The organism is Dyella sp. PARNA 12/25 (assembly GCF_055702865.1).
This window is the reverse complement of record NZ_JBVQCI010000017.1, coordinates 1-46,351: the sequence shown is the minus strand read 5'-3', so window position 1 is coordinate 46,351 and position 46,351 is coordinate 1. Positions and strand designations below refer to the sequence as shown.

At 61.4% G+C, this 46,351-nt stretch carries 44 protein-coding genes; 14 read left to right on the top strand and 30 right to left on the bottom strand.

What is annotated here, in order from left to right; all coding sequences use genetic code 11:
- Positions 1 to 176: 176 nt before the first annotated feature.
- From AC0GUR_RS20735 to AC0GUR_RS20710, 6 genes are all read right to left on the bottom strand, one after another.
- Positions 177 to 908 carry a hypothetical protein gene (locus tag AC0GUR_RS20735; protein ID WP_472879418.1) on the bottom strand — a complete coding sequence of 244 codons (732 nt, stop codon included), beginning with the start codon at positions 906 to 908 and terminating at the stop codon, positions 177 to 179.
- Between the two features lie 199 nt (positions 909 to 1,107).
- Positions 1,108 to 1,674, bottom strand: coding sequence for a hypothetical protein (locus tag AC0GUR_RS20730; RefSeq protein WP_472879417.1), 567 nt, complete (start codon positions 1,672 to 1,674; stop codon positions 1,108 to 1,110).
- 113 nt (positions 1,675 to 1,787) lie between these two features.
- Positions 1,788 to 2,231 carry a tetratricopeptide repeat protein gene (locus AC0GUR_RS20725; protein ID WP_472879416.1) on the bottom strand — a complete coding sequence of 148 codons (444 nt, stop codon included), beginning with the start codon at positions 2,229 to 2,231 and terminating at the stop codon, positions 1,788 to 1,790.
- 104 nt (positions 2,232 to 2,335) lie between these two features.
- Positions 2,336 to 2,806, bottom strand: a complete 471-nt coding sequence (locus AC0GUR_RS20720; RefSeq protein ID WP_472879415.1) for a hypothetical protein — start codon at positions 2,804 to 2,806, stop codon at positions 2,336 to 2,338.
- A gap of 70 nt (positions 2,807 to 2,876) precedes the next feature.
- Positions 2,877 to 3,236 carry a hypothetical protein gene (locus tag AC0GUR_RS20715; protein ID WP_472879414.1) on the bottom strand — a complete coding sequence of 120 codons (360 nt, stop codon included), beginning with the start codon at positions 3,234 to 3,236 and terminating at the stop codon, positions 2,877 to 2,879.
- Positions 3,237 to 3,364: 128 nt separating this feature from the next.
- On the bottom strand, positions 3,365 to 3,754 hold the full coding sequence (locus AC0GUR_RS20710; RefSeq protein ID WP_472879413.1) for a hypothetical protein: 390 nt from the start codon (positions 3,752 to 3,754) through the stop codon (positions 3,365 to 3,367).
- Here AC0GUR_RS20710 and AC0GUR_RS20705 point away from each other — a divergent pair.
- Positions 3,753 to 4,031, top strand: coding sequence for a hypothetical protein (locus tag AC0GUR_RS20705; RefSeq protein ID WP_472879412.1), 279 nt, complete (start codon positions 3,753 to 3,755; stop codon positions 4,029 to 4,031). The genes AC0GUR_RS20710 and AC0GUR_RS20705 overlap by 2 nt on opposite strands.
- 183 nt (positions 4,032 to 4,214) lie before the next feature.
- Here AC0GUR_RS20705 and AC0GUR_RS20700 read toward each other — a convergent pair whose 3' ends face one another.
- From AC0GUR_RS20700 to pdxR, 6 genes are all read right to left on the bottom strand, one after another.
- Positions 4,215 to 4,694, bottom strand: a complete 480-nt coding sequence (locus tag AC0GUR_RS20700; RefSeq protein ID WP_472879411.1) for a hypothetical protein — start codon at positions 4,692 to 4,694, stop codon at positions 4,215 to 4,217.
- A gap of 97 nt (positions 4,695 to 4,791) precedes the next feature.
- Positions 4,792 to 5,346 carry a hypothetical protein gene (locus AC0GUR_RS20695; RefSeq protein WP_472879410.1) on the bottom strand — a complete coding sequence of 185 codons (555 nt, stop codon included), beginning with the start codon at positions 5,344 to 5,346 and terminating at the stop codon, positions 4,792 to 4,794.
- Between the two features lie 240 nt (positions 5,347 to 5,586).
- Positions 5,587 to 6,861 carry a M24 family metallopeptidase gene (locus AC0GUR_RS20690; protein ID WP_472879409.1) on the bottom strand — a complete coding sequence of 425 codons (1,275 nt, stop codon included), beginning with the start codon at positions 6,859 to 6,861 and terminating at the stop codon, positions 5,587 to 5,589.
- 347 nt (positions 6,862 to 7,208) lie between these two features.
- Complete coding sequence (locus AC0GUR_RS20685; protein WP_472879408.1) at positions 7,209 to 7,457, bottom strand: hypothetical protein; 249 nt, start codon at positions 7,455 to 7,457, stop codon at positions 7,209 to 7,211.
- Between the two features lie 348 nt (positions 7,458 to 7,805).
- The gene (locus AC0GUR_RS20680; RefSeq protein ID WP_472879407.1) at positions 7,806 to 8,180 is read right to left on the bottom strand and encodes a hypothetical protein; all 375 of its coding nucleotides are present in this window, start codon (positions 8,178 to 8,180) and stop codon (positions 7,806 to 7,808) included.
- Positions 8,181 to 8,696: 516 nt separating this feature from the next.
- The gene (pdxR, locus tag AC0GUR_RS20675; protein ID WP_472879406.1) at positions 8,697 to 10,151 is read right to left on the bottom strand and encodes a MocR-like pyridoxine biosynthesis transcription factor PdxR; all 1,455 of its coding nucleotides are present in this window, start codon (positions 10,149 to 10,151) and stop codon (positions 8,697 to 8,699) included.
- Between the two features lie 105 nt (positions 10,152 to 10,256).
- Between pdxR and AC0GUR_RS20670 the strand changes: the two genes are divergently transcribed.
- Positions 10,257 to 10,829 carry a hypothetical protein gene (locus tag AC0GUR_RS20670; RefSeq protein ID WP_472879405.1) on the top strand — a complete coding sequence of 191 codons (573 nt, stop codon included), beginning with the start codon at positions 10,257 to 10,259 and terminating at the stop codon, positions 10,827 to 10,829.
- 74 nt (positions 10,830 to 10,903) lie between these two features.
- On the opposite strand, the gene AC0GUR_RS20665 is transcribed toward AC0GUR_RS20670, so the two are convergent.
- Entirely contained in the window at positions 10,904 to 11,455 is a 552-nt protein-coding gene (locus AC0GUR_RS20665) for a hypothetical protein (RefSeq protein ID WP_472879404.1), read from the bottom strand.
- A 977-nt stretch (positions 11,456 to 12,432) separates the two neighbouring features.
- Between AC0GUR_RS20665 and AC0GUR_RS20660 the strand changes: the two genes are divergently transcribed.
- A complete protein-coding gene (locus AC0GUR_RS20660; RefSeq protein ID WP_472879403.1) occupies positions 12,433 to 13,713 on the top strand; it encodes an MFS transporter in 1,281 nt (426 codons plus the stop codon).
- Positions 13,714 to 13,814: 101 nt separating this feature from the next.
- On the opposite strand, the gene lldD is transcribed toward AC0GUR_RS20660, so the two are convergent.
- Positions 13,815 to 14,981 (bottom strand): FMN-dependent L-lactate dehydrogenase LldD, encoded by a 1,167-nt coding sequence (lldD, locus tag AC0GUR_RS20655; RefSeq protein ID WP_472879402.1) that lies wholly within the window; start codon positions 14,979 to 14,981, stop codon positions 13,815 to 13,817.
- A 79-nt stretch (positions 14,982 to 15,060) separates the two neighbouring features.
- Positions 15,061 to 15,417, bottom strand: a complete 357-nt coding sequence (locus tag AC0GUR_RS20650) for a hypothetical protein (protein ID WP_472879401.1) — start codon at positions 15,415 to 15,417, stop codon at positions 15,061 to 15,063.
- Positions 15,418 to 15,739: 322 nt separating this feature from the next.
- On the opposite strand from AC0GUR_RS20650, the gene AC0GUR_RS20645 reads away from it, so the two are divergent.
- Together AC0GUR_RS20645 and AC0GUR_RS20640 are read left to right on the top strand one after the other, a co-directional pair.
- Positions 15,740 to 16,096 (top strand): carboxymuconolactone decarboxylase family protein, encoded by a 357-nt coding sequence (locus AC0GUR_RS20645; protein WP_472879400.1) that lies wholly within the window; start codon positions 15,740 to 15,742, stop codon positions 16,094 to 16,096.
- Between the two features lie 207 nt (positions 16,097 to 16,303).
- On the top strand, positions 16,304 to 16,948 hold the full coding sequence (locus tag AC0GUR_RS20640) for a glutathione S-transferase family protein (protein WP_472879399.1): 645 nt from the start codon (positions 16,304 to 16,306) through the stop codon (positions 16,946 to 16,948).
- Between the two features lie 68 nt (positions 16,949 to 17,016).
- On the opposite strand, the gene AC0GUR_RS20635 is transcribed toward AC0GUR_RS20640, so the two are convergent.
- Together AC0GUR_RS20635 and AC0GUR_RS20630 are read right to left on the bottom strand one after the other, a co-directional pair.
- On the bottom strand, positions 17,017 to 17,589 hold the full coding sequence (locus AC0GUR_RS20635; protein ID WP_472879398.1) for a hypothetical protein: 573 nt from the start codon (positions 17,587 to 17,589) through the stop codon (positions 17,017 to 17,019).
- An 82-nt stretch (positions 17,590 to 17,671) separates the two neighbouring features.
- Positions 17,672 to 18,277 (bottom strand): hypothetical protein, encoded by a 606-nt coding sequence (locus AC0GUR_RS20630; RefSeq protein ID WP_472879397.1) that lies wholly within the window; start codon positions 18,275 to 18,277, stop codon positions 17,672 to 17,674.
- A gap of 356 nt (positions 18,278 to 18,633) precedes the next feature.
- On the opposite strand from AC0GUR_RS20630, the gene AC0GUR_RS20625 reads away from it, so the two are divergent.
- Positions 18,634 to 19,518, top strand: a complete 885-nt coding sequence (locus tag AC0GUR_RS20625; protein WP_472879396.1) for an EamA family transporter — start codon at positions 18,634 to 18,636, stop codon at positions 19,516 to 19,518.
- Here the strand turns inward: AC0GUR_RS20625 and AC0GUR_RS20620 are convergent.
- The 5 genes from AC0GUR_RS20620 to AC0GUR_RS20600 form a co-directional block, all read right to left on the bottom strand.
- Positions 19,515 to 20,375, bottom strand: coding sequence for a GAF domain-containing protein (locus AC0GUR_RS20620; RefSeq protein WP_472879395.1), 861 nt, complete (start codon positions 20,373 to 20,375; stop codon positions 19,515 to 19,517). The genes AC0GUR_RS20625 and AC0GUR_RS20620 overlap by 4 nt on opposite strands.
- 94 nt (positions 20,376 to 20,469) lie before the next feature.
- Positions 20,470 to 21,636 carry a glycosyltransferase family 9 protein gene (locus AC0GUR_RS20615; protein ID WP_472879394.1) on the bottom strand — a complete coding sequence of 389 codons (1,167 nt, stop codon included), beginning with the start codon at positions 21,634 to 21,636 and terminating at the stop codon, positions 20,470 to 20,472.
- Positions 21,637 to 21,887: 251 nt separating this feature from the next.
- Entirely contained in the window at positions 21,888 to 23,732 is a 1,845-nt protein-coding gene (locus AC0GUR_RS20610; protein WP_472879393.1) for a monovalent cation:proton antiporter-2 (CPA2) family protein, read from the bottom strand.
- 119 nt (positions 23,733 to 23,851) lie between these two features.
- The gene (locus AC0GUR_RS20605; RefSeq protein WP_472879392.1) at positions 23,852 to 24,742 is read right to left on the bottom strand and encodes a LysR substrate-binding domain-containing protein; all 891 of its coding nucleotides are present in this window, start codon (positions 24,740 to 24,742) and stop codon (positions 23,852 to 23,854) included.
- Between the two features lie 256 nt (positions 24,743 to 24,998).
- Positions 24,999 to 26,087 (bottom strand): hypothetical protein, encoded by a 1,089-nt coding sequence (locus AC0GUR_RS20600; protein WP_472879391.1) that lies wholly within the window; start codon positions 26,085 to 26,087, stop codon positions 24,999 to 25,001.
- 210 nt (positions 26,088 to 26,297) lie between these two features.
- Here AC0GUR_RS20600 and AC0GUR_RS20595 point away from each other — a divergent pair, with 210 nt between their 5' ends.
- Together AC0GUR_RS20595 and AC0GUR_RS20590 are read left to right on the top strand one after the other, a co-directional pair.
- A complete protein-coding gene (locus AC0GUR_RS20595; protein WP_472879390.1) occupies positions 26,298 to 26,843 on the top strand; it encodes a DUF4865 family protein in 546 nt (181 codons plus the stop codon).
- Between the two features lie 11 nt (positions 26,844 to 26,854).
- Positions 26,855 to 27,235 carry a tautomerase family protein gene (locus tag AC0GUR_RS20590; RefSeq protein ID WP_472879389.1) on the top strand — a complete coding sequence of 127 codons (381 nt, stop codon included), beginning with the start codon at positions 26,855 to 26,857 and terminating at the stop codon, positions 27,233 to 27,235.
- A 756-nt stretch (positions 27,236 to 27,991) separates the two neighbouring features.
- On the opposite strand, the gene hemB is transcribed toward AC0GUR_RS20590, so the two are convergent.
- The gene (hemB, locus tag AC0GUR_RS20585; RefSeq protein WP_472879388.1) at positions 27,992 to 28,984 is read right to left on the bottom strand and encodes a porphobilinogen synthase; all 993 of its coding nucleotides are present in this window, start codon (positions 28,982 to 28,984) and stop codon (positions 27,992 to 27,994) included.
- A 188-nt stretch (positions 28,985 to 29,172) separates the two neighbouring features.
- On the opposite strand from hemB, the gene AC0GUR_RS20580 reads away from it, so the two are divergent.
- Positions 29,173 to 30,723, top strand: a complete 1,551-nt coding sequence (locus tag AC0GUR_RS20580) for a S53 family peptidase (RefSeq protein ID WP_472879387.1) — start codon at positions 29,173 to 29,175, stop codon at positions 30,721 to 30,723.
- A 65-nt stretch (positions 30,724 to 30,788) separates the two neighbouring features.
- Here the strand turns inward: AC0GUR_RS20580 and AC0GUR_RS20575 are convergent, their stop codons facing one another.
- Entirely contained in the window at positions 30,789 to 31,646 is an 858-nt protein-coding gene (locus AC0GUR_RS20575; RefSeq protein WP_472879386.1) for a fumarylacetoacetate hydrolase family protein, read from the bottom strand.
- A 258-nt stretch (positions 31,647 to 31,904) separates the two neighbouring features.
- On the opposite strand from AC0GUR_RS20575, the gene AC0GUR_RS20570 reads away from it, so the two are divergent.
- From AC0GUR_RS20570 to AC0GUR_RS20550, 5 genes are all read left to right on the top strand, one after another.
- Entirely contained in the window at positions 31,905 to 32,678 is a 774-nt protein-coding gene (locus tag AC0GUR_RS20570; RefSeq protein WP_472879385.1) for an alpha/beta fold hydrolase, read from the top strand.
- Positions 32,679 to 32,787: 109 nt separating this feature from the next.
- Entirely contained in the window at positions 32,788 to 33,588 is an 801-nt protein-coding gene (locus AC0GUR_RS20565) for an SAM-dependent methyltransferase (protein ID WP_472879384.1), read from the top strand.
- Between the two features lie 93 nt (positions 33,589 to 33,681).
- Positions 33,682 to 33,969, top strand: coding sequence for a hypothetical protein (locus AC0GUR_RS20560; protein ID WP_472879383.1), 288 nt, complete (start codon positions 33,682 to 33,684; stop codon positions 33,967 to 33,969).
- 279 nt (positions 33,970 to 34,248) lie between these two features.
- Positions 34,249 to 34,560, top strand: coding sequence for a hypothetical protein (locus tag AC0GUR_RS20555; RefSeq protein ID WP_472879382.1), 312 nt, complete (start codon positions 34,249 to 34,251; stop codon positions 34,558 to 34,560).
- A gap of 44 nt (positions 34,561 to 34,604) precedes the next feature.
- Entirely contained in the window at positions 34,605 to 36,419 is a 1,815-nt protein-coding gene (locus tag AC0GUR_RS20550) for a tetratricopeptide repeat-containing diguanylate cyclase (protein WP_472879381.1), read from the top strand.
- On the opposite strand, the gene AC0GUR_RS20545 is transcribed toward AC0GUR_RS20550, so the two are convergent.
- The 6 genes from AC0GUR_RS20545 to AC0GUR_RS20520 all read right to left on the bottom strand — a co-directional run bounded on the left by AC0GUR_RS20545 (position 36,416) and on the right by AC0GUR_RS20520 (position 45,984).
- Positions 36,416 to 38,029, bottom strand: a complete 1,614-nt coding sequence (locus AC0GUR_RS20545; RefSeq protein WP_472879380.1) for an ArnT family glycosyltransferase — start codon at positions 38,027 to 38,029, stop codon at positions 36,416 to 36,418. The two genes, AC0GUR_RS20550 and AC0GUR_RS20545, sit on opposite strands and share 4 nt — an antisense overlap.
- A 109-nt stretch (positions 38,030 to 38,138) precedes the next feature.
- Positions 38,139 to 41,204 (bottom strand): efflux RND transporter permease subunit, encoded by a 3,066-nt coding sequence (locus AC0GUR_RS20540; RefSeq protein WP_472879379.1) that lies wholly within the window; start codon positions 41,202 to 41,204, stop codon positions 38,139 to 38,141.
- Complete coding sequence (locus AC0GUR_RS20535; protein WP_472879378.1) at positions 41,201 to 42,250, bottom strand: efflux RND transporter periplasmic adaptor subunit; 1,050 nt, start codon at positions 42,248 to 42,250, stop codon at positions 41,201 to 41,203. The genes AC0GUR_RS20540 and AC0GUR_RS20535 overlap by 4 nt, the downstream gene beginning before the upstream one ends.
- Positions 42,247 to 43,467, bottom strand: coding sequence for a TolC family protein (locus tag AC0GUR_RS20530; protein ID WP_472879377.1), 1,221 nt, complete (start codon positions 43,465 to 43,467; stop codon positions 42,247 to 42,249). Before AC0GUR_RS20530 ends, AC0GUR_RS20535 begins: the two co-directional genes overlap by 4 nt.
- 454 nt (positions 43,468 to 43,921) lie before the next feature.
- Positions 43,922 to 45,322: an ATP-binding protein gene (locus AC0GUR_RS20525; RefSeq protein WP_472879376.1), complete on the bottom strand. Its 1,401-nt coding sequence runs from the start codon at positions 45,320 to 45,322 to the stop codon at positions 43,922 to 43,924.
- The gene (locus AC0GUR_RS20520) at positions 45,319 to 45,984 is read right to left on the bottom strand and encodes a response regulator (protein WP_472879375.1); all 666 of its coding nucleotides are present in this window, start codon (positions 45,982 to 45,984) and stop codon (positions 45,319 to 45,321) included. The genes AC0GUR_RS20525 and AC0GUR_RS20520 overlap by 4 nt, the downstream gene beginning before the upstream one ends.
- Positions 45,985 to 46,351: the final 367 nt, after the last annotated feature.

Genomic DNA, 46,351 nt, shown 5'->3' with positions numbered 1-46,351 from the left:
TGCGGGGTCTGCGTGCCATGCAACACTCCTTCCGCTTGCGCGTCTATAGTGTGTTGCGTTGACCGGCTGAAGTCGCAGTCGGAAGCGGACATTAGAAGCATCGCAGTTTCGGGCGCTTCGGGCATGCAGTTGTAAATCCAGCACAAAGTTGACCATTCTGACCTGCGAACGGCAGTCTATTTTTCCGACTTGCAAATAGCTTGGTGTTCGTCAATCTGAATTCGCGGCATCAACTGGCAATATCTCGTGACCATTGATCGCGAAAGCCCTCCTTTACGCTGCTGGCTGACGAAGGCGAGGGCCATATGAGCGCGCGCCTGGTCCATCCGGAACGACGCCAGGCCCTGGAGAAAGGCCGCTTCATATTCATTGACAGCATCGAAGTCCTCCCCTAAGCGCGCGGCTTGGAGGAGGTAGATGGCGTTGAACCGCGTTGGGTCAGCTAGGTATTCCGCCTCCGAGTCCTTCACAAGAAGTTCGACACATTCGCGGACATCGTTCTGGTGAAGAACAGCGCAGTAGTCACTTGAGTCAACCAACGCTTTTGCAGGGCCTTCGGTGAATCGCAACGCAAAGATTTTTGCTGTCACGAGCTGATCGATGTACGGGTCGTTTGGCTTGAGCTCGATGGCCAGCACCTTCTTATGGAACTGCTCGAGCCCCATGGTGAAGTTCATCCCATGCATGCCGGCGCCAAAGAGCATGATCTGGCTCGTTAGGTAGGCCGATTTGTCGCTGTCGTACCACCTCAGGTCTTTGGCAGCATCCAAGGCTTCAGAAAAGTTGCCTGTATTGAAGGCTGCAACAGACATCGTCCATAGCTTCTTGGCCTCAGCGACTCGGTTTCCGCATGCGGCAAGAGAAACCATAGCAATTATGAAAATGACGACAGACTTCAGGTGACGCATCCATTCCCCCTTGGACGATCCCCAAATCTCTTTGGGTCTAGCGTTCGATTCCGCTTGCATCACCTACGGCTGGATCAGTACACCAAAACCCGGGTGAGAGTGCACTTCTTCTCCCATAGAAAGTCCCCACTGACCCCGGTTTTGATGATGCCCACCACGTCCGCTTTGGGTCGGAAGCGGACCTCATGCTGTGCCAGCACTAAGGGTTCTTCCTTTTGATCATTTCGTCGATATCGACATAGCCCACGTACTCAGAGAACAGCGGCCGCAGCGGCGCTCCCTCGAGACCATGCACCGCGAGCGCTTCGACGAGCACCTTTTTATGTATCGCGTGCAACTCCTCCTTTGCGAGAGCGTTGCTTGAAAGCTGAATAAATTTCTTCGTGCCGTAACTGATCGTCAAAATGAGCACCCCACGCGCGCCACCCCAGCTGAGCCGGCTGATTTCGTCTACCGAGACAACCGTGCGGCCGAACATCCAGGATCGCGTCACAGAATGCTCGCCGATTTCGACGCGTAACGTCAGCTGAAACACAAGAAATGCGACCAGACCCACGCCTGCCGCGATGAAAGCAGCGCCGATTAGATAGTTCCCTTGGATGGCGATTCCAGCTCCTCCCCAGAACATCAGAGAAAGCCCGGGAACCACCGTTAAGAGCAATAGGAGTCGAGAACCTGGATCTGTCGAATACGCATTGGCGGGCATTGTCTCCCTCTGTGCCGCCCTTTCTTTCATCGCTTCCGCGAACTCCTCCGGCGTTTTCAAGCCCTCTCCTCAAAGAAGTTGTTACCCGAATTTGACGCGACCCCGTTCGCCGAAGCTCGAGCGGGTCAATCATGTCCGCTTCGGGTCGGAAGCGGACCTTCCGAAATGCAGATTCACCAGACACCTGACGCGGGCGGCTGAATCTTGGACTTGAGAAATTCGAAGTATTTGCGGTCGTCACGCGCAAAAATTTCCCTGCCTTCCAGCGCGTATGCCCTAGTCAAATGTTCAGCAGCGCCGTCCACATTTCCGAGTTCAAGCTCGCATTGACCCAGCCTCAGATGGACAAACGGGTTGCCGAACCCACCCGGGCAGTTGAGCGCAAACCCAACAGCATCACGGCCGCTTTTGAACTTTCCAGCCAAGAAACAAGCATCGCCAATGGCAGTGAGAAGCCAGGTGCTGGCCTCCCAAGTCGCCTTCGGCTCTGGAATCAGCTTCCACGCCTCGTTGTACCTGCCAACGGCATCAATGAACTGGCCGCGACTAGCAAGCGAGTCGCCCTCAGCCGAGAAGGCAACCACTTTTTCGTGCAAGTCTCTGGGTAATTCGCCCATTCCTTCCCCCCGCAAGAACCAAACATTGGCGTGATCTATGTCTCGAAGGAAACTGTCCGCTTCGGGTCGGAAGCGGACATTTACACATAACCCACCCGCGCCAGTTATCGAGTCGACTCTGCAACTAAGCGGATAGCCTCACTCGGGTCCTTCATCTCATATTCCTGATAAACCCAACCTCCGGTCACCCTGCTGTTGTAGGTAAACAGGACGCCTTGGTTCTTGGTTCCGGTGATGATCCCGCCATATTGCTCACGATCTGTCCCAATCGTGATAGCGACCTTCCACATGGTCTGAGGATGGTTCGGTGTTACATGTGACATGCCCTTAAAAGGGGCGAGAAGGGTCTGGATACTAGCCTTGTCGTCAACCGCTATCGGCTGCCCGATCAACGAATGATCGCCCACCGGCTCCAGTCGAACATAACGAACATCGTCGACAGGCATGTGCTCAAGGAAGCTTCGTCCGGCTCTAGCCTCCGGACTCACAAACCGATAGCCAAATAGGCAAAGCCATACAACCAGGAAAACTGCAGCTGCCGCATATTTAAGCCGTTCGACTCGACTTTCGGCCATGGTTACCTCAGTTTGTTTCTGCGCTCGCAATGTCCGCTTCGGGTTGCGGAAGCGGACAGTTCGCTCGACTCTAAGATGTCGCTTCCTCGGTCACAAACAAATCCGGCCGGGGCAGGGGATCGACGAAAAAGAAGGCGTCCTGCCCCTGTCGGTAGATCTCATAGTCATTCCGGTAGAGAACCGACCGCACGCTGACGTCGTCGGGCGAGACAAGGCTTGCCCCTCCCGTGCCCTTTAAAAGATCAACGACGAAGCGGTACGCGTCCAAGGAGTCCTGCTCAAAGCGTGCTTGGTCAAAGTTTCCATTTCCCAACGAAACCGCCAAGTAGAACAGCGCCTTCTGATCTTCAAGATCCAGAACGACGGGCTCCGGACGCTGAGGTTCGGCGTGTCGCCAGTCGCTGAACCATTCGGTCAATCGAATCTTCACGGGAGCCCCTTTCTCAAAGGTTATCGACCCACTCGTCCCAAGCCGCGGCTAAGGTCCGCTGCGGGTCGGGAGCGGACATTGGATGATCTAGTTAGTTGGCGGCGAACCCGTCCGCATTGAGCGAGCTATTACCCATGCCAACCATCTGGCATGGCCGTGGTAAGGCCTACTACGGCCAAGGCACGAACGCTGAAAGATGCTGCGCACCCCTTGCAGAACTTTCCAAGGGGGCGCCCTGCCAGGAGGTCGACAAGCGAGGGCAATAGATAGATGAGGAAGGATAGCCAAGCGGCGCCTACGGCGAAGTCCGGCTTGAAGAAAGCAAACGCACCGCATGCAATCAGTAGAGAGCTACCGAACAGCGCAAGACTTTTGTGAAGGTCACCTACAAAGGGATCCTTGCCTTTGTAGAAACAGAATTTTTGGAAGTTCTTGTCCAGTGCTGCGACAAGCAACACAACGCCGGCGAGCCCGTGAATAGCGCCGATAGTCTTAAAGATGAACTGAGATGTTTGCATGCTCGGCTACCGGTTCAGCATTTTGGGAGCGTCCGCTTCGGGTCGGAAGCGGACATTAATCTGCATTCACGACCCTGATTCCACCCGTGACGTATTGAACGCCATCGAGAGTGCCGACCTGCTCAAGAAAGGCCTTGTAATTCTCGACGTATCCTGGGACTGGATGATCTACGGACGGGCGGTCATGGACGGCAAGGAGCTCGATTTCGTCGAGCCGGACTGGGCCAGAGCCAAACCCTGGGTCTGGCAAGCACCCATCCGCGACGCGGCACCCTAGAGGCGGCCCCCATGCCCTATACGTCTGTTCGTCACCGCGATATTTGATCGACAGGTTCAGCTGTGGCCCTAACGGGCGCCACTCAATCAGCAGCCGCACAAAAGCTTCGAAGGTGCTCATTCCCTTGCCCCTGATCTCATAGGCCAGCGTCCGCTTCGGGTCGGGAGCGGACGACGCACTCGATTAGTTCTGATACCAGCGTCGATAGCCATGCCACTCAAAACCCGGATCGGTTAGCGACTGCTCTGGCTGGGCAACACCGTCGACCACGTGGGCATTTCGACGAATTAACCTGAGCTTCTTGTCGGGATCAAACACCAGCCTTAGGCCACTACTGACAACCCCACAATCCATCACACCTGGGCCGCTCGTCACACAGCCGTCCAATGCCAGCCGGCTCTTCACATCGTCCAGCGACTGCATTGGCTCCGCGTAGGGCTTTAGCTTGGCCAGGCGATCTTCTCGCGAGTCATTGCCGTAGAGAATGGCGTCAATCGCCTTGGAATCCCGCAGATTCGCCTCCGTCGCACAAGCCACGCCAGAGCACGGGTTCGCGGCAAAATTGAATTCGTAGCTTTGGCCACCCGCCGCGCCGTCCTGGGCGGTTGCTGTCGCGACAATCCCGACCGCAAGCACGACCAAACCAACAAAGGCTCTCTTCACGACTCCCCCCTGATGACGCGCAACAGTGCGACCCTGATTTGGGCATGTCCGTATATGGACCCTAGTAAGCCCGGCAAGGCAACCAGGCTCTTCGTGGTTACAGTTTCGCGTCCAATGTCGGGTTCTTCAGCCACTCGGCAATATCTTCGCCAAGCTCTTTTCCGAGGCTTCTCAGTACGCCGCAGGCGGTCAAACCGCCGGAAAGAGAGCGGCGCTCTGCCACAAAAGTACCCAACAGCTTGTCACCATCATGCAGCTCACCGCGAACTTGCGCCCACTTCGGCCCAGTAAAACCCCCGCCGCCAATCGCATGTACCTCGGTAACTTTCATGGTGAGGATTTTCCCGCTTGTCTGCGACAGATCCTGGTCTGAGACGGAGACGCCACCTTCTGCAGACTGAGCAATGTTTTCACTGAGTTTTGCGTTCCAATCGCATTTCTGCCTTACATCGTCATTCCCGACGCCGTCGGCGTAGGGCGTAATGCGAGGGATTGAAACCGTGTCGTTCGCTGAGGCAAGTGAAGACACGACGAGCAACGCAAATGCCAACATCTTTATCACTAGCACTCCCCCTGATTTTTCAATGGATGAACTTTGACGTTTAGCTGTGCATTTGCGCTCACTTGTGGAGCACGGCTCTTCCTGAAACATCTATCTTCCAAAAGCCCCACCCGCCTTACGTTCGGCTAGCTTCCAAGAAAAGCCGGCCATCGAATGGGCAACTGAAGACGCCCCCCCGGAGTCGTCGCACCTTTCGAGAAACCTTTGTATTTTTAAGGTCGCGATTTCAGCCTGTCGATTGCGGACACCTGTTTGGCACGCCCTTTCTCTATCGCTCATTCACCGAACGAGCAAGGTGGCCAGCGAGCAAGGGTTCTTGGAACGACCCGATCAGATCGGGTCGTCGATCGACCTGGCGAGCTCGGTGAAGAGCTTCGGGCCGGCCTCAGTCATGTGCCAGCAGTCTTCCAGACGGATGCCGAATTCACCGGGAATGTAGAGGCCCGGCTCGTCGGAAAAGCACATACCGGCCGCCAGCGGTGTGGCGTCGCCATGGACGAGGTAGGGCGACTCGTGGCCGTCGAGGCCGATGCCGTGGCCGGTGCGGTGGGGAAGACCAGGCAGGCGGTAGCCGGGGCCCCAGCCTTCCTTTTCGTAGTAGGTGCGTACGGCGTCGTCGATGGTGCCCACTGGGGCGCCCAGTTTGGCCGTGGCCAACGCGAGTTGCTGGCCTCGCTTGACAGTGTCCCAGACTTTTCTCTGTTTCGCGGTCGGCGTGCCCATGACCCAGGTGCGTGAGATGTCCGATTGATAGCCGTGCACGTTGCACCCTACGTCCATCAGGATCACCGAACCTTCGTGCAGAGTTTGCGGCTGGCGCGAGCCGTGCGGATAGGCGCTGGCCTCGTTAATCAACACGAGGGCGAACTCCGGCGCGCCGCCCAGGGCTTCGGTGGCGCTGTTCATCATGACGGCGATCTCGTCGGGACGCATGCCGGCGCGGACATTGGCATGGACGTATCGCAGCGCCGCCAGGGTGACGTCATTGGCGGTTTGCATCAACGCGAGTTCGGCCGGGGACTTGATCAGCCGAACAGCTTTGACCAGTGCGTCGCCGGAAACGACCTGGTAAGCCCCGGCGCTTGCCTCACGCACCCCGTCGACGATGAACAGGCGCGTGGTGGCTTCGAAGGCGATCGGGCCAGAGGTGACGCCGCGGTCACGAAGCCCGCCAACAAGCAGGGCAAACGGGCTTTCATGCTCATTCCAGGGCCGCACATCGCCGCTCACCGCAAGGGTTTCGCGGATCGAAGGCTCTTCGAAGGCCGGGGTCACGACGACGATGTCACCCTTGGCCGGGATCACGGCGGCCGTGGTGCGCTCTGAACGATGCCACTCGATGCCCGTGAAGTAGTCCAGGCTCGAGCCCGACTCCAGGATCAAGGCGCCGATCTTCTGATCGACCATCAGCCGTTGCAGCTTGGCGATGCGCGCACGGCGCTCGTCCACTGCAATCGGCTTGGCGCCGGTGGTCATGGAAGCCAATCCTGCCAGCCCCTTGGGTGTTGCAGGCGCGGCCTGTGCCGACCGGTCGGCCAGCATCAAGGCGGTGGACGCAGCAGCGGTGGCGGCTACAGCGCCAGTGAGAAAGTCGCGACGACGCATGGAGACTCCGGACTGATTCCAAGGGTGCACCGCAGTATGAGGCCGGAATCGGCGACGCGACTACTGGCCGGCTTTGTGCCGAATGGCACTACCACATCACCTCGACACGGTGCAGCACACGATGTAGCTCATCGTCTGCGCGCAAATTGACATACTGGTACCCCAGCCAGACCTGACAGGCCTGCGATCTATGGCAAGGCTACTGATGGCCCTGCACAGCCCTCTGCCCTAGGCGTCCGCATCGGGCAAAAACAGACATCGCCAGCCCATCGACTGGTCACTGCAGCGACAAAGGCCCGCATACAATCTTCAGGGCCTGAAACAGCCTCCGCTTGGCGCGCGTGCTGTCAGTACCTCAAATTCAATTCCGGAAAGCGCTTGCGGTTGAGTTCGAAGAGATCCTGGAATTCCTCTTCCGTCAGTTCGTCGGGGGCATAGACAGCCACCGGGTCCCACACATGATCGGTCGGCTGCGGTTGGCGCGGGCCGCCGCGCAGCGAAAACCAGCGCCCGTCACGCTCGAGCAACTCGGGAGCATCCTCAATGTGCTCGATTCTCGCGTCATTGGGGGTCACAAGAAACACAGCGAAGATCATGGGCAACTCCTCGTGAAGCGGGGCCAGATGTTCCGACGGAAATCAACCGATGCTATCTCTGCATAACTTAGGAGATGGCCCCGTGATGGAGACGATCGCGCGTCGTTCAGGCTCTTCGCATGGCTTGTAGCCGGGTTGGTGACACTTCAATCAGCTCAGTTGTGCGCGGCTGGCTCGCGATCCATTGGCCATAATGCTGGGATGTCGCTGGAATAACACTCACGTTTGGCAGAGCTTTGGGTCTGAGACTTTGCGGCGCCAGGCTATCTACTGCATCGACGGGAGCTACTGCTGCGCGCCAATTGCAAATAGTGTCCGCCTAGGATCGGAAGCGGTCTGCCTTTATCTTTACTTTCGAATGGCGCCCTTCCTGGTTTCGTCCAAAAGAGCGGCTATCTGATCCTCGGTTAAGTCCTGAAGTTCACTGAAGGCTGCATCTGTCAGCTGCTTTTCCGCCTCTCCTTCTCCTTGCAGCTTGTACCCCCCATCAGAGTAGCGATCGTAGAAAAAGTAGGGCATCGCAGGGTTACCCGTAGCGGCAACGACGACAAACGATTTCTTGTCATCACAACTGTAGACCAGCCAGTCCGTGTCCCCGTACTTCTTGTTCACCGGGCCCGTCTCGCACTTAAGTGTCGGAACGTCAGCGGCCGGAATGTCGGTCGCGAATGACGAAACCGCCCCCACGATCAGCAGTAGTGATGGCCACTTCCCACCCTTCATAGCAGTCCTCTTTCGTTGTTGTATGCACTGAGATACGGGACTGACCCTCGCGCGCCCGAACTGCCTGCTTCGCGACCGAAGCGCCCCCGTTTTACCCATGAGATTCAATTTGACGGCGGTTCGTCATCGTACGAAGTGCCTCGCGATAAGCCATTCCGGGAATCCTTGAATCGACTTTCTTCCACCATGGCTGCGACTCCTGCCGGGAAGAGGCCATCAAAATGCGGTCATACGAAGCGCAGACGTCCGCGGCGATAGCTTTTTGCCGATAGACCCGCAGCGAGTTGTGTCGCTTGACTCTGCTTATGGCAACGCGAAAGGCTTGCGCCGATAGAACCAGCACAGCCGCAATGAAAATTGTCACCTGAAAATATGGCACCGGAGCATTCCCTTTTATTGGTGATTCCAGCCATCCAAATGAATGGGGTCTGCTTTGAGTCAGAAGCGGAGCTTACAGGCTCGCATCTTAGCCAGGCTTTCTGCGCCATCGCCACCGCACATGACTATGGAGTGCCACTAACGCCCGGACGCCTTCACAGCGGAGACCAACTGTTCAACGCCAGCCCGTATGGCGGGTACGCTGAGCCCGCCAAAGCGCAGCAACAGGCCATCGTCTCTGGACGGCGTGTGTCGATACGAGTTAAGCAAATGAAGCGCCAGGCCGCTGGCTTGCGCCATGCGTTGCACGACCCGCGTATCGGGATGGCGCAGCATGACCTGCACACCAGCGGCGTTGTCGTCCCATGTCCAGCCATAGTTGGCGAGCGGGGCCAGACCCTCGATGAGGATCGCGCATTTCTCGGCATACACCTGGCGCATGTGGCGCATGTGGGTCGAAAAATGTCCTTCATCCATGAAACGGCTCATGGCGAGCTGTATCAACGGCGCACTGAATGCGTCCAGCTGAGTGCGTACGTTGGCGAGTTGCTCCACCATGGCTTTCGGCACCACTGCAAAAGCGAGCCGCAGTGAAACAAACATGGATTTGCTGAGCGTGCCGAGGTAGAGCACGCGCGCATGCTGGTCCAGCGAATGCAACGGTGTCGCGGGATGGCCTACGTAACCAAACTCGCCGTCGTAGTCGTCTTCCAAGATCCAGGCGTCGCGCTTCTGCGCCCAATGCAGCAACGCGGTGCGACGTTCCGGGCTCATGGCAACACCGGTGGGAAACTGGTGTGACGGCGTGACGTAGGCTAGCCGTGCGTTCGGCGCGCGCCGCAATCCAGCGTCTACTTGCAGGCCCTCCCTGTCTACAGGTACCGGCACGATGGCAGCGCCGGCAAGTTCCATGGCCGCACGCGCGCCCGGATAACCGGGATCTTCCACCCACGCCGCATCGCCGTGGTTCATGAGTAGCAAGGTCAGCAAGTATAAGGCTTGCTGGACACTGTTGAACACGATCACCTGGTCCGCCGTGCAGCGCACGCCGCGCAATTGCGCAAGGTGGTGCGCAAGCGAACTGCGTAGCGCGGGGAGGCCGCGCGGATCAGTGAAGTTCATATCGGCACGCTGGAGGTCGCGAGTGGCCCGCGCCTGTATCCGTTGCCAGATTTGCCAGGGAAACTCGGCGGTGTCCGCGACACCCGAATTGAATGGCCTGAACTCGTGCGTTACGCGGCAGGCGAGATTGCTCGCCAGCTTGATCCCTCGGGACGAGACTGAAGGCGCGCCAGGGTGCGCACTCTCGTCCGTGGCAAGGCCCACAGACGTGATATCCCGCCGAGCGACGAATGTGCCGCGGCCTACGACGCGCGCCAGCAGGCCTTCCTCCACGAGTTGCGAATACACCTCTTCCAGCAGGCCACGAGAGACGCCATAGTCGGCTGCCGCGTTGCGACTGGATGGCATCCGGTCCCCACCTGAAAGCAGGCCTTGCAGCACGGCATTGCGCAAGGCGAGGTAAACGTCGGCGCGTCGTGGACGGCCGCCAGGCACCGGCGGCAGTAATGCCCCTCGAGAGCTGCGTGACATAAGTCCCCTTATATCGGTCCGTTTTATCCACTCAATCCGGTACTGGCGCACCCACCGCGCGACGGTAGCATGGCCGCTCGACACTCCACACAAACGAGGCGACCCATGTTCTTCAGAACTCGTGTTACCTACACGTTGGCTTTAGCAGTCTTATGCGTCTTGTTGGTTGCCTTGCAGCCTCTTCAGGTCGGAGCGCAGACTCCTCCGGAACGAGATGGGCAGCATGATTTCGATTTCCATCTTGGCAACTGGAAAAGTGAGATAAGCCGTCTGCAGCATCCACTGACGGGTTCCACGGCATGGGTCAAGTGCGAGGGCAAGCTGGCGGCGCGCCAAGTCTGGGACGGCCGCGCCCAGCTTGAGGAACTGGAGGCCGACTGCCCCAGCGGTCACATCGAGGACCTGCTCTTGTTCCTGTACAACCCGCAATCGCGCGAATGGAGCCTTAACTCGGCAGCCGTTGGTGACGGCGTCATAGGTCGGCCCATGTTCGGTGAGTTCAAGAACGGGCGGGGCGAATTTTACGATCAGGAGACATTCAATGGCAGAACTATCCTGGTGCGACAAGTCTGGTCGGACATCACGCCAACATCGCATCGTTTTGAACAATCATTCTCGGACGACGGCGGCAAGAGCTGGGAGCCAAACTTCAGGGCAACGCTGACGCGAGTGCAGTGAACAACAGAACCCAGGAGCACGGATCGAATTTCGCTGTCGGTGAACCACCGCGCTTAACCGCCAGCCACCGTGCATCAGGTTCTCGTTGCTGCCCCGACAATCATTTTGCCAGCGCGTAGCAAGCCCGTTCGGATATAGCGGTAGATCACCATGGTGATGAGCGCCATAACTGACCCAACTATGCTCGGCAGTACGCCACCAAACGTATAGGCCATGCCAAGAACGAAGCCCAGCACGTATTCCGCACGATAAATGGGAGCAACCAGCGCTATCAGGAATAGCGATTCAAACATGGCACCGGTGACTTGATCGTCGCCAAGCGTGAAGAAGACGGAAGGCAGCACACCAAAGCACAGTGCACTCATGAAGCCGATCAGGGCATATCGCATCGGGTTGCCGGCTTGTGACACAACGCGCCGATACACACGGCCTATCAGAATCCATGTCATCAATGGGAGAACCAAAGCGCCCCACCAGTTCGAAATGGCGGGCATATCTGCGCGAGCAAGGAAGTGGTGGCTGGGCACCACGCCATGAAAGTATTGCCAAGCAAGATACATCCACTCGATGGCAGCTACGGATGCCGTCGCCATGCAACGCACGCGCAAAAATTGCCGGTCGTCCATCACCCCTCCGATGCACCGCTGAAAAATGAACTACGTCATCCCTTCAGGGAAACTGCCGAAGTCTCGCCGTTGAACCGATCATCATGACTGCACCCCGATGTGCCCCAGTGCCACTTGTCATCCGATGCCACTGGCCACCCTTTTATTTGATCTTTTGAGCAAGTCGCCCGGATGAGGCGCCACGGTAATCCGGCATGCCTCGCCACGTCGTTTCGTTTGGGAAGCAGATTGAAGCGCACCGCCCGGGTTCCGCCGACGGCTTCCGTCGGGCTACCTGCCCGTGGTGTCCGCTTTGACTAAAGCGTGGCCAGGGTGAACTGTTCAATCGCAACGCCAACATCAAGTTTCACATGGTTCTCAATTGTCTCAATGTGGTCGGCAGGACAGCCACGATGAGCGGCACCATCAGGCGTTGAAAACCCCGAATGAGATTGCACGTGTCCTCGTATGGAAGGTGCACCCTGGCCCACGTTTCTGGCGAGAAGCGGGCAAGGCGCGCCAAGCGCTTGATGCCGTGTGCTCATGAGACTTTCGCCCAGTGAGGACATCCTGACTGCTCCGTCCAGTTTGCTGCGAGCACGGCTTGGTGCCGAGGCACGCGCCATGAGACGCCCTCTAACTGCTACCTGCACATCTCAGGTCCGCCCCGCGAAGGGAGCGGACATAAGGCCATCTCTGCCAAACGAGATATATGACCGCAGGACGCTGTTCATACCATGGTGAGGTCAGCGTTGATGGGGGTGGGCCCCCGTTTGCTGCTACCCATCGAGCGTCGTTGGCACTCTGGATACACCGAACGAACTCCCGTCTGTGCTTGCTGTGTTGGGCGCCTCACACGTTTATCAGCCTGTTCGCGCTTGCACCCTAAGCGCGTCCGCCACTCCCGACGCTACGACGATCTGCTTGGGGCTCACATGGCAAGCTTAGGTGATACGAAACCCAGTGAAACAAAGCGGCCCACCTTGGGGAACGGGGTCGTGTGGCTGCTGGCCTTGTTGGTGCTGATCAACTATGTCGACCGCGGCAATCTATCGACGGCTGCTCCCCTGATACACAGCGAGATAGGCCTGACCAACAGTCAGTTGGGCATTCTGTTGTCGGCTTTCTTCTGGACCTACGTGCCGTTTCATCCGCTCGTCGGATGGCTGGCGGAGAGATTAAACCCCTACCGGGTACTGGCGATCGCACTGGTCATCTGGTCGATTGCCATGGCTCTGACTGGCCTCAGTCAGGGCTTCATGATGCTGCTGGGCTTGCGCCTCTTGCTGGGGGTCGGCGAGAGCGCCGCCATACCGTGTATTTCCAGGCTTTTTGGCCAGCACCTGCCGACCCATCGCATGGGTTTTGCCAACGGCCTCGTAGGCATGGGCATCGCGCTGGGTCCTGCGTTCGGCATTTTTTTCGGCGGCAAGATCATCGCCCACCAGGGCTGGCGGCTGAGCTTCGTGCTATTTGGCGTGATCTCCCTGCTCTGGCTGATCCCCTGGCTATTGGCCACTCGAACGCTGGCACGCGAGGCATCCGAAACGAAACCACCGGAGGACGAACCAACGTTTGGCGAGCTCATCTCCAAGCGCGCTTTGTGGGGCACGACCCTGGGCCATATGTTTGGCCTCTACGCCTTCTATTTCGTGATCACGTGGCTTCCGACCTATCTGGTCAGGGCACAGAGCCTCAGCGTCCTCGACGTAGCGACGATGGGCGGTGAGATCTACCTGGCATACGGGGCCTCGTGCCTCATCACCGGTTGGGCCACGGACCGCCTGATTGTGCGTGGGGTCAGCGCAACATGGGCGCGCAAGACTTGCCTGGTCGCCGGTCCACTGATCGTCTGTGCATCCATGGCCTGCGCGTCGTTGGGAGACGGCCGAATTCCGATCGTCGGCTTGTTTTGCGCCGGCATCGCCTTTGGCCTCACAACGCCCAATATCTATGCCGCGTCCCAGACCCTGGCCGGTCCGCGAGCTTCCGGCAAGTGGGTGGGTTTCATGAATGGGGTGGCCAACCTCGCGGGCATCATCTCCCCCATGGCCACGGGATTCCTGGTCGACGCTACCGGCAGTTTCCACGCCGCTTTCGCCGCCGCTGCCGCCATTTCCGTTCTCTCATCCCTTTCCTGGGGCCTTCTGGTGTGGCGCGTCGAAGCTGTTCCGTGGAAGCGCACGAGACCGGTGGTGGGAAGCGGGCCCTCTCATGCCAACGCCATCGCCAGCACAGCAACGTCGCCAGACGTGATTGCGGAGCGCCCGGAATTCTAGAAAGGATTTCGCCGGCCTCGGCAACGGCGATAGGGGTGAACTCAATTGACCTCTCGCCTGGCTGCAGGTGCTTGTGACGACGCAGCCTCCAAGCAAGCTCGCTAGCTCATAAGGAGCTTCAGCTCGGGCGAACCCGATTGAACCAGGTTGTCACGCGTGATCTCGGCAATCGACCGCGCGCCACAAAGGGTCATCGCTACGCGCATTTCGCTCGCGAAAAGTTCCAACAGATGGGATACACCCGCCTCGCCGGCGGCGGCAAGTGCGTAGATGTAAGCCCTGCCGAGCAGCACGCCACGGGCGCCGAGCGCGAGCATACGAACGACATCCAGGCCGGATCGCACGCCAGAATCGACCAGAACACTCAATTCATCACCCACCGCATCGGCGATGGGGGGTAGCACACGCGCGGTGGACAGCACACCGTCGAGCTGTCGTCCGCCGTGGTTGGACACCACGATGCCGTTAGCGCCAAAGCGAACAGCGTCGCGCGCATCTTCGGGGTCAAGAATGCCCTTGATGAGCAAGTTTCCCTTCCAAAAATCACGGATCCATTCGAGGTCCGACCAACTGATCGAGGAATCGAAGTTTGACGCGATCCAACCTATGTAGTCAGCGAGACCGATGGGACGACCCAGGTACGCCGAAATGTTGCCCAGATCGTGTGGACGCCCAAGCAAGCCCACATCGATCGCCCAATGTGGCTTGAACAAGGCTTGTCCGAAGCGACGAAGCGGTGCTGCCGGGCCCGACATACCCGAATGCCTGTCACGGTAGCGCGAGCCGGGCAAAGGCAGGTCCACGGTAAATACCAGTGTTGTGATGCCTGCCGCCTGTGCCCGCTCCAGCGCATTGCGCAGGAAGCCGCGATCCTTGAGCACGTAGAGTTGAAACCAGATGGAGCGATTGGAATGCCGCTGCACTTCTTCGATGGGACAGACGGATACGGTGGACAACGCGCACGGGATGCCGCACCGGTCAGCCGCCTTGGCGGCCTGGACTTCGCCGCGCCGCGCGTACATGCCGGTCAGACCCACCGGTCCCAGTGCAACCGGCATGCTCCATGACTGCCCAAGCAGTTCGATGCCAAGGCTGAGATCGGCAACACTCTTCAATACGCGCTGACGCAATGCGATGTCTGCGAGATCGCTGACATTGTGGCGAAGCGTCTGTTCGGCGTTAGCACCGCCATCGATATAGTCGAACAGGAAGCGGGGGAGCCTGCGACGGGCGGCCTCACGATAGTCGGTCGGTGCCGAAATGATCATGGTGTGCCACCTTCCGTTCAACGTGTGAAACGGCGTTCGATCTGGCGAATGGCCCGCTCCTGGTCGAAAGCAGACATTCCTAGCGTGTCAAATAGACGATCCACTGGAGCCAATACCCGGCGTAGAACAGTAGAGTGAAGCCGAGAAGCCATAGTAGCCCCCATGCATTCCGGGTTCGCAGCAAGTAGTACGGCACATAGGGCAGCCAGAACAAAAACACCAGAAACCCGAACTCGAATGGCCGGTAGATGTTCTTTCGCTCGCGGCAGTCCAGATCCACCCAAAGTGCGAGAAGCACGAGAAAGACTAGTGACCAGGTATCCTGAAAAGGTAAGCCAGCAAACCGTCCCACACTGAACAGCGCGGCCTCGTACCCTCCCACCACGAGAGATAGTACAACCATCATCAGAAGCAACAGCTTGCTATTCAGTGCCACAGCGCCCCCTTTGCGCCAACGGCTATATGCGGTGCAGCCCGCCCCACTGATGCAGGCCAAGTCGCCAATATGAACGGCAAGAGGTTGGCCGGCAAGGGCTGCTTCGGATCGGATGCGGAACTTACAAAATGTCGGCGCACCCGTTTGTCAGCGATCGGGCCCCTTGGGTACCGGTCAACGTCGGCGCCCCGTTCACCCTTGGCTGGAATCCGCTTCTGGCAGCTGATCTAAATCATGGTTGGTGGGATATTCCACTTGGAAACTTCGCCGGCCTACGCTTTGTCCGCGTAGATAACTGATGTCAGCGAGAGGAGAAGGGGCCATGTCGACGTCAAAGTTTCGTGATCTAACCACCAAGACCAACCAGCATTTGGCTCCATTACGAGCCGCGCTCCCCGAAGTCATGCAGGGCTTTGGAACACTGGCGCGTGGCGCCATGTCGGCAGGTGTCTTGGACGAGACAACCAAAGAGCTCATTGCCATGGCCATTGGCGTAGCCACGCGCTGCGACGATTGTCTTGGCTTCCACGGCAAGACCTTGGCAAGACTTGGAGCGACCGAACAACAAGTTCACGAAATGCTCGGGGTTGCCGTCTATATGGGAGGCGGTCCATCGTTGATGTACGCCGCTCATGCTCTGGAAGCATTCAAAGAATTCTCAGGCGGTGCACCAGCCTGAAAATCGGAGCCAGGTTGATCTTCTAGCAAGAGGCAAGCGCAACCTGGCACCGGTCATTCATGCGCTCGAAGGCTGTCGACACGCCAGCGTGACAACCGTGCCGTTCGTCGTACATTCAACCGAGGCAAGCAGATCGGCATTTGTTGAAACCCTTCGTCGGTGCCGCGGCATGCGATCTCGGTACCGCGCCACCCTCTGGAGAGCCCAATGACCCCTATCATTACCGCCTTTGAACGGTCACCCGATGGCGGCAAGGGATTGGCGCGTGATACGCGCGTTCGCTGGGCGTTTGAAGAAGTGGGCCAGCGCTATGAGGTTCGCCCCGTTTCGTTCGCCGCAATGAAGGAACCAGCGCATCTGGCACTTCACCCGTTCGGCCAGATTCCTACCTATGAGGAAGGCGATCTGGTCTTGTTCGAGACGGGCGCAATCGTCCTGCATATCGCCGAGCACCACGCAGGCCTGTTACCGGATGACGCCCATGCGCGGGCACGGGCCATCACCTGGATGTTTGCTGCGCTCAACTCGGTGGAGCCGCCTATTTTTGAACTTGTCACCGCCAAGTTTCAGGAGGGCGATCAGCCCTGGACCAGGCAGCGCCTACCTCTGATGATGGATCGCATCCGCCATCGACTGGACCAGCTCTCCGCGCGGCTGGGTGATGCCGAGTGGCTTGATGGCGCGTTCAGCGCGGGCGACCTGATGATGGTGTCGGTGCTACTCAGGTTGAGACCATCGGGCATTCTGGACGAGTTTTCCAAGCTGGCAGCCTATGTGGCCCGCGGCGAAGCCCGGCCTGCGTACAAGCGAGCTTTCGCCGCCCAGCTGGCGTTCAACACTACCGGCATCTAGGTCCGCGCTGGGCTGCAACTTCAGCCGGTCGCTGCAACACGTTGCAGACCTTGCCATGCCCGCATTGACTAGCGAGTTGCCGCCACATCCACACGAGTATCGTCAGCAATCCAGTTCACTTCCCAGGTTTTTCCGCCATCCGCAGAAAACGCCTGCTCGAAGTGACATGAGTTGGGTTTGATATTGGAGATAACGAATCGGACGAGGATGGTGCGATCGTTGAAGGTCTCCTGATCGTAGAACTCAGCGCGGCCGTCTTTGAATTCGCCAACGGTGGGATTGCCAAACGCGCCACCGCGGCTACTCGCGACATTCAAACTCCATTGGTGTGCCTGTGGGTTGTAGAGGCGGAACGAAGCGAGCTCGAGATGGCCTTGCGTCCCGTCCGCCTCTAGCTCCACAAGATTGGCACGTCCATTCCAGATCTTGCTTACGACGGACGTACCATCGTACTGCGCCCATGCACTGGAACCGCTCAGTGGATGAACCAGCTTCGATACATGGGTCTTCCAGGTGCCTATCTCGAAATCAAAATCGTGCGAGCCGTCAGGTAGCTGGGCGGGTGCCGCCATCGTCAGAGGGGCGGTCAACAGCAGACTCACGAGGCCGCAGCGTAGCCAATGAATGATTTGCCTTTCCATATTTTCTCCGAAGAAACGAGAGCCATGAATGTCATGACGTTCTAAAGGTGAGGAACTATGGGTGCACACTTGTGTCATGCGTCTAACGCGACAAATCGCAGATCCAATTCACTTCCCAATGCCTGCCACCATCCGGTGAGAACGCCTGCTCCATGTGTGCGGCCTTGGGCGATACGTTGAGCCACGTCCAGCGAACCAGAATCACGCGACCCTTCCACGCTTGATGGTTGTAGAACTCGCCGCGGTTGCCATGGAACTCACCAACGACGGGGGCATCGAGCTCGCCTTTGTCGAGGTCCAGGCCGTAGATGCTCCATTGGTGGGTGTCGGGGTTGTACATGCGCAAGGTCTGCGCCTTGATGTGCAGTTTCTTGTCGGGGCTGCTCACCTCGAACTGCTCGAAGTTGGCGTTGGTGTCGAGCAGCTTGTGGTGATTGGAAATGCCGTCGTACTCGTCCCATGCCTTGGAGTTGTTGAGGCGATCCGGCAGGCGGCGCACGTGCGCCTTCCAGTCACCAATGAGAAAGTCAAAGTCATGGGAGCCGTCGCGTTGCGGGCCGGCAAATACGGCCGTCGGATCCGGCGCGCTTTCAGCTGCGCTAACCGGATACACGGCGCCAGCCAACGATGCAACGAACACCATCAGAGACAAGACGCTTGTTGAAGCTGCCAGTGACCTGTGAAACACGCGGACCTCCTTTTGAGTTTATGCGGTGATTTCAAATGTGGTGCAGCACGTCAGGTGTCACGCTGATGGCGACAGGGCCCACCAGGCCGGCGACTTCGCGGTTTTGACGATCCCAGGGCACCCTCTCCCGCATTGGATGTCCAAACGCGTTGGTCACTTCCTTGGAAAGCGTAACCCTCGTCTTAGGGCTGACGTATAGCCAATGACCACGATCCGCGAGGCAAACTGGCCATGTGCCCCTGCTGGCGGCTGCCTGACGCGATCGGTCCGGGGCATGCCAGACGGCCCCGGCAGTAGGTTTCGCCCCGCCCTGCTGGCATCATGCGTGGGTCGCCCCTCCCCCTTCGGCTGCACTCATGTCTTCTGGCACCAACGTCGCCCGGATTGCGCTCGCGGTCGGCGCGCTATTGATTGCCATGGTTTCGTATCAATGTGGCGCGTCACTGGCCAAGCACCTGTTTCCACAGGTGGGTGCGCAGGGGGCCACGGCTTATCGCCTTGGCCTTAGCGCACTTTTGCTGTTGCTGTGGCGGCGGCCGTGGCGCCGCCTGGGCACACCCCGCGACTGGCGTGTGCTGTGGGGCTATGGGCTGTCGATGGGCGCGATGAACCTGGTGTTCTACATGTCGCTGCGCACTATCCCGCTGGGCATTGCAGTGGCACTGGAATTCACTGGACCACTGGCGCTGGCGATGTTCAGCTCTCGCCGGCTGATCGATTTCATCTGGATTGCGCTGGTGATAGCGGGCCTTGCCTTGTTGCTGCCACTGCGAGGCCAGATGCAGGCGCTTGATCCGGTTGGCGTGATGTATGCACTCGCGGCCGGCGTGGGCTGGGCGCTGTACATCGTGCTTGGCAAGAAAGCGGGTGCGGCCTACGGCGCGGATGCGGTGACGCTGGGCACCTCAATTGGTGCTCTGCTGGCGATTCCCTTTGGCGTCGTGCATGCGGGCAGCGCTTTGTTGTCGCCCGCGCTGCTGCCCTACGCGCTTGGCGTGGCGATACTCAGCTCTGCCCTGCCCTATTCGCTGGAAATGGTGGCGCTGACCCGGTTGCCGGCGCGCACCTTCAGCACCTTGTTGAGCCTGGAGCCGGCGGTGGCAGCCATGGCCGGCGTGGCCTTGCTGGGCGAACGACTGAGCACCCTGCAATGGTTGGCCATCGTCGCGATCATCGTGGCATCGGCGGGCACGGCGTTGAGCGTGCAGCGCCCCTCCATAACCGAGCCACTGCCAAACTAGCGTTTGGTTTCTACCTCAGGCGGCAATGCCAGCTCGCTATCGATCTCTTCGCCGATAGCCCGCGCGAATTTTTCGATGATCTGCACCATGGCCGGATCGATAGTGCGCGGCTGGGGATCGAGCGCACACAGCGTGCCGAAGAACTGACCCGTCTTTCGGTAGACCGGCACGGAGATATAGCTTTCGAATCCGTACAACGCTGGTGTGCGGTGCCGAGAGAACACGGGATGGCTGCTCGCGTTGTTGAACATCACCGGCCGTCCGTGCTGACGAATTTCGTTGCAGATGGTGGTTTCCAGCGCGAGATCCTGCCCCGCCTGCAGACCGAAATCGATCGCATCGTAAACCGCACATGCCGTCCAGCGCGTGTCGGAAACCCTGGCGACGGCGGCAAGCCGCATGCCGGTCTCCCGTGCGACCGCCTCAAGCATGGTCGCGACGTTAGGCATGCGCGCAATGAGGTCGAGATCGCGTTGCGCCGAGGCGTTCTCCGCCACCGACCGCTCGGAGGTATCTTCTGCGGCCACCCGATCCATGACACGACGCTGCAGGCCGACACGCGACACGCGATTCACAAAGGTGCGCACGTCGGAGGTCAGATTGCGCAAGGTGCCCGCAGGCCCGGCCATGACCAGGCACTGCGCATCCATCTGCACATCCGCCAGCTGGTGCTGCTGCTTGAAGTGTCGAACTTCGGAGCAAAACGCTTCGATCCAGTAATGATCGGGCCGCACGCTGAGAAAGGCGACCATGACGGGCTCGTCGCCGTCGCGTCCATTGGCCGAAGGCGACGGCATGTCGAAGCCCATGACCGAGGGCGGCCAAGCGTAGTCAGGTGATGGGTTCTGCGCAGGCATCGTCCCGGTGCTCCTCTTGCACCTTACGAGCCCGCAGTATGCGCGAAATCAGCGCTCGCCATAGGCCGCCGCGCTGGAATCGCCTACTGGGCCGTCAAAGTGTTGCAGCCCGCAACGGCTCGGCAATGCCCAGCGTACGGCAGACGTTGACGCAGCCAGCCCAGCCACTGGCGTCGAGCGCATCGGCCACTAGCTGGCGCGCCGCCTGCTCCGGCCTCGGCGGCAGCTGTTGCCACGATTGCAACACGGTATCGACGGCAATCCGGTCCACCCGTGGCACGAAGGGCAGGCCGCCAATGACATTCACTGCGCTGCCGGTGGCGCTGCGCGGCGCCCACATCGAGGGCCACCGGTTGCCAAACAGCACAACCAGGGGGCAACCCACCGCGGCGGCGAGGTGGGCGGGCCCGGTGTCCACCGATACCATGCTGTGCGCCACCTGCATCAAGGGCCGCAGCAATCCGAGCGGTAAGCCACGGGACGGTGCGACCACCTGGGCGTGCCCCGTCGCCGCGGCGATGGTGGACAGGTAAGGCGCTTCGGCCACGGAGCCGCACAGCAGCACGCTGGCGTTGGGAATCCGGCTGACGATGGCACGGGCCAGCGCTGCCCAGTGCTCCACGGGCCACGACTTGTCATCGTCTTCGGCACGGCGCACGCCATTCCAGCGCATCGTGCGTTTGTTGCCCGGTTGCAGCAGCACCAGCGGCCGACCTGCCAGCCCTTGCTCGGCCAACCAGGCTTGTGCGTCGCGCTGTTCGGCCTGGGTCGGCTCCAGCCGTGGCGATGCCGACAAGCCCGCCGCGCCCGGCACCTGATAGAAAGCTGCCGGCGTCTCGTCGGCAAAGCGCATCAACCAATCCGCCCAATGTTCTTCTGGGCGCAGCGGCGTGTCTTCGATGAAAACGCAATGCTGGGGAGCAATGCCCGCCAGCGCCAACATGGGACGTACCTTGGTGCGGGTGCGCACGTCCGGCTCGCAGATATAGAACGGCGAGCCCTGCAATGAACGCAGCGACAGCGCAACGCGCAAGCGCTGTGGATTGAGCCACAGCGGGCCGGACTTGCTGTCGAAGTGCCTGACGTCGAGCACGTCATCGCATGCCTGGTACAGCACACTGGAACATTCACCCAGCGACACCAGGTGACAGGCGCCGCCATAGCGACGCCGCAGCTTATGCAACAACGGCTGCAGAAGGATGGTGTCGCCCAAACGTCCGAAACGAATGACGACAGGATGGATGGAAGCGCGCTGATTCATGCACGAGGCAAACGGTGTCGGAACAGGCCCGATCCTGCAGATGGTCCACCCCCTGGCGGATCGACCTGCAAGCGGATGCCATCTTTCACTATTCACGTCGAAATGAGTTGCGGCGTGGCCGCAAGTTGCCGCGAGGCGGTCTTGCGGCTCAAGAACGCGAAAAATCGCGCTACGCGCTACGAGCAGAATGACGAGTTTTGGCCCTGCGGCAGGTTGTTAGCCACTCCAGGCCAAAACCTGAACGCGCTCGCTCAGCGCGTCACGTCCTGATCGCCCGGCGTCACGCCGGTGGGCTGCTGGCGCTGGCTCTCCGACTCTGGCTCGGCGTCCGCCTGGTACAGCAGATTCAGATCGGCGAGTGCTTCGCGCGTGGTCTGCACGATGCGCGCATCGTCGTCGTAGACGAGGTACTGGCGCTTAAGCAGTTCAGCGTCCTGCCGGCGGAAGCGCTCCACCCGATCAGCCGCCAGCTCAGCGGACAGGCCGAGCGCCTCCAGGGTCTGCCGGGTCATCTTGAGGCTGGAATACAGCGTTTCGCGGATCGGCATTTCCACGCCCAGATCCATCAAACGCCAAACATGCTGACGATTGCGGGCACGGGCGATGATCTTCATGGTGGGATACAGGCGGCGCACCACGCGCGCGGTGCGTAGGCTCGCGTCCGCGTCGTCCATGGCAAGCACGAACACATCGGCCTTGTCGGCTTGCGCGGCGCGCAGCATTTCCGGCCTGGCCGGGTCGCCGTAGAAGAGTTCGCTCCAGGTGCCGAAGCGCTGCACCAGATCGATCTGTTCCACCGAATGATCGAGCGCGACAAACGGAATACCTTGGGCGCGCAGCACGCGCGCCACGATCTGGCCCATGCGCCCGTAGCCGGCAATGATCACGCGCGGCGCGTCGGTCTCGATGGTGTCGTACTCGCGCTTCTTGGTGGTGGGCTTGGCGCCGAACAACCGACCAAATAGCGCGACCAGCGGTGGCGTCAACGCCATCGACAGCGTGATGGCCAACACCTGCAGGCCATGCTGCTCAACCGTGACGAGACCTTGATCGCGCGCGAGTTTCAAGACCACGAAGGCGAATTCACCACCGCAGGCCAGCAATACGGCCAGACGCATGGCGTCACGGCGATCGAGCCCACCCACGACGCGTCCCAGCGGCCACAGGACGGCGCCCTTCACCAGCAGCAGCGCGAACACCAGCGCCACGACCACCAGCGACTTGTGCAGCAGCAGGGTGATGTCCATCGACATGCCAACGCTGATGAAGAACAAACCGAGCAGCAGGCCCTTGAACGGTTCCAGATGCGATTCGAGCTCGTGCCGGTATTCCGAATCGGCGAGCAGCACGCCGGCGAGGAACGCACCGAGGGTGGCCGACACGCCAACCAATTCCATCAACCATGCCGTGCCCATCACCACCAGCAGCGCGGTGGCGGTGGACACCTCCACCGTATCGGCCTTGGCCACGAAGCGGAATATCGGACGCAACAAATAGCGGCCGCCCACCATCACCAGCACGATGGCACCCACCGTGCGTCCCACGGCGAGCAGATCAAAACCGTGCTTGCTCGATGCGGTGGCCAGCAATGGCACGGCGGCAATCAGCGGAATGGCCGCGAGGTCCTGAAACAAGAGAATGGCAAACGCCTGCCGGCCATAGGCAGAGCCGGCCTCTTTGCGCTCGGCGAGAATCTGCAGGCCAAACGCGGTGGACGACAGCGCGAGCGTGCCGCCGACGATGGCCGCCGCGTTCACGGTGAGCCCGAACCAGTAATACGCCGCAGCGCCTATCACTACGCTGGTGGCGAGCACTTGCAGCAAGCCGGTGCCAAACACCTGGCGCCGCATCACCCACAGGCGCTGGGGCGATAGCTCCAGGCCGATCACGAACAGCATCAGCACCACGCCGAACTCGGAGATGGTTGCTACACCCGAAGTGTCTGAGACCAGTCCCAGCTCCTGCGGGCCAATAATGATGCCCGCCAGCAGATAGCCCAGAACGGAGCCCAGCCGGAAGCGCTTGGTCAACGGCACCGCAATCACCGTTGCGACCAGGAATACCAGCGCTGTCTCCAGAAAATGGTGGCTATCCACTCATGCACTCCATTGGGGTAAGAGCTTGTCCAGACCAAGCCCGTCGATTATTTCACGCGCAGCACGAGTTGATATGCGTCTTTCCTCAGCGATGTGACGTGGTTTCAGTCTGCTTCGAATCACGCTGCCAACGGCAACGCCTGCCACTGCTGCGCGAGAATCATGGCCAGACGCTGCACCGCCGGCGTTGGCTCGGCTTCTGCGCGATGCAGGCACAGCGCCAGCTCACCAAGCGCCGGCAGGCTCGTTTCATGCGGCGCTAACGCATGCACGGTCGGTGGCAGGCCGAACGGCGTGCGCAGCGATACGCCCAGCCCCGCCGCCACGGCGGCCCAGATACCCGCGAGGCTCGCACTGGTAAAGGCGATGCGCCAGGGTATGTTGGCGCGATCGAGCGCAGTGATGGCGGCCGTGCGCATCAAACAAGGCGCTTCGAGCATCACCAGTGACAGCGGCTCGCCGTCATCACGCGGCCAGATGGCATCGGGGACGGCGCCGCCGATCCAGCGCATCGGCAAGGTAGCCATGCGTTCGGCGTGCGGCGTGGTCACGCCGGCTTCCCAAGCCAATGCCAGATCGAGCTGACCGGAGGAGACGCGGTCCAGCAACTCCACGTTGCGCGCAATGCGCACCTCCACCCGTACGCGCGGATGAGCCCGCGCAAACCGCCCGAGCACATCGGTAAGCAGGCTTTCACCAAAATCTTCCTGCAGCCCGAGACGCACGCGGCCTTCCAACTCGGCGCCACGCAATGCAGAGGCCGCTTCGTCATTCAGTTCCAGCAGGCGCCGGGCATAGGCCAACATGGTTTCGCCGGCTTCCGTAAGCGCCATGCCGCGTCCCGATTTGCGCAGCACCGGCGTACCGGTCTGCTCTTCCAGCTTCTTGAGCTGGGCGCTGATGGCGGAGGTTGAACGCCCGAGACGGTCGGCGGCCCGGGCGAAACTGCCCAGTTCCACACCGGTGACGAAGCTGCGCAGGACATCCAGATCGAACGTGATACGTCGCATAGATCATCCCGATTACTTGAAGGGATGCCGTGATCCATCCCAATTTTTTGTAGTGTACGACCAAAACCGGCGCCGCGCCTCAAGCGCCGGAGGTCACTCACGGTCGGCCCAGCGGCTCAGCGCTACAGCTGCGCGGCCTGCTCGCCTGAAAGGAAGTACTCGGAGTAGGCCACGCTGGCGTCCGGGTGCAGCACGAGGAACCCGATGACCGCATAGAGGGCCAGCAACAGTGCGATGAGCACGGGGTAGCACCGCCTCAGACGACCCATGATTTCACCGCCATCCAAGCCACGTACATGTAGGCAAGCCCCATCAGAAAAATCGGCACCAGCACGTATCCCAGCGGACGCCGGCTGACGACCCGGGCCAGTACCAGCAGAACCGGTGCTTGCCACCAGATGTAGCGAGGCATGGACTGCAAGCCCGTCGCCAGGGGAATGAGGGTGCAGGCCAGGGAGAAAACACCGAGCGTCAGATAGCCGGTGAACATCAGATACACCGCGATAAACAGCGCCGTCAGCGACATCAGCGCCCACACCAGACGGGTGTTGCCGTGCTGGAAACCTTCGGCCATCACGGTGAACGGGTTGCCCATGGGCGGCCGTCCCCATGCTTTCTGCACGTGCACAAAAGCCAGCGCGTCACCCGTCACCTGGTACAGGTGCAGCATGAACAGCGCCAGGCCCAGCGGAATCATCAAGCCGCCCAGCACCATCTCCATCTGCTTGTCCCGGGGAGATGACCAGAAGTACTGCGCCACGACCATGGCATAGGGCAGCGCCACCAGAATCCCCGGCACGCGGGTCGCCGAAAGCGCCGCCCCGACCAGCCCGCAGCCGAGATAGTTGCGCTCCTTGAGAAAGATGAAAAACACGCAGGTGAGCAGCAGAAACAACGGCTCGGTGTAACCGGTGTTGCCGTAAATGGCGTACGGGCTTAGCGCCACCACCATGCCTGCGCACAACGGCGGCACCTGTTCGCAGTAGCGCGCGGCGAATTCGATGAAGGCGTAAATCGAAAGCACGAAAAGCAGCTTTCCGAGCAACACCGACGCCAACGGCATCGGGAGTGCTGTGACTGTTTTCACTGCGAGCACCAACATCGGAAACAGCGGAAAGAACGCCCAGTTGGCCTGGTGCTTCGCTGTGTCCGCGTCTGCCGTATAGCCGCCCTGGGAAATACCCGCGTACCACTTGCAGTCCCAGTAGCAGGTATCCAGCGCATGGTGGTGCCGAATAACGGCAATCAGTAGCTCCACCAGCTGATGAGCGGCGAATAGACCCAACGACAGCCATAGGAAGTGCAGACGCGTCTGGCGCCTTAAGCCCCCTGATTCACCCCACATGACGATGCACCCTCAACGATCCCCCGCGGGAATCATAACGACTGAACGAAGGCCTAGGCGCACCACTTCCGTCGCGTGGACGTCGGGCACCGGCCGAAAGGGAGGCATTGTCCCGGTTTTTGGGAGTGACGGTGAAAAAATTCCCGATTTTTTGGATCGGCGGCCCGCGTTACCTTGTTGGGCATCCGCCCGCCGGACGAAAACGCCACCATGATCGCGATGCAATACAGCTTCACCCTGCCCGCCGACTACGACATGGCGATCATTCGCCAGCGCATCGCCGACAAAGGGCATTTGCTGGATCACTTCGACGGCCTGCGCCTGAAGGCGTATCTGCACGCGACGCGCGGCGAGCGCTCCAGCGAGAACCTCTACGCACCGTTTTACGTATGGCAGGACAGCGCCGCGATGCAGCGCTTTCTGGGAGGCCCCGGCTTTGCCGCCCTCACCCAGGCCTTTGGCTGGCCGGTGATCCGTTGCTGGCCAGTCTGGGATCTCCATCTCCCGCCAGAAGCACAACATGCGCGCTTTGCCTCGCGCGAGATCATCGACATCGCTCCCTACAGCGCACTCGACAAGCTGCGCAGCGACGACCACGACGCCTTGCTACGCGATGTCGAACAAGGTGTGGTGGGTGCCGTCAACGCATTCGAACCGACGCAATGGACGCGCGTGCACTTCCGGCTCTGGAACGATATGCCCGCCGCGCACACCGACGGCCAGCGGTACGAAGTCGGCCACATATCGCAACCTTAAGGAGTATCCCCATGCCCCTCGTCCGCGTCTCGCTTCGCCGCGGCAAGTCCCCTCAGCACATCGCCGCGATCCGCAACAGCATCTATCGCGCGATGATCGAATCCTTCAACGTGCCAGAGAACGACCGCTTCATCCTGGTGCACCAGCACGACGCGGAAGAATTCGATGCTGATCCGAACTATCTGGATATCGCACGCACCGACGATCTGGTGATCATCCAGATTGCCTGCAACAACACGCGCACGGTGGAGCAGAAGAAGGCGTTTTATCGGCGGACGGCCGAGCTGCTGAGCGTTGAGCCGGGCTTGCGGCCGCAGGATGTGTTTATCAATTTGCTGGAAACGGCCAAGGAAAATTGGTCGTTTGGGGATGGGATTGCGCAATATGCGTAATGCCAAAAGAGGCAAGGCTGCGCGCTGACTCGACTCTTGTTACGGCGCTAATGAAAGATGAGGCTAGATTGGCCCCTCACCCCAGCCCTCTCCCCGAAGGGGAGAGGGAGCCGAAACGCGCGACGCTTCGCCTTAAGTCCCCACCGCCATAGCGCATACGCGCCGCTTTAAGTCCTCTTCGCCTTGGCGCGTTGCGGTGTAGCAGTACCGCGTGTCGGACGATCGTGACGTTCCGGGCTTCGTCAGCGCCAAGGTTTGTATTAATCACGACGCTACGGCAGCCTCGCTCCGAAGGCCATTTTCTTTGGGTTACTTTTGACGCGAAGCTAATCCCCGTGGGACTTTGTCTCCGGGCATCCTGCCCTCCGCCCTTCGGGCCGGCTTCGCCGTTCGCACGCGCTCCTGCGCGTGCGTGGGCCAGCAAAAGAAAAGTGACTCGAGCGTCCCACGGGGACTAGCTTTGCGTCGTCGGCAGACGACATTGCCACCTTCACGGTGGTCGAAACGCCCGCCGCGTCCCACAGGGACTAGCTTCGCGTCGTAGGCGGCACGCTGGCGGGAACGCCGAACCAGAGCCAAGAACAAAGGCACTGGATGACCAGCTTCGCTGTTGTAAAGCGCTTCCCGCTCTCGCGGGGATGACGGAGAGGGGAACAAGCGTTCCCGCGAGCACCCACCCTTCACCCCAGCCCTCTCTCCGACAGGAACTACCTTCGGGTCGCCCGAAGGGGAGCGGGAGAGAAGCGCGCGCAATCCTTACTCCCCGCGCAACCAGCGCGCAGCGTCGATGGCGAAATACGTCAGTATGGCGTCAGCGCCAGCACGCTTGAACGCGGTGAGTGATTCAAGCACCACCGCTTTCTCGTCCAGCCAACCGTTCTGTGCGGCGGCCTTCAACATCGCGTACTCACCACTCACCTGATACACAAAGGTCGGCATGCCAAACGCATCCTTCACCCGACGCAACACATCGAGGTAAGGCATGCCCGGCTTCACCATCACCACATCCGCACCTTCGTGGATATCCAGCTCGATCTCGCGCAAGGCTTCGTCGCTGTTGCCCACATCCATCTGGTAGGTGTGCTTGTTGCCCTTGCCGAGATTGCCTGCGGAGCCCACCGCATCACGGAACGGGCCGTAAAACGCTGACGCATACTTGGCCGAATACGCGAGGATGCGCGTGTGGATATGGCCAGCAGCTTCCAGCGCATCGCGGATGGCGCCGATACGGCCGTCCATCATGTCGGACGGGGCCACGAAATCCATGCCCGCTTCGGCCTGCGCCAATGACATCTTGATCAGTGCTTCGATGGTCGGCTCGTTCATCACGTAGCCGTCTGCATCGATCAGGCCGTCCTGGCCGTGCGTGGTGTACGGGTCCAGTGCCACGTCGCCGATCAGGCCCAGGTCGGGATAAGCCGCCTTGAGCGCACGCGTAGCACGCTGCATCAAACCCTGAGGGTTCCACGCTTCGCGCGCGTCTTCGGTCTTCACCGTGGCGCCCGGCGAGGGGAACAGTGCGAGTGCGGGAATGCCCAGGCGCACGCATTCGCCGGCAAGCTTCAGCAGTTCGTCGATGGACACGCGATCCACACCCGGCATGGACGGCACGGGCTCGCGCTGTCCTTCACCTTCAATCACGAAGGCCACCATGATCAGGTCGCTGGGCAGCAGCGTGTTCTCACGCATCAACGCGCGGGAGAAGGCATCGCGGCGCATGCGGCGCATGCGAACGGCGGGGTAGCTCATGAGCACACTCTCAGGCAAGACATTTCACTAGTTTAGCGCTTCATGCGAAAACCGCCCGTTGGGCAGGTTGACGCGGTCGGTGAGACTGGCAAACCGCACTATCCATAAACGAACCATCTTGCGAACACCAGGTTGACACATCTCTCAGTGCAATCTGACGTTGTTTTGCCAACTCAGGAGCCCGGCCCATGAGCACGCCAGCTGTCCGCCGCCATCACTGGCCTTTGGCCGCCGAAGCCCGTTACCTGGGCCCGCACCAGGGCACCGAGCCGATCGACGTCACCGTAGTGCTGCGCCGGAAAGGCGATCGCCCTGAGGCGGCGGCGTGGCCGCATGTGCCCGCTCAGTCGCGCGAGCAATTCGGCGCGCAGTGGGGCGCTGATCCCGCGGATGCCGACAGCGTGCGCAGTTTCGCCAGTGCGCAGGGTCTTACCGAAACCGGTGCAGCACTCCATCGACGTGCGCTGCATTTTCGTGGCACGCCACAAGCGCTGGAAAAGGCCTTTGGGGTGAAACTGGGGCGCTATCAGTTCGACGACGGCGGCCCGGAGATGGTGGGTTGCCATGACGCGCCCACCCTGCCCGCCGAGCTGTCTTCCAAAGTGATTGCGGTGCTTGGCCTCGACAAGCGCCCCGTGGCACGACCTCACTTCCGTCGCGCAGCGGCCACGCCCAGCGTGACCTATACGCCGGTGCAGCTGGGCCAGCTCTATGGTTTTCCCACCAGCGTCGACGGCACCGGACAAACCGTGGCGGTGATCGAGCTGGGTGGCGGTTTCACGCAGAGCGACTTCACGCAGTACATCCAGTCACTGGGCATCAGCAAGGTACCCACGGTGAACGTGGTGTCCGTCGCCGGTGGCACCAGCCAGACCGGCACCGACGCCGATGGTGAAGTGATGCTGGACGTGGAAGTGATCGGCGCTCTGGCACCGGGTGCAAATATCGCGGTGTATTTCGCACCGAACACGGATCAGGGCTTCTACGAAGCCATCTCGCAGGCTGCGCATGACACCGCCAACCATCCGTCGGTGATCTCCATCAGTTGGGGTGGCCCGGAAGACAGCTGGAGTTCGTCCTCACTGGCGGCCATGGAATCCGCCATGGCAGATGCCGCGGCGCTTGGCGTCACAGTGACCGTGGCGTGTGGCGACAGCGGCTTCACGGATGGTGAAAGCGATGGCAAGCCGCACGTGGATTTCCCTGCTTCCAGCCCGGTGGCACTCGCGTGCGGCGGCACCAAGCTGACCGCCAATAGCGGCGCGATCACCAGCGAAACGGTATGGAACGAGTTGGCCAGCAATGAAGGTGCAACCGGCGGCGGTGTCAGCACCCAATTTCCACTGCCAACCTGGCAGCAGTCGTCCAACGTGCCCAAAGGCACCAACAACTACGTGGGACGCGGCACGCCCGATGTTGCCGGTGACGCCGACCCCACCACGGGTTACCAGGTGCTGGTGGACGGTCAGAACCAAGTGATTGGCGGCACCAGTGCCGTGGCGCCGCTATGGGCGGCGTTGATTGCGCGTTTCAACCAGCAGCTGGGGCAGAGCCTGGGCGATCCGCATCAGGCCTTCTACACCATCGGAGAGGCCGCCTTTAACGACATCACGCAAGGCAACAACGGCAAGTTCAAGGCCACCAAGGGTTGGGATGCCTGCACCGGTCTGGGCACGCCAAGGGGCCAGGACTTGCTCACCGCACTGGCCGCCATGAAGAGCGGCGCCGCGACGAGCTGACGTCACCAGAAATCAGCACGCAGGGGCATGCAACGTGCCCCTGCGTTGGACTGGGCAGGACGCCCTTACGCTTCGTCCATCACGACGTTGCGCAACTGCCCGACGCGCTCGATGCTCACCTCACAGACATCCCCGGCTTTCATGTAGACCGGCGGCTGCCGCGCATAACCCACGCCGGATGGCGTACCCATCACGATCACATCGCCTGCGTCGAGCGCCATCGCCTCGCTGATGATGGCGATGGTCTGCGCCACGCCGAAGATCATGTCGTTGGTCGAGGCACGCTGCATCACCTCGCCATTGAGTCGTGTTTCCAGCGTCAGCCCCGTGGCGCCGGGCGGCAATGCGTCTGCGGTGACCACCCATGGGCCGAAGGCGCCGGTACCGTCGAAGTTCTTGCCCACCGTCCATTGCGGCGTGCGCAGTTGGTAGTCGCGTATCGAACCGTCATTGAATACTGCGTAGCCAAACACGTGCGCCAGCGCGTCGCGTTCGGCGATATGCCGCCCACCTCGCCCCAGCACCAATGCCAGCTCGCCTTCGTAATCGAACTTGTCGGAGACGCGTGGGCGCACCAGCGGCTGCCCATGCCCGATCAGGCTTGATGCAAATCGTGCAAACAGCGTGGGATACGTTGGCGGTTGAAAATCGAACTCACGTGCGTGATCGCGATAATTGAGCCCAAGGCAAATGATCTTGCCGGGATGCGCACTGGGCGGCAGGTAGGTGATCGATGCAAGATCGATCGCTTCCCCTGCAAGCAGATCGGCCACGACCTTCGCCTGCTGCGCTGACGTCATGCGTGCCAGCGCCGAGATGTCACCGGGAAATAACGCCTCACCCTCGAACCTCGCGCGGAAGCCGCTCCCCGTGTCGACCGCTATACCCAGGCGCTCGCCCTGCTGGAAACGCACGAATCGCATATCGATTCTCCGGAAGACCTGGTGATGACCGGCACGACGCCTCTTCGATACCTGCCGCAGCTTACTACGTCCTCTCACACATACCGGCCTGAGGACCGGCGCAGTGGGTAGGTACTTCAATCCACGCACGAAACCATGGCATCGTAGATAGAAGGGGGCCACGCCCGAAGGCATATCCAGCCACACGCGACAGCGTGTGAAGAAAGTGCGTGCGCGACAGATGGTGTCTGTTGCGAGCTTACGGCGAAGGAGCGTGTATTGGGCACTGATTTTTCGGCGTATCGACAGCTGGCCATGGGCAGCCATCACCTTGCGTACCGCACGATGGGCAGCGAATCCGGCGCGCCGGTGATGTTGATCCATGCGCTCGCTAGCCAGTCCGGAAGCTGGGAGGCCACGGCAAAGGCCCTCGCGGCCAAGGGCTTTCGTGTAATTGCACCGGACCTTCGTGGCCATGGGTGCAGCGCACGCACGCCGTCGTATGCACTTTCGGCATTCGAGCAGGATCTTATCGAGTTGCTTGAAGCACTCGGCCTGCACGACGTCGGTCTGGTGGGCCATTCACTGGGTGGGCATCTCGCACTACGGCTTGCCCTGCGCCGTCCTGAGCGCATTCGTAAATTGGTGATCGAAGCCGCTCCGGTGCCACCGCGCGATGCGGCCGAAGCCGCTGCCATGGCCGCCGCACGTCCCGGCCCTGCGTGGCGGCGTTCCCTGCGAGCACTTGGCGCCGGCCGGTTCTTGCGCCTGATGTTGCTGAGGCAGTTCGACCTGCGCGCCGGACTCGCCGTGCCACGCGAACTGGCCACGCCCATGCCGGCCTGGTGGGACGGCCTGGCCACCCTCTCATCGCCCTGCCTGCTGCTGGCTGGCCGTGACGATGGCGCCATCACGCAACGGCTCCCACTACTGGCAAGCCACTTGCCCAATGCAACCGCACACCACGTCGGCATCGGGCATCGGCTGCACCTTGAACACACGGAGGCGTTCCTGGCGGCGGCCATGCCTTTCCTGTCCGCATCAACCCTTTAATCCGGCAGGCACGCTCGCCTTCACCTCGATGCGCCGCTTATGCTGGCTGTCACACGCCAGCGATACCTTAGATCGCCTTTCTGCCTTACCGACTCAGGAGCAGATCATTTTGAGCACAACCCAATCGACTGGCAGCCTGGCCTGCGTTGGCATCGGCATCACCCTGGGTTCGCACATCACGCCGTTGGCGCGCAGCCACATCGAAAAGGCGGACGTGGTATTTGCCGCCGTGTCCGATGGCGTGGTCGAGCTATGGCTCAAGGAAATGCACCCGGATGTGCGCAGCCTGCAGCCGTTCTATGCCGAAGGTAAGCAGCGCATGCAGACCTATCGCGAAATGGTCGACGCCATGCTTACCGAGGTACGCGCGGGAAAACGAGTTTGCGGCGTGTTTTACGGCCACCCCGGCATTTTCGCCTGGGCACCGCATCGAGCAATCAAGGTCGCGCGTGAGGAAGGTTTCCCGGCACACATGGAGCCGGGCATTTCCTCCGAGGATTGCCTGTATGCGGACCTCGGTATCGATCCAGGCGCCGTCGGCTGCCAACATTTCGAAACCACCCAAATCATGCTGTATCGACGCAAGCTCGATCCGAGCGCCTGGCTGATTCTCTGGCAGGTGGGACTGGCCGGAGAGCGAACTGGCCACCGCTTCTCCACTGGTCCAGCGTACCGGCAGGTGCTGGTGGACGTACTTTTGCGTGACTACCCGGTCGACCACGAGGTCATCATCTACCGGGCCGCGACCTTGCCCATTCAAACGCCGCGCATGGAACGCATCCCGCTATCGCAGTTGCCCCAAGCCGACCTGACCGCGGCGGAAACCCTCGCCGTGCCACCGGCATGCCAACTCGAAGTCGATTCAGACATCCGGGACCGCCTGATGGCACTGGATCCTGTTCCAGCGTGAGGATGATCAGCCTCTCCTGTTCCTCCCCGGGGAGAGGTATGCGGCACTCAGGGGAGATGAGTCGCCTTGTGCGACCCGTGGAGAAACCGAGCTATGACAAGCGATGTCGAGTTTCTGGAACGAATGGGTGCAGATGCAGAGCTGCGCCATGCCCCGCAAGAAAACATTGCGAGAGCATTGGAGAAGTCGCAGGTGGACGCCGCACTCGGCGCCGCCATCATTGCCCGCAGCACGGAAGATCTTTACACCTTGCTAGACGTCGGCCCCATGTTCAAGACCACTGAGAACCCCGGCCCGTGGCCATGGCCGCCGCGAGTTGAGGACGACGTTGAAGAACATCAGAAGCGGAAGACCAGCCCTGCAGAGGAAGCCATTCGTTAACTTCGTCCCGTAGTTAGGAGGGGGCCATCCCCCCCTCCACTTCGCGCGACGGCGTGACTCAGGCCAGCGCATTGGCGGGCATTGCAAGTTTTTATATCGATCTATTTCAGCCCCAACACCGCAGCCAAAGCCGGCTTACCGCCCCTACAAGTGTCTTGTAGACATTTTTGACTGCGAAGGGCGATATGATCGCCCTCTCCCAGTACTCCCCGGGGAGAGGGGAAAGGCAGGTTTTGGGGGGTGAGTCGCTCTATACGACCATCAGGGGGCAAGCGAATTATGTCGGGTGTCATCGAATTTCTGGAACGCATGGGTGCGGACGTAGAGCTGCGTTACGCCTCCAAAGAAGACTTGACGAAAGCACTGGAAGAGTCGCAGGTCGACGCCGTTCTGGGTGCGGCCATCGTCTCCTACAGCACGAGTGTCGACGAGCTTCACGCCCTGTTGGGCCTGAGGCCCATGTTCCACACGCAGGAGGATCCGGACCGCGACGACGAAGAGGAAGAAGAGGGTGAAGGCAAGGAAGAGAGCCTGCATCACTCGCTTGTCGCGCACGCCATTGGTGATCACCTGCCCGCTGCACGGGCCTGAGTTGCGTCATGCTCCGGCATGGCAAAACGGTACGAAAGTTCCTCGTGAGCGCCATTGCTCTCGCGGGTCTTGGTGTGGGTATGGCCGTTCAGGCCATGCCCACGTCTGACCCTCCAGAGCAGCTTCTGCAGCGCGCGTTCAATATCAAGACAACGGATCACGACGAATTCCTTCGGATTCTTGCGCAGCTACATCCGGTAGCAAACAACCTGCCGCTGGACCAGCAGTGGACGCTGCGCTATCTCGATGCCTGGCAGGCGGTGTTCGAGGGAAACGAATCACGGGGTATCAGCTCTTTACGCACCATTGCCGACCAGGCGCCTAACCTGGCGTTGCGTTTGCGCGCCTTGGCCACGATGGTCAACTTTCTGGGATTTGCGCATCGGTACGATGAGGCGTTCATCCAGCTCAACCGGCTGACCGAGCTGCTGCCACAGGTTACGGATATAGGTGCGCGTTACGCGGCCATGGGCGAAGCGGCGCAGTTCCTGATCGCCTCGCATCATTACGAGCAGGCGATCGAGTACGCCGATCAGATGCTGCAAAACATTCCGCCCGGCAGAAACGCCTGCCATGCCCTGCATTACAAGCTGCAAGCACTTTTTCAGGGAAGCAATGCGCAGCTGACGACCGGCCAGTTTCAGCAGGGCATTGAGCTGTGTACAGCAGACAATGATTCCCTCTACGCAAACGCGATACGCAGTAACTTGGCCGAGTTTTACCTACAGAAGGGTCATATCGGCGAAGCGGTTCGGCAACTGGAAGAACACTATGCCGAAGTTCAGGGCTACAAGTATCCGAGCCTTATGCAGTACTTCAACGTGCTGCTGGCCCAAAGCTATTTCAGTCAAGGGGATTTCGCCAAGGCACGCAAATTCGCCACGGCGACCATCGAAGGCAAAGTCGATTACCCCTTTAGCAAACCACTGATCCAGGCTTATGAGCTGCTCTATCGGATCGAGAACCAGCAGGGCCACGTGCGCGAGGCCTTGAGTTACCACGAAAAGTACATGGAAGCTGACAAGGGCTACCTCAGTGACGCCAGCTCGGGCGCGTTGGCGTACCAAACGGTCAAGCAACAGGTCCTAGCCCAAAAATCGCAAGTCGACACGCTCAATCGCCAGAACCAGATCCTGCAGCTGCAACGCCAGCTCGATCGCAAGGCGATGGAAACCAGTCGCCTCTACATCGCCCTGCTGCTGACGGTGCTCGCTTCCATCGCGTTCTGGCTGTTGCGCATCAAGCGTTCGCAGCTACGCTTCAAGCGACTCGCCACGCAGGACAGCCTTACCCGTATCTTCAGCCGACAGCACTTCGTCGACGAAGCCGAATTGGTGCTGCGGCAGGCCGCGCGATCCACGCGCACCGTTTGCCTGATGCTGATGGACCTGGATCATTTCAAGCAGGTCAACGACACGCACGGTCACCTGATCGGCGACCTGGTGCTCAAGCGCGCGGTCGATGCCTGCCAGCAGCACCTGAGCCGTTTCGATATTTTCGGTCGACTCGGTGGTGAGGAGTTTGCCGTGCTGATGCCCGACTGCTCGGCGCGAGATGCGCGTGAACGGGCCGAACGACTTCGTCAGGCGATTGCCGCTACGCCGCTTTGGGGCGAAACGCGCCACGTGGTGATTTCAGCGAGCTTTGGCATTGCCTCGACGGACCGCAGCGGCTACGAACTGCGTCAGCTGATGATTGACGCGGACAACGCGCTGTATCAGGCCAAGCGTGATGGGCGTAATCGCGTGATCTACGGCGATCGTGGCGATGTGGGCGCCCCCACCAACGGCGAGGCGGCGCACCCCATGGAAGAGGAAAGCGTTGCCGACACCTCGCACTACCCCGAGTCGGCGCGTTAGTCGCTTTGCGGCGTCGGGGAGCGGTCCAGTGCGGTGGGGTGAGCCAGCACCACCTGCGCAGGCAATAGCCCGACCCAGCCATTGGCCAGCTTCACTGCGTTCTCGGTACCTGCAGGGGCCGCGCCGCGCCCGGCGTACACCAGCAACATGCCTTGCGGATGCTGCTTCGCCCAGGCGGCAGGGTCATCGGCCTCCGGCAGTGGCTCGGGCAATCGGGCCAGAAACGTCACCAGCCCCGGCTCGCCTTGGGTACGCGCCATCGGCACGCCCTGCGCATGCAGCTCGGCGACGCGCTGCGCCACGCCCTGCACGTCGAGTGAACCCAGCACCTGCAAGCGCACCAGCGGCAGCGCCGCCAGCGCCAGCAACAAGGCGACCATCGCCCCTCGTCGTTCGATGCGGCTATCGCGGCCACTGAGTACCAGGTACGCACTGGCCGACAGCACCAACAAGCTGCCGAGCGCATACAACCCAAGTTCTGTGCTCCGCTGCATGACACCGCGCCCCAGCGGCTCATGGCCGAACATGGCCCACAACAACACGCCGGCAATCACCGCCACCAGCACCCACAGCCGGCGAATGGCCAACAGGGCGGGATCGCTACGCAACCAGGCACCGAGCAGGATCGCCACGCCCGGCATCAGCGGCAGCAGATAGTGCAGCTGCTTGCCGCTTACGAAGCAGAAACCGATGAACGCCGGCACGCAGGCGCTCAGGCCGAAACGTGCGGCGCGCGACGTGCGCCAGATACCCGCCGCCGCGCCAACTCGGCGCCAACGCAGCAGCAGTGGCCACGGCAGCAACAGCACCGGTACCCACGGCACGTACCACCAGACCGGGCGGTTATGCGCGAAGCTCTTCACCATGCGCCCTGCGGTCTGGCGCAGCAGCAGGTTCTGCGCATCCTCGGCGCTCAGGGTATGCACGGCGCCCCAGGCCCAGGCCAACACCGGCAGCGCGCCGAGCAGAACCACCAGCATCATCACGCCCACCCGACGCCACGACACGCGCGGCGCGCCAGCCGACCACCACGGGGCCGCCAGCAACGGTGCCGCCAGATGCAACAACATCACCGGGCCCTTGGCGAGCAGGCCCAGCGCGGACGCGACCAACAGCAAGCCCAACGCACTGCGCCGCCCTTCCTGCACGTAGCTGACGATGGCGAGAAAGGCCATCAACACGCACACGCACAACAGCACGTCGAACATCACCACGCCGGTGTACAGATCCAGAAAGATCAGGCCCAGCAGCAACCAGGCCGCCTGCCCCGAGGCTTCCGGCGCAAGACGACGTTCCACGCGCTCGCACAACGCCACGCAAGCCACGCCACAAAGCATCACCAGCACGCGCGAGGACCACAGCGACATGCCGAGGACGGTCCAGATGACATTCAACAGCCAGAACAGCAGCGGTGGCTTGTCGAAGTAAGGCATGCCATTGAGATGCAATGTCACCCAGCTACCGGTCTGGCGCATTTCCCAGGCGATGCTCAGGTAGCGCGTCTCGTCGATGGGCACCGGCGGCAACACAGCCAGCAACGGCAACAGCAGAAGCAGCCAGAGTGCCGGGGAAATCTGCAGCTGACCGTCGCGGCGAAACCAAGTGTTCATGTCGGTATCTTGGGGTGGTTGGCTGATCGGGCGAGTGGACGATGCCACCGTCGATGCCCGCCGTCCCGGCACACTCCGGGACGGCGGAACAGGGCCCTATGTTACCCGGCTACCCTGACGTGACCATCACGGGGTGGCCATCCGGGTGACGTGCGTGCCCCAGCACCAGCCCGATCAGAGTGGGCATCACCAGCAACACCAGCGGGTACTGCAAGGTCAGGCCAGCGATGATCGCAATAGCCAGCGGCTGCTGGATGCCGGCACCCGCCCCCAGCGCCAACGCGAGCGGCAGCAGGGTGAGGATGGCCGCCAGCGTCGTCATGGTGATGGGTCGCAAACGATCGCGGCTGGCCATGCGCAAGGCATGCGCCGGCGGCATGACCCGGGCCAGCGTCACGTACTCGGACACATAGAAGATGGCCATTTCGGTGCCCATGCCGATGATCATGGTCATGCCCATCATGGCAGTGATGTTGAGGTCGACACGGCACAGCCATAGCGCAATAAACACTGCCGTAGCCGAGAACAGCGAGCAACCCATCACGATGACGGCGAGGCCAGGACGGCCGTACAGGAACAGCAGCAGCACGAACTCCGCCACCAGCGCCATCAGGAACACCTTGCTCAGGCCGAGGAAGGCGATCTGTTGTTGCTGATACAGGCCACCCAGCTCGTAACGCGTATCGGCATCGAGCATGCCCGGTTGCGCCAGCAGCTTCTTCACATCGGCCACGGCTGCGCCCATGCCGCGACCTTCAATGCGCGCAGTGACCGCCACCATCTGCTGAAGGTTTTCACGCGCAATCTGCGGCTGACCGTTCTCGATGGTGATGGTGGCCACGCGACTTAACGGAAACACGTGGCCGTCCGGCGCGCGTATCGGCAGTTCCTGCAATTGCGGCAAGCGCCACTGCGTGGCGTCAGGCATACGCACACGCACACCGACACTCTTGGTGGCCTGCGGCAACTGCGTCGCTACCACGCCCGCTAACGCGGTGTTCACCGCCTGGGTCACGGATGCCACCGTCATGCCTTCGAAGGTGGCTCTGTCGGCGTCCACCTGGATGTTCAGTGCATCGCCGGCCAGCTGCACACCATCCTTGATCTCCACGACGCCGGGAATGTCGGCAATGGCCTTGGCGACCTTCTGCGCCTGCGGCACCAGCTGACTCGGGTCGGCGGCATAAAGCTTGATCTCGATGGGTTGCGGCACGGCGGTAAGGTCGCCGATCAGGTCTTCCATCAGCTGGGCCAGCTCCACCTGCACGCCGGGTACGTCGCGCTCGACGTGTTCGCGCACGTCGCTCATCACCTCTTCGGTGGCGCGCTCGTGATTGGCTTTGAGGCGCACGAAGAAGTCGCCGTGATAGGACTGGCCCAGGTCGCCGCCGAGGCCCGTACCCAGACGCCGGGAAAATGTATCCACCTCGGGCATGGAATGCAGGATCGACTCCACTTGTGCGATCTGCCGCGCCGTCTCCGGCAACGAGGTACCGGGCTTGGTGTAGTAGTCCATCACGAAGCCACTTTCATCCACCGACGGCATGAAGCCCGTCGCCACACGCGTATAGGCCACACCACCGAGTATCAGCAGCGGAATGACCACGACCAGCAGCCACGCCGGGCGTCGTGCGAGTCCGTCATAGAGACGCGCATGCACGCGCGGCAACCACTTTTCGTGATCCAGTCCCGGGTCGTGCCAGCGGCGAAAATCCACGAAGTGCCGCAATAACGGTGGCACCACAAACGCCGTTACCAGCCATGACACCGCGAGCGCGCTGGCCATGGTGATCGACAACGCCTTGGAGAAGGCACCGGTCACGCCACTCAACAACCCCAGCGGCACGAACACGATCAGCGTGGCGAGACTGGAGCCGGTGAGCGGCGCAAGGAATTCGCGCGCGGCCGGCAACACTGCCTCGGCGCCACCGCCCTCTTCCGCGCCGGCACGGCGGGCTACGTGCTCTACCATCACGATGACGTCGTCAATCACCAGACCGACCGCAGCGGCAATGCCACCCAGCGTCATGATGTTGAAGCTCAAGCCGAACACTTGCAGCAGCAGCGCGGTGATGGCCAACGTCAGCGGCACCACCAGCATCGCAATCAACGTCACGCGCAGATTGCGCAGGAACAGCAGCAGCACCGCCGCGGCCAGCAACAAGCCGATCAGCACGGCGTCGCGCACGCTGTGCGCGGACTCCACCACCAGCTCGCTCTGGTCGTACCAGTTCTTCAGCTTGACGCCGGCAGGCAGGCGAAAACTCGCCAGCTTGTCGCGCACCTGGCTGGCGATCTGCACGGCGTTACCGTCGGGCTGCTCAAAGACATTGAACAGCACGGCGGGACGGCCGTCTTCGCTCACTTTGACCCACTGCGGCACATAACCGTCGTGCACAGTGGCCACGTCGGACAGGCGCACCCAGCCGTGCGGATCATTCTTCACGATGATCTTGCGAATGGCTTCGACACGCCGCAGCGAGTGATCGGCAACCACCAGATAGAGCTGGTTGCGATCCTGCAGACGCCCCACCGCTTCCAGCTGATTGGCACCGGCCACGGCGGCGACCAGATCATCCATGCTCAGGCCATATTGCGAGAGCTTGCGCGGATCGGCCTCTACCTGCACTTCGGCGGTTTCGCCACCTTGCACGTCGACGCGCGCCAAGCCATCGACCGACGCCAGCAACGGTACGATTTGATATTGCGCGAGGTCGCGCAGCGCCACCGGCGACATGGTGTCCGACTGCAGCGCATAAGAGATGATCGGGAAGACCGTCGGGTCCATGCGTCGCACGTTGAACGTAGCGCCCGTCGGCAGGCTGGGCAGCACGCGTGCGATGGCCGAATCCACCTGCAGGGTGGACGCGACCATGTCGCGCCCCCAGCCGAAGTCGACCGAAATCTGCGCCGAACCACGCGTGGTTTCCGAGCGCACGTTCGCCACGCCGGGCACGGTGCGAATGGCTTCTTCCACCGGACGCGTCAACAGCAACGCGGTTTGGTCGGCAGGGCGATCGCCCGCGTCCAGATCCACCACGACGCGCGGAAACGAGACTTGCGGAAACAAACCGACGGGCAAGGTGAACGAACTGGCCAAGCCAGCCAGCGCCAGCGCAAAGGCCACGATGACAATGGCACGCGCGTGCCTTGCGAGAAACGACGGCATGCTCATGGCTTGTCGTCCGCCGCCTCTGCCGCCGTACGCACTGCCATGCCGTCATCCAGCTGGGTCGCGCCTGCGGTCACCAGTGGACGCTTCGCATCCAGCTTGCCGCTGGCAACGCTGATGGTGTCGGACTCACCCAGCACCTTCACCGGCACACGCACGGCTTTGTCATCGGCCACCTGGAAGACGTAGCGATCTGACTCGTCGCCTTGCAGCGCATCGCGCGGCACCAGCCAACCCTGCCACTGTCCCACCACGATATCCGCACGGAAACCTTCGCCATTCACCAGGGTACCGTCAGGCACTATTTCCACATCCAACATGTGCGTATGGGGATTCAATGCACGCGCGACGCGGCGCACCGTGCCATGCATCGGTGCGCTGCCATCCAGCGGCACCAGGCTGGCCTTGGCGCCGACCTGCACGCGCCCCAACGCCTGGCGCTCGATGCCGGCAGTGACCACCAGGCCATCACCACGCTGCACGGAAAGCAGCGCTGCACCCGGTTGCAGTACATCGCCCTGCGCGGCATCCACCGTCACGACGGTGCCATCGAACGGCGCGGTGACATCCATGGTGGCGCTACGACCTTGCTGCTGCACCAAGGCATCGAGATTGCTTTGGGCGTCCTTCAACGCCTTGTCTGCGAGCGCCATCTGATCGTGCGTCGCCAGCTGCTCGGTCAGCAACTGCGCGGTGTGGGTGCGCTGGGTCTCGGCAACTTTCACCGCACTCACCGCCTGCTCATAAGCGGCAAACGCGGACGGCGCGAGCGCGAACATCAACAGCGACTGACCGCGCTTGACCGAGGTCCCCGGCGTGACATTCCAACGGGTGACACGCCCCGATGCCTGCACACTCACCACCTGTGCCGCATCGGCCGCTGGCCCGGCGGTACCGAACGCGGTCACTGTCTCAGGCAGGCTGCCTTGCTTAGGCGCGATGGTGGTCACGGCAGCGCTGACCGCAGATTCAGGCGCTTCGCCGCCGGAACACGCCGACAGCACCAGCACGGCCATCGCGGGAACAATCCATGGCAGTCGGGACTTCATGGGGCAATCACATCCTGATCGAGAGAGGTGGGCATGTCGCGTCCTACCAGCAGCTCCAGGGCGGCCTGCTGTTCCAACATGGCTTGTTCGGTGGCGATCAGCGCCGTCTGGCGATTGATCGCGGCGACGTACAGATCCGCATAGCTACGCACATCCAGCAACCCGTTCTGTGCGGCGCGCTGTGCTTGTATAGCCGCGCGTTGCGCATCACCGGTGGCGGGAAGCATGGCTTGCCGCTGTGTGTCGAGCTGCGCGTACTGCGTCAGCAGTGCATCGACTTCGTCGCGCGAGGTGGCCAGGCGCGTGGTGTATTCCTGATGCAATTGGTCGCGCGAGGCGCTGGCAATACCGACATTGCCCTGGTTGCGATCGAAGATAGGCAGTGCGAACGACACGGCGGGGCCGCCATTGCGCACGCGGCTATTGTCCTGTGAGGCGTCGTAGCCGATCGACAGCGGCGGAAACTGCGCCAGCACTGCCGCGCGCAGGGTGGCGTCCTGGGCGTGATAGCCAAGCTGCAGGGCGACCATGTCGGGACGACGACGGCTGATGCTGTCGGCTTGCTCGCGGATCGAGGCGGCATCGAGATTCGCCACGGGCAACGGTGTGGCCAGCGGCACCACCACATCCGGTTTCAAGCCCATCAGCGCGGCGAGCTGCTGCTGTGAATCGAGGCGACGGCGTTGCAGATCGTTGAGCGTGGCACGCGCATCGGCGGCAGCGGCAAGATCCGGGGCGGCCGTGACGCGCTCCACATTGCCGGCGCCTACGGCATTGATGATGCTCGATTCGCGTTGCGCGAGAACGGTCAGCGCTTGTTGCTGCAGGGCGATCTGGCGCTCGGTTTCCACTAGATCGATCACCAGCAGCCGCGCCTTGCCCAGCGTCTGCCATTGCTCCCACAGAAGCCCCGCGTCGACTTCGTCAGCGGTGGCCTTGGCGGCCTCGCGGCGCGGCTTGAGGGTGATCAGCGAAGTAATGTCCTGGCTGATGGAAGCGGTCCAGGCCGTGGCGTCACCCGCACCCGACAGCAAGTAACCCAGGCTGCCGCCCACGACCGGATTGGGCAGCACGCTGTCCTGTCGACGCTGAGCCTGCGCCTGCTGGTGACGTGCGTGCTGGGTCTTCAGGTCGGGATTGTTGAGCAACACCAGGCGCTCGACGGCGGCTACATCCAGCGGGGCTGCCACAGTGTCGTAGCCGTGCAGCTCCGACAAGGACGACGCTGAAGCCGCCTGCTCAGGCAGGGGTTTGGCGTGATAAGTGGCACAGCCAGCCAGGCATGCGCAGACCAGCACAGCGACAGCCCGGCCAGCGCGCGCGGGTGATCTCAGATTTCGCAAGGCAGACACAGGTAGCACCGACGGTCCGTACACGGTGGGGGAGTGCACACCCTAACGGAACTCCCTTAGCGTTTACTTTGTGGTTGGATTGACGGTCGCTTGCGCCTGTTCAAGATTCCCACTCGGCAACGCTATTGCCTCACCGTCATCCCCGCGAAGGCGGGAAGCGTTTTACAACAGCGAAGCTGGTCTTCCAGTGTCTTTCGCTCTAGCCAACGCCTAAAGGCGCTGGATCCCCGCTTTCGCGGGGATGACGGTGAGGGGCTAATGCAGATTTGCGCACGAATGGAAGAGGGCCTGAGTCGACTTCTATCAAACTCAGTGACCCTCAACCTTGAGTCAGCGGCAAACCCACCCGCACCCGCAACCCCCGTCCAAAGGGAGAATCGAGCAGCTCGATGGAAGCGTCATGCAACTGCGCCGCACGCTGCACGATGGACAGACCCAGGCCGTAGCCTTCACCGCGACTGCTGCTCTCGCGGTGGAACCTCGCAAACACGGCCGCGCGACGTTCGGGTGGAATGCCTTCACCGTTATCGATCACTTCGATCACAGCCTGGTTTGCTTCACGATGAACCTGCAAGAGCACACGCCCACCCGACGGCACGTGCCTCAGTGCGTTTTCCAGCAAATTGCGCAGCAATGCAGCGAGCGCGGCCTCGTGACCCGGAACAACCAGCTGCCCCTCGGCAAGCGCCACATCCAGTTCCACGTCGGTGTCGGCGATCAGTGGCGACAGCTCTTCGATCACCGAGCGCGCTACGGACAACAGATCGATGGCGACGCGCTGATCGGCACGCGAACTTGCCTCCAGCCGGGCCAGTGACAGCAGCTGTTCCACACGACGCGCCAGCGCCGCCAGGCTTTCACGCGCTCCGGATAGCGCGACATCCACATCATGGGAGTCGCGGCTGGCTTCCGCGTTCTCCAGATTGATCATGGTGGAGGCCAGCGGCGTGCGCAGCTCGTGCGCCACGTCCGCGCTGAAACGACGCTCGCGTTCCAATGCTTCTTCCAGTTGGGCGAACTGGCCATTGAGTGCGGCCAGCACCGGCTCCAGCTCGCGCGGCGCGTCATCGATCTGCAAGGTGTCATGGCTGCCCGGCTTGCGCTGGGACAGCAGTGAGGCCAGCGCGTCCAGCGGCTTGAGCCCGCGACGTACGGCCCAGCCCACCAGCAGGGCCAGCACCGGCAACGCGATCAGCGGCGGCAAGGCGTGCTCCAGCCAGAGAGCCTTGGTGATATCGGTGCGGCTGTCGTAGCGCTCGGCGGCGCGCACCACGATTCCATCCGGCGTCGGCGGCAGGGTGAACAGGCGCCAGCGGTAGTCACCCACACGCTCGTCCTTGAATCCGGCATGCCCCGGCTTGGGCGGCGGCAGATCGGTGAGGTTGCCGGTGACCAGCAACAAACGCCCATCGCGGTCGAATACCTGAAACCCCACCTCGGACTCGTAAGTGTGTCCGCGCAGCACCAGCTCCTGTGCTGACTTGGCGGTGATCGGCACCACCACGCCCTCCTCTGCCCCGTGCTGCTGTAGCGCGGGCAGCCCCAGGTTTCCAACCAGCGTTTGCAGCGTGCGCGCTGATTGCGCGAGGCGCCCGTCGGTCAATTCGCCGACCTCGGTGATGGTGCGCTTGAGGCTGTACACGGCCAGCGGCAACAGCACCAGCGCGATCACGCCAAGAATCAGCCAGCGCAGACGGGAACGCAGGCTTGCCGCGCTCACTTCGGGTCCCGCGGAATCATGTAACCAAAGCCACGCACGTTGCGGATAGTTTCGAAGCTCAGCTTGCGGCGCAACGCGTGCACCAGCACTTCGAGTGCGTTGTTGCCGACCACGTGGTCCAGGCCGTACAGCGAATTCTCCAGACTCTCACGGCGCACCAGCTTGCCCGCGCTTTCCATCAGCGCCTGCAGCAACGCGAACTCGCGGCGCGTGAGCTCCACCGGCTCGCCGCGAAAGGTGACTTCGGACGTGCCCATATCCAGGCTCAGTGCACCAACCTCGATGCGGTTGACCGCCATGCCGCGCATGCGGCGGCTCAATGAGCGGATACGTGCTGCCAGCTCATCGACATGGAAGGGTTTCACCAGGTAGTCGTCGGCGCCGGCATCGAGGCCATCGATGCGGGCGGACAGGCCGTCGCGTGCGGTCATCACCAGCACCGGGGTCTCGACATGTGCGCGACGCGCTTCGACCAGCACATCAATGCCGTCGCGACCCGGCAGACCGAGGTCGAGCAGCACGAGGTCGGCGGTGCGGTCACGCATGGCGGTGAGCGCTTCGCGGCCGTCGCGTAGCCAGGAGACGGTGTAGCTCAGGCGCTCCAGGGCGCGCTGGATGGCGGCTCCGAGTTGGGCGTCGTCTTCGACGAGGAGGATGTGCACGGATCTCGGGCTCCGAACGCCTTGGAGGGCGCGTGGGTTCTTTGGGGATTATGGGTCAGGTGACTTATGAAACGCTTAATTGAGGGCATACCACCTCTCCCTGTCCCCGCTGGGGCACGCGGGGAGCGGCCATGGATGGCCGCGGCTTTGAGGAGCGAGGAGAGGGTTGGGGTGAGGGGTGGGCGCTCGCGAGAACGCGTGTTCTCCCTCACCGTCACCCCGGCGTAGGCCGGGGTCCAGTGACTTTGCTCTTGGCTCTGAATGTGGCGCTGCCGCCAGCGTGCCGCCTGCGCGGCGGGCGTTTCGATCGTCTGCCGACGCTCGAGTCACTTTTCTTTTGCTGGCCCAAAAGAAAAGTAACCCAAAG

Coding starts and splice junctions, on each gene's coding strand:
- AC0GUR_RS20680 (WP_472879407.1), bottom strand. CDS start 8,180: ATGAAGGGTGGGAAGTGGCCATCACTACTGCTGATCGTGGGGGCGGTT.
- AC0GUR_RS20685 (WP_472879408.1), bottom strand. CDS start 7,457: ATGATCTTCGCTGTGTTTCTTGTGACCCCCAATGACGCGAGAATCGAG.
- AC0GUR_RS20640 (WP_472879399.1), top strand. CDS start 16,304: ATGACCCCTATCATTACCGCCTTTGAACGGTCACCCGATGGCGGCAAG.
- AC0GUR_RS20540 (WP_472879379.1), bottom strand. CDS start 41,204: ATGAGCATGCCGTCGTTTCTCGCAAGGCACGCGCGTGCCATTGTCATC.
- AC0GUR_RS20615 (WP_472879394.1), bottom strand. CDS start 21,636: ATGAATCAGCGCGCTTCCATCCATCCTGTCGTCATTCGTTTCGGACGT.
- AC0GUR_RS20670 (WP_472879405.1), top strand. CDS start 10,257: ATGTTCTTCAGAACTCGTGTTACCTACACGTTGGCTTTAGCAGTCTTA.
- AC0GUR_RS20735 (WP_472879418.1), bottom strand. CDS start 908: ATGCGTCACCTGAAGTCTGTCGTCATTTTCATAATTGCTATGGTTTCT.
- pdxR (WP_472879406.1), bottom strand. CDS start 10,151: ATGTCACGCAGCTCTCGAGGGGCATTACTGCCGCCGGTGCCTGGCGGC.
- AC0GUR_RS20575 (WP_472879386.1), bottom strand. CDS start 31,646: ATGCGATTCGTGCGTTTCCAGCAGGGCGAGCGCCTGGGTATAGCGGTC.
- AC0GUR_RS20695 (WP_472879410.1), bottom strand. CDS start 5,346: ATGTTTCAGGAAGAGCCGTGCTCCACAAGTGAGCGCAAATGCACAGCT.
- AC0GUR_RS20690 (WP_472879409.1), bottom strand. CDS start 6,861: ATGCGTCGTCGCGACTTTCTCACTGGCGCTGTAGCCGCCACCGCTGCT.
- lldD (WP_472879402.1), bottom strand. CDS start 14,981: ATGATCATTTCGGCACCGACCGACTATCGTGAGGCCGCCCGTCGCAGG.
- AC0GUR_RS20580 (WP_472879387.1), top strand. CDS start 29,173: ATGAGCACGCCAGCTGTCCGCCGCCATCACTGGCCTTTGGCCGCCGAA.
- AC0GUR_RS20645 (WP_472879400.1), top strand. CDS start 15,740: ATGTCGACGTCAAAGTTTCGTGATCTAACCACCAAGACCAACCAGCAT.
- AC0GUR_RS20595 (WP_472879390.1), top strand. CDS start 26,298: ATGATCGCGATGCAATACAGCTTCACCCTGCCCGCCGACTACGACATG.
- AC0GUR_RS20590 (WP_472879389.1), top strand. CDS start 26,855: ATGCCCCTCGTCCGCGTCTCGCTTCGCCGCGGCAAGTCCCCTCAGCAC.
- AC0GUR_RS20600 (WP_472879391.1), bottom strand. CDS start 26,087: ATGTGGGGTGAATCAGGGGGCTTAAGGCGCCAGACGCGTCTGCACTTC.
- AC0GUR_RS20720 (WP_472879415.1), bottom strand. CDS start 2,806: ATGGCCGAAAGTCGAGTCGAACGGCTTAAATATGCGGCAGCTGCAGTT.
- AC0GUR_RS20635 (WP_472879398.1), bottom strand. CDS start 17,589: ATGGAAAGGCAAATCATTCATTGGCTACGCTGCGGCCTCGTGAGTCTG.
- AC0GUR_RS20725 (WP_472879416.1), bottom strand. CDS start 2,231: ATGGGCGAATTACCCAGAGACTTGCACGAAAAAGTGGTTGCCTTCTCG.
- AC0GUR_RS20625 (WP_472879396.1), top strand. CDS start 18,634: ATGTCTTCTGGCACCAACGTCGCCCGGATTGCGCTCGCGGTCGGCGCG.
- AC0GUR_RS20555 (WP_472879382.1), top strand. CDS start 34,249: ATGTCGGGTGTCATCGAATTTCTGGAACGCATGGGTGCGGACGTAGAG.
- AC0GUR_RS20535 (WP_472879378.1), bottom strand. CDS start 42,250: ATGAAGTCCCGACTGCCATGGATTGTTCCCGCGATGGCCGTGCTGGTG.
- AC0GUR_RS20705 (WP_472879412.1), top strand. CDS start 3,753: ATGCTCGGCTACCGGTTCAGCATTTTGGGAGCGTCCGCTTCGGGTCGG.
- AC0GUR_RS20560 (WP_472879383.1), top strand. CDS start 33,682: ATGACAAGCGATGTCGAGTTTCTGGAACGAATGGGTGCAGATGCAGAG.
- hemB (WP_472879388.1), bottom strand. CDS start 28,984: ATGAGCTACCCCGCCGTTCGCATGCGCCGCATGCGCCGCGATGCCTTC.
- AC0GUR_RS20620 (WP_472879395.1), bottom strand. CDS start 20,375: ATGCCTGCGCAGAACCCATCACCTGACTACGCTTGGCCGCCCTCGGTC.
- AC0GUR_RS20545 (WP_472879380.1), bottom strand. CDS start 38,029: ATGAACACTTGGTTTCGCCGCGACGGTCAGCTGCAGATTTCCCCGGCA.
- AC0GUR_RS20710 (WP_472879413.1), bottom strand. CDS start 3,754: ATGCAAACATCTCAGTTCATCTTTAAGACTATCGGCGCTATTCACGGG.
- AC0GUR_RS20605 (WP_472879392.1), bottom strand. CDS start 24,742: ATGCGACGTATCACGTTCGATCTGGATGTCCTGCGCAGCTTCGTCACC.
- AC0GUR_RS20665 (WP_472879404.1), bottom strand. CDS start 11,455: ATGGACGACCGGCAATTTTTGCGCGTGCGTTGCATGGCGACGGCATCC.